Source organism: Butyricicoccus sp. AF18-9LB, assembly GCF_027684505.1.
GTDB classification, from domain to species: domain Bacteria; phylum Bacillota; class Clostridia; order Oscillospirales; family Butyricicoccaceae; genus Agathobaculum; species Agathobaculum butyriciproducens.
The window spans coordinates 1-53,791 of record NZ_JAQCWA010000018.1 but is presented as its reverse complement, the minus strand read 5'-3'; the positions used below and the strand labels follow the sequence as shown (position 1 = coordinate 53,791).

The 53,791-nt window shown below is 50.6% G+C and carries 47 protein-coding genes and 2 pseudogenes; 43 read left to right on the top strand and 6 right to left on the bottom strand.

Annotation, left to right across the window (positions count from 1 at the left end; genetic code table 11):
- The 4 genes from PGY33_RS10555 to PGY33_RS10540 form a co-directional block, all read left to right on the top strand.
- Window positions 1-1,350 (top strand): type IA DNA topoisomerase (locus tag PGY33_RS10555; protein WP_270478534.1); only part of this gene is annotated, 1,350 nt, incomplete at its 5' end.
- On the top strand, window positions 1,347-1,625 hold the full coding sequence (locus tag PGY33_RS10550; RefSeq protein ID WP_270478533.1) for an immunoglobulin: 279 nt from the start codon (window positions 1,347-1,349) through the stop codon (window positions 1,623-1,625). The genes PGY33_RS10555 and PGY33_RS10550, both read left to right, overlap by 4 nt.
- 6 nt (window positions 1,626-1,631) lie before the next feature.
- Complete coding sequence (locus PGY33_RS10545) at window positions 1,632-5,000, top strand: LPD28 domain-containing protein (RefSeq protein WP_270478531.1); 3,369 nt, start codon at window positions 1,632-1,634, stop codon at window positions 4,998-5,000.
- Window position 5,001: 1 nt separating this feature from the next.
- Window positions 5,002-5,217, top strand: coding sequence for a transposon-transfer assisting family protein (locus PGY33_RS10540; RefSeq protein WP_003526257.1), 216 nt, complete (start codon window positions 5,002-5,004; stop codon window positions 5,215-5,217).
- 261 nt (window positions 5,218-5,478) lie between these two features.
- Here the strand turns inward: PGY33_RS10540 and PGY33_RS10535 are convergent, their stop codons facing one another.
- The gene (locus tag PGY33_RS10535) at window positions 5,479-6,081 is read right to left on the bottom strand and encodes a hypothetical protein (protein WP_243026152.1); all 603 of its coding nucleotides are present in this window, start codon (window positions 6,079-6,081) and stop codon (window positions 5,479-5,481) included.
- On the opposite strand from PGY33_RS10535, the gene PGY33_RS10530 reads away from it, so the two are divergent.
- From PGY33_RS10530 to PGY33_RS10505, 6 genes are all read left to right on the top strand, one after another.
- On the top strand, window positions 6,068-6,424 hold the full coding sequence (locus tag PGY33_RS10530) for a TnpV protein (RefSeq protein ID WP_226906289.1): 357 nt from the start codon (window positions 6,068-6,070) through the stop codon (window positions 6,422-6,424). The two genes, PGY33_RS10535 and PGY33_RS10530, sit on opposite strands and share 14 nt — an antisense overlap.
- A 110-nt stretch (window positions 6,425-6,534) precedes the next feature.
- Complete coding sequence (locus PGY33_RS10525; RefSeq protein WP_442865574.1) at window positions 6,535-14,085, top strand: SNF2-related protein; 7,551 nt, start codon at window positions 6,535-6,537, stop codon at window positions 14,083-14,085.
- 1 nt (window position 14,086) lies between these two features.
- On the top strand, window positions 14,087-14,893 hold the full coding sequence (locus PGY33_RS10520; RefSeq protein ID WP_270478528.1) for a DUF3849 domain-containing protein: 807 nt from the start codon (window positions 14,087-14,089) through the stop codon (window positions 14,891-14,893).
- Window positions 14,890-15,234, top strand: a complete 345-nt coding sequence (locus PGY33_RS10515) for a plasmid mobilization protein (RefSeq protein ID WP_425518628.1) — start codon at window positions 14,890-14,892, stop codon at window positions 15,232-15,234. Before PGY33_RS10520 ends, PGY33_RS10515 begins: the two co-directional genes overlap by 4 nt.
- A gap of 151 nt (window positions 15,235-15,385) precedes the next feature.
- Complete coding sequence (locus PGY33_RS10510; RefSeq protein ID WP_015529855.1) at window positions 15,386-15,688, top strand: hypothetical protein; 303 nt, start codon at window positions 15,386-15,388, stop codon at window positions 15,686-15,688.
- Window positions 15,685-15,984: a CD1845 family protein gene (locus PGY33_RS10505; RefSeq protein ID WP_097772891.1), complete on the top strand. Its 300-nt coding sequence runs from the start codon at window positions 15,685-15,687 to the stop codon at window positions 15,982-15,984. Before PGY33_RS10510 ends, PGY33_RS10505 begins: the two co-directional genes overlap by 4 nt.
- A 73-nt stretch (window positions 15,985-16,057) precedes the next feature.
- Here the strand turns inward: PGY33_RS10505 and PGY33_RS10500 are convergent, their stop codons facing one another.
- Entirely contained in the window at window positions 16,058-17,470 is a 1,413-nt protein-coding gene (locus PGY33_RS10500; protein WP_270478525.1) for an ATP-binding protein, read from the bottom strand.
- A 114-nt stretch (window positions 17,471-17,584) separates the two neighbouring features.
- Between PGY33_RS10500 and PGY33_RS10495 the strand changes: the two genes are divergently transcribed.
- Window positions 17,585-18,997: a relaxase/mobilization nuclease domain-containing protein gene (locus PGY33_RS10495; protein WP_270478524.1), complete on the top strand. Its 1,413-nt coding sequence runs from the start codon at window positions 17,585-17,587 to the stop codon at window positions 18,995-18,997.
- A gap of 222 nt (window positions 18,998-19,219) precedes the next feature.
- Here the strand turns inward: PGY33_RS10495 and PGY33_RS10490 are convergent, their stop codons facing one another.
- Both PGY33_RS10490 and PGY33_RS10485 read right to left on the bottom strand, forming a co-directional pair.
- Complete coding sequence (locus tag PGY33_RS10490) at window positions 19,220-19,576, bottom strand: helix-turn-helix domain-containing protein (RefSeq protein ID WP_005337966.1); 357 nt, start codon at window positions 19,574-19,576, stop codon at window positions 19,220-19,222.
- Window positions 19,577-20,143: 567 nt separating this feature from the next.
- Window positions 20,144-21,115, bottom strand: a complete 972-nt coding sequence (locus tag PGY33_RS10485; protein WP_008395299.1) for a helix-turn-helix transcriptional regulator — start codon at window positions 21,113-21,115, stop codon at window positions 20,144-20,146.
- A gap of 180 nt (window positions 21,116-21,295) precedes the next feature.
- On the opposite strand from PGY33_RS10485, the gene PGY33_RS10480 reads away from it, so the two are divergent.
- The 6 genes from PGY33_RS10480 to PGY33_RS10455 are packed head-to-tail and all read left to right on the top strand — an operon-like array spanning window position 21,296 to window position 27,946.
- Complete coding sequence (locus tag PGY33_RS10480; protein ID WP_008395298.1) at window positions 21,296-21,904, top strand: MptD family putative ECF transporter S component; 609 nt, start codon at window positions 21,296-21,298, stop codon at window positions 21,902-21,904.
- Window positions 21,901-22,626 (top strand): energy-coupling factor transporter transmembrane component T, encoded by a 726-nt coding sequence (locus PGY33_RS10475; RefSeq protein ID WP_117485010.1) that lies wholly within the window; start codon window positions 21,901-21,903, stop codon window positions 22,624-22,626. The genes PGY33_RS10480 and PGY33_RS10475 overlap by 4 nt, the downstream gene beginning before the upstream one ends.
- Window positions 22,623-24,095, top strand: coding sequence for an ABC transporter ATP-binding protein (locus tag PGY33_RS10470; RefSeq protein ID WP_117485012.1), 1,473 nt, complete (start codon window positions 22,623-22,625; stop codon window positions 24,093-24,095). The genes PGY33_RS10475 and PGY33_RS10470 overlap by 4 nt, the downstream gene beginning before the upstream one ends.
- Before the next feature lie 4 nt (window positions 24,096-24,099).
- Window positions 24,100-25,869 (top strand): ABC transporter ATP-binding protein, encoded by a 1,770-nt coding sequence (locus tag PGY33_RS10465; RefSeq protein WP_270478520.1) that lies wholly within the window; start codon window positions 24,100-24,102, stop codon window positions 25,867-25,869.
- The gene (locus PGY33_RS10460; protein ID WP_270478517.1) at window positions 25,856-27,565 is read left to right on the top strand and encodes an ABC transporter ATP-binding protein; all 1,710 of its coding nucleotides are present in this window, start codon (window positions 25,856-25,858) and stop codon (window positions 27,563-27,565) included. Before PGY33_RS10465 ends, PGY33_RS10460 begins: the two co-directional genes overlap by 14 nt.
- 12 nt (window positions 27,566-27,577) lie before the next feature.
- Window positions 27,578-27,946, top strand: coding sequence for a metal-dependent transcriptional regulator (locus PGY33_RS10455; RefSeq protein WP_118505599.1), 369 nt, complete (start codon window positions 27,578-27,580; stop codon window positions 27,944-27,946).
- Between the two features lie 106 nt (window positions 27,947-28,052).
- Here the strand turns inward: PGY33_RS10455 and PGY33_RS10450 are convergent, their stop codons facing one another.
- The gene (locus PGY33_RS10450; protein WP_015529866.1) at window positions 28,053-28,214 is read right to left on the bottom strand and encodes a hypothetical protein; all 162 of its coding nucleotides are present in this window, start codon (window positions 28,212-28,214) and stop codon (window positions 28,053-28,055) included.
- A 218-nt stretch (window positions 28,215-28,432) separates the two neighbouring features.
- Here PGY33_RS10450 and PGY33_RS10440 point away from each other — a divergent pair, with 218 nt between their 5' ends.
- The 26 genes and pseudogenes from PGY33_RS10440 (at window position 28,433) to PGY33_RS10310 (ending at window position 52,110) form a co-directional block, all read left to right on the top strand.
- On the top strand, window positions 28,433-28,846 hold the full coding sequence (locus PGY33_RS10440) for a sigma-70 family RNA polymerase sigma factor (protein WP_118375117.1): 414 nt from the start codon (window positions 28,433-28,435) through the stop codon (window positions 28,844-28,846).
- A gap of 536 nt (window positions 28,847-29,382) precedes the next feature.
- Window positions 29,383-29,613: a helix-turn-helix domain-containing protein gene (locus tag PGY33_RS10435; RefSeq protein ID WP_008728422.1), complete on the top strand. Its 231-nt coding sequence runs from the start codon at window positions 29,383-29,385 to the stop codon at window positions 29,611-29,613.
- Window positions 29,614-29,697: 84 nt separating this feature from the next.
- Window positions 29,698-30,918 carry a tyrosine-type recombinase/integrase gene (locus PGY33_RS10430; RefSeq protein ID WP_118505601.1) on the top strand — a complete coding sequence of 407 codons (1,221 nt, stop codon included), beginning with the start codon at window positions 29,698-29,700 and terminating at the stop codon, window positions 30,916-30,918.
- A gap of 149 nt (window positions 30,919-31,067) precedes the next feature.
- Complete coding sequence (locus PGY33_RS10425) at window positions 31,068-32,309, top strand: tyrosine-type recombinase/integrase (protein ID WP_118505603.1); 1,242 nt, start codon at window positions 31,068-31,070, stop codon at window positions 32,307-32,309.
- A 464-nt stretch (window positions 32,310-32,773) separates the two neighbouring features.
- A complete protein-coding gene (locus PGY33_RS10420; RefSeq protein ID WP_118480810.1) occupies window positions 32,774-33,604 on the top strand; it encodes a phage antirepressor KilAC domain-containing protein in 831 nt (276 codons plus the stop codon).
- On the top strand, window positions 33,601-33,768 hold the full coding sequence (locus PGY33_RS10415) for a hypothetical protein (RefSeq protein WP_185911899.1): 168 nt from the start codon (window positions 33,601-33,603) through the stop codon (window positions 33,766-33,768). Before PGY33_RS10420 ends, PGY33_RS10415 begins: the two co-directional genes overlap by 4 nt.
- Complete coding sequence (locus PGY33_RS10410; RefSeq protein WP_118480808.1) at window positions 33,749-34,423, top strand: helix-turn-helix domain-containing protein; 675 nt, start codon at window positions 33,749-33,751, stop codon at window positions 34,421-34,423. Before PGY33_RS10415 ends, PGY33_RS10410 begins: the two co-directional genes overlap by 20 nt.
- Entirely contained in the window at window positions 34,420-34,830 is a 411-nt protein-coding gene (locus tag PGY33_RS10405; protein ID WP_243022938.1) for a hypothetical protein, read from the top strand. The genes PGY33_RS10410 and PGY33_RS10405 overlap by 4 nt, the downstream gene beginning before the upstream one ends.
- 220 nt (window positions 34,831-35,050) lie before the next feature.
- Window positions 35,051-39,505 (top strand): annotated as a pseudogene (locus PGY33_RS10400) (SNF2-related protein).
- Window positions 39,502-39,834: a plasmid mobilization protein gene (locus PGY33_RS10395; protein ID WP_118480806.1), complete on the top strand. Its 333-nt coding sequence runs from the start codon at window positions 39,502-39,504 to the stop codon at window positions 39,832-39,834. Before PGY33_RS10400 ends, PGY33_RS10395 begins: the two are co-directional and overlap by 4 nt.
- 151 nt (window positions 39,835-39,985) lie before the next feature.
- The gene (locus PGY33_RS10390; protein WP_270478512.1) at window positions 39,986-40,291 is read left to right on the top strand and encodes a hypothetical protein; all 306 of its coding nucleotides are present in this window, start codon (window positions 39,986-39,988) and stop codon (window positions 40,289-40,291) included.
- Window positions 40,292-40,307: 16 nt separating this feature from the next.
- The gene (locus tag PGY33_RS10385; RefSeq protein ID WP_442865573.1) at window positions 40,308-41,780 is read left to right on the top strand and encodes a relaxase/mobilization nuclease domain-containing protein; all 1,473 of its coding nucleotides are present in this window, start codon (window positions 40,308-40,310) and stop codon (window positions 41,778-41,780) included.
- Window positions 41,777-42,358 (top strand): winged helix DNA-binding protein, encoded by a 582-nt coding sequence (locus PGY33_RS10380; RefSeq protein ID WP_270478510.1) that lies wholly within the window; start codon window positions 41,777-41,779, stop codon window positions 42,356-42,358. The genes PGY33_RS10385 and PGY33_RS10380 overlap by 4 nt, the downstream gene beginning before the upstream one ends.
- Window positions 42,352-43,356: pseudogene (locus PGY33_RS10375) on the top strand (transposase); the annotation flags it as partial. The gene PGY33_RS10380 and the pseudogene PGY33_RS10375, both read left to right, overlap by 7 nt.
- A 198-nt stretch (window positions 43,357-43,554) precedes the next feature.
- Window positions 43,555-43,746, top strand: coding sequence for a hypothetical protein (locus PGY33_RS10370; RefSeq protein ID WP_118480798.1), 192 nt, complete (start codon window positions 43,555-43,557; stop codon window positions 43,744-43,746).
- Between the two features lie 54 nt (window positions 43,747-43,800).
- The gene (locus tag PGY33_RS10365; protein ID WP_147356930.1) at window positions 43,801-44,247 is read left to right on the top strand and encodes a hypothetical protein; all 447 of its coding nucleotides are present in this window, start codon (window positions 43,801-43,803) and stop codon (window positions 44,245-44,247) included.
- Window positions 44,248-44,531: 284 nt separating this feature from the next.
- The gene (locus PGY33_RS10360; protein WP_118480794.1) at window positions 44,532-45,221 is read left to right on the top strand and encodes an antirestriction protein ArdA; all 690 of its coding nucleotides are present in this window, start codon (window positions 44,532-44,534) and stop codon (window positions 45,219-45,221) included.
- Entirely contained in the window at window positions 45,218-45,730 is a 513-nt protein-coding gene (locus tag PGY33_RS10355) for a DUF6329 domain-containing protein (protein ID WP_118480792.1), read from the top strand. Before PGY33_RS10360 ends, PGY33_RS10355 begins: the two co-directional genes overlap by 4 nt.
- A gap of 349 nt (window positions 45,731-46,079) precedes the next feature.
- Window positions 46,080-46,817, top strand: a complete 738-nt coding sequence (locus PGY33_RS10350; RefSeq protein ID WP_270478507.1) for a hypothetical protein — start codon at window positions 46,080-46,082, stop codon at window positions 46,815-46,817.
- 90 nt (window positions 46,818-46,907) lie between these two features.
- The gene (locus PGY33_RS10345; RefSeq protein WP_118361954.1) at window positions 46,908-47,609 is read left to right on the top strand and encodes a response regulator transcription factor; all 702 of its coding nucleotides are present in this window, start codon (window positions 46,908-46,910) and stop codon (window positions 47,607-47,609) included.
- Window positions 47,606-48,826, top strand: a complete 1,221-nt coding sequence (locus PGY33_RS10340) for a sensor histidine kinase (RefSeq protein WP_270478506.1) — start codon at window positions 47,606-47,608, stop codon at window positions 48,824-48,826. The genes PGY33_RS10345 and PGY33_RS10340 overlap by 4 nt, the downstream gene beginning before the upstream one ends.
- Window positions 48,827-48,958: 132 nt before the next feature.
- Window positions 48,959-49,525: a hypothetical protein gene (locus PGY33_RS10335; protein ID WP_270478504.1), complete on the top strand. Its 567-nt coding sequence runs from the start codon at window positions 48,959-48,961 to the stop codon at window positions 49,523-49,525.
- An 86-nt stretch (window positions 49,526-49,611) separates the two neighbouring features.
- Window positions 49,612-50,136: a YcxB family protein gene (locus PGY33_RS10330; RefSeq protein WP_270478501.1), complete on the top strand. Its 525-nt coding sequence runs from the start codon at window positions 49,612-49,614 to the stop codon at window positions 50,134-50,136.
- Window positions 50,133-50,897, top strand: coding sequence for a TMEM164 family acyltransferase (locus tag PGY33_RS10325; protein WP_118753528.1), 765 nt, complete (start codon window positions 50,133-50,135; stop codon window positions 50,895-50,897). The genes PGY33_RS10330 and PGY33_RS10325 overlap by 4 nt, the downstream gene beginning before the upstream one ends.
- 40 nt (window positions 50,898-50,937) lie before the next feature.
- A complete protein-coding gene (locus PGY33_RS10320; protein ID WP_243038501.1) occupies window positions 50,938-51,339 on the top strand; it encodes a hypothetical protein in 402 nt (133 codons plus the stop codon).
- A 168-nt stretch (window positions 51,340-51,507) separates the two neighbouring features.
- Window positions 51,508-52,110 (top strand): hypothetical protein, encoded by a 603-nt coding sequence (locus tag PGY33_RS10310; protein WP_118480780.1) that lies wholly within the window; start codon window positions 51,508-51,510, stop codon window positions 52,108-52,110.
- Between the two features lie 382 nt (window positions 52,111-52,492).
- On the opposite strand, the gene PGY33_RS10305 is transcribed toward PGY33_RS10310, so the two are convergent.
- Window positions 52,493-53,281: a CPBP family intramembrane glutamic endopeptidase gene (locus tag PGY33_RS10305; RefSeq protein ID WP_118480777.1), complete on the bottom strand. Its 789-nt coding sequence runs from the start codon at window positions 53,279-53,281 to the stop codon at window positions 52,493-52,495.
- Window positions 53,282-53,791: the final 510 nt, after the last annotated feature.

Sequence of the window (53,791 nt, the reverse complement as noted above, 5' to 3'; positions counted from 1 at the left end):
GATAGTATACCATACTGTCTAACAAATGGGGTGCAGTTCATCTATGACCTGACTACTCTGCAAAGAGATGCCAACCGCCTGCTTGGATTTACAGCCCAGCAGACCCTGGACTATCTGCAAAGCCTGTATGAAAAGAAGCTCTGCACCTATCCCCGTACTGACAGCCGCTATCTGACCAGTGATATGGCAGACAGCTTGCCGGTGCTGGTGAATCTGGTTGCCAATGCTATGCCGTTTCGCAAAGGGATCGCCATTACCTGTGATCCGCAGACGGTCATCAACGATAAGAAAGTAACCGACCACCACGCAGTAATTCCCACCCGAAATCTCAAGGATGCAGACCTTTCTGCCCTTCCTGCGGGAGAAAAAGCAGTGCTGGAGCTGGTGGCCCTGCGTCTGCTGTGCGCCGTGGCCCAGCCCCATATCTATTCGGAAACCGTTGTGATTGCAGCGTGTGCCGGTGGGAAATTTACCGCCAAAGGAAAAACGGTGAGGCACCCCGGATGGAAAGCACTGGAGGACGCTTACCGTGCCAAAACGAAGGATGCAGAGCCGAAAAAAGAGGGTGCAGAGACAGCCCTGCCGGAGCTGACTGAAGGACAGACCCTTTCGGTTTCTGCGGCAATCGTCAAAGAAGGCAAAAGCAGTCCGCCCCAGCACTTTACGGAGGACACCCTGTTGTCCGCGATGGAGACTGCCGGAAAAGAGGATATGCCGGAGGATGCCGAGCGAAAAGGTCTGGGGACACCGGCCACCCGTGCCGGTATTTTGGAAAAGCTGGTATCTGCCGGTTTTCTGGAACGAAAAAAGAGCAGGAAAACGGTGCAGCTTCTCCCTTCCCACGATGCAGTTTCCCTGATCACCGTTCTGCCGGAACAATTGCAATCGCCGCTTCTGACTGCCGAGTGGGAGTACCGACTGGGCGAGATCGAGCGCGGGCAGCTTGCCCCAGAGGAGTTTTTGGACGGGATCAGCACCATGCTGAAAGACTTGGTGGGAACTTATCAGGTCATCAAGGGAACTGAGTACCTGTTCACTCCGCCCCGTGAGGTGGTGGGCAAATGCCCTCGCTGCGGCGGTGAAGTTGCAGAACTGCAAAAAGGCTTCTTCTGTCAGAATGATTCTTGCAAATTTGCAATCTGGAAAAATAACAAATGGTGGGCTGCCAAGAAAAAACAGCCGACCAAGGCTGTGGTGTCTGCACTGCTTAACGATGGCCGTGTCCGTGTGACGGGCCTATATTCGGAGAAAACCGGAAAGGCCTACGATGCCGCTGTGGTTTTGGAGGACGATGGACAATACGCCAACTTCAAGCTGGAATTTGACCAGCGGAAAGGAGGTAGTCGATGAAGCTCTCTTTAGTGGAACGGGAAACTATTCTCCTCTATAACCAGGCAGAACCAATGGCTGAGATCTATACCCATGATCCCCGTCTGATGGAGAAGCTGGATCTGCTGGCAAAAAAGCACCCCGACCAGATCACCCGAAAGGATGCCCATAACTTTACCGTCCCCAAGCGGTGTGTATCAGTCAGGGAGCCATATAGCGCAGAACGCCGCAAAGCTGCCAGTGAGCGTGCGAAAGTTGCCGGATACCAACCTCCTGTGAGAAAGCCCAGCGGTTAAAGGCACATGGCAGAGAATGTATTTGAAGCAGTCAAGCAGTCGGTCAGCACCAGAGATGCGGCAGCGTTTTATGGGATCGAGGTCAAACGAAATGGCATGGCCTGCTGTCCCTTTCACGATGATAAGAACCCAAGCATGAAGGTAGACCAGCGGTTCCACTGCTTTGGCTGCGGTGAAGATGGGGATGTGATCGACTTTACCGCAAAGCTCTTTGACCTCTCCTCAAAAGAAGCGGCGGAGAAACTGGCACAGGACTTTGGCCTGATCTATGACAGTCAGGCCCCTCCCCGTAGGAGATATGTCCGGCAGAAAACCGAGGCGCAGAAGTTTCGTGAGGACCGGCAGCGGTGTTATCGCGTACTGTCCGATTACTACCATCTGCTGAAAAAATGGGGGATTGACCATTCTCCCCGGACACCGGAGGAAGAACTGCACCCCCGTTTTGTGGAAGCGATCCAGAAGGAAACCTATGTAGAGTACCTGCTGGACCTTTTTCTTTATGAAAGTGAAGAAGAACAAAAGGCATGGATTGCAGAACACACAGCAGAAATCACACACTTGGAAAGGAGATTGAAAATCATGGCTGAGAACAAACCCACCAACCGAGAGCGGCTAAGGGAAATCACAGATGGCATCGAGCAGGGGATCAAGGAACTGTTTGAGAGTGAAAAGTATATGCGCTATCTGTCCGTCATGTCCCGCTTCCACCGCTATTCGGTAAACAACACCATGCTCATCTATATGCAGAAGCCGGACGCTACATTAGTAGCCGGATACAATAAGTGGAAAGACCAGTTTGAGCGTCATGTAAAAAAGGGCGAGCATGGCATTACCATCATCGCCCCCACACCGTATAAGAAGAAAATCGAGGAGCAGAAGCTGGACCCGGATACCAAGGCTCCGATTCTGGATAAAGACGGAAAGATCGTCACAGAGGAAAAAGAAATCGAAATCCCCATGTTTCGCCCGGTCAAGGTCTTTGATGTAAGCCAGACCGACGGGAAACCTTTGCCGGAGCTTGCTTCCTCCCTTTCCGGCAATGTGCCAAATTATGAGGTATTTATGGAGGCTCTGCGCCGCAGTGCGCCGGTGCCGATCACTTTTGAAGCAATGGCCACCGATACGGACGGCTATTTTTCTGCCGATCATCAGAAAATCGCCATTCGTCAGGGCATGAGTGAGGTGCAGACGGTTTCGGCCACAGTACACGAGATTGCCCACAGCAAGCTCCACAATCAGAAAAAGATTCAGATTGCCAATGACGAGCAATATCAGGAGATCGAGCTGTTTGATAAACCCGGTCTGTTCTCCAATGGGCGGATTGTCCGTGATAATCTGCCGGAGGGCGTTTATTGCTATGACCTGCGCGGTTCTGACTACGACCCCGGAGAGCCGGTCTGTGTAGAAGAACAAGTAGTTGTAAACCATGCAGGTTCCGTTCTGCTGATAGAGCCGCTGGAGCTGGCGGAAGATGGACGCCTGATGCTGACCGAGGAAGAAGGGCTGAATTTTGTTGGCGGCTTTTCTACCCTCACCCAGTTTTTGCAAGAACAGAGGAAAGACCGCCACACGGAGGAAGTGGAGGCTGAAAGCATCTCCTATGCGGTCTGCAAATATTTTGGCATTGAGACCGGAGAAAACAGCTTCGGCTATATTGCAAGCTGGAGTCAGGGCAAGGAACTGAAAGAGCTGAGAGCCAGTTTGGAGACCATCAATAAGACCTCCGGCACTTTGATCTCTGACATTGAGCGCCACTATAAGGAAATCTGCAAAGAGCGTGGGATTGATCCCCATGCAAAGGCAGAGCCGGAAACCGCCCCGATAGAGCAGCCAACCGGCAATCTGACCTACTATGTAGCAGAGTGCATGGAGTTTCCAAACCTTGGAGAATATCACGATAACCTGTCTTTGGAGGAGGCGGTCCGCATTTATCAGGAGATTCCGGCAGAGCGAATGAACGGGATCAAGGGCATTGGCTTTGAGCTGAAAGATGGAAGCGACTATGAAGGACCTTTTCCGATTTTGACCGGGCAGACCATTGACATGGACACCATTCAGGCAATCGACTATTACCGTGATAATCCGTTGGTGCAAAAAGCGGTAAAGGAACTGGCTGCGGCCATGCCGGAAATGGAGGTGCTGGGAGCGGACGCCAACCAGCAGGAGGCTTTGTTTCTGATCGACGATGCCACTTATCTTCATATCCAGCCCTGTGACAGTGGCTGGGACTATACCCTTTACGATGCCGCATCCATGAAAGAGCTGGATGGCGGTCAGCTGGATATGCCGGAGCTTTCCCGCAAAAATGCAGTTCTCCAGATTTGTGATGACAACAATCTGGACAGCACTTCGCTCAGACACGCTCCTATGTCCATGATTGAGACCTTGCAGGAAGCGGCCTATCAGCAAATGCAGGCAGAGACCAGTCAGATGACTGCTTCTTCCCAGCTGCCGGAAGCGCAGGAGCAGGCACTGGATGAATACCCCATGCCGGATGAGCAGGTATCCACACCGGATATGCAGGAATATGGCTACTCCTATGATGGGATGCTCCCTGTTACCAGAGAACGGGCGCTGGAACTGGATGCCGCCGGTTTGACCGTCTATGTGCTACATGAGGACAATACGGAGAGCATGGTGTTTGACCCGCAGGAAATCATGGATCATGGCGGTCTTTTCGGTGTGGACCATGAGGAATGGGAGAAAAGCCCTCAGTTCCACGAAAAGGTCATGGAGCGTCAGGAACATCAGCGGGAACGCGAACAGGCATTTCTCTCCCAGAACAGAGATTGCTTTGCCATCTATCAGGTAAGTCGTGACGATCCGCAGAATGTGCGCTTTATGAATCTGGACTGGTTAAAGTCCCATAACATTTCCATAGACCGCAGCAATTATGACCTCATTTACACAGCTCCTCTGAGGGAGTCTGGCACTGTGCCGGAGCAGCTGGAAAAACTCTATCAGCAATTCAATCTGGAAAAGCCCGTGGACTTTCACAGTCCCTCCATGAGCGTCAGCGACATCGTTGCGATCAGACAGGACGGTAAGGTATCCTGTCATTACTGTGACAGTGTTGGTTTTACCCAGATCCCCGGATTCCTGCCAGAAAACCCGCTGAAAAATGCGGAAATGATGCTGGAGGACGATTACGGCATGATCGACGGTATCATCAACAATGGCGCAAAAGAACCCACGGTGGCAGAGCTGGAACAGCAGGCCCGAAGCGGTCAGCCCATTTCCCTGATGGAGTTGGCAGCCGCCACCCATCGGGAGGAACGGGAAAAGAAAAAGTCCGTCATGGAGCAGCTGAAAGGCCAGCCCAAGACAGAACACAAAAAGACAGCACCCAAAAAGAGTGCGGAAAGGGAGATTTGATATGGGAAACTTTACTTTTGAGGAAATGAACCTGATGTGCATTTACAATACCGGCAGCCGCACCGGGCTGATTGACAGTCTGCGTGAGATGCGCGGCGAGCTTTCGCCGGAGGAAACGGAGCTGAGAGAGTTGACCGACAGCGCCCTTACGAAGCTCTGTGCGATGACCGATGAGAAGTTTGCCGAACTGGAGCTGTACCCGGATTTTGACCAGTAAACAACATAACCGCAGGGATGGGGTGGCGATCTGCCACCCCACCTTTTTACCCCAAAACTGAAAGGAGGACAGAACACTATGCCAACCAAAGCTGAACTATATGCACAGATGGCGGACAAGGTGGCAACGCAGCTCACGGGGAGCTGGCAGGAATGGGCAGGGTTTCTCACCACTGCTTCCCGCCTTTACAAGTACCCGTTCCATGAGCAGCTGATGATCTATGCCCAGCGACCGGACGCTACCGCCTGTGCAGAGTACGATTTATGGAATGAAAAGATGGGCCGTTATGTAAGGCGCGGTTCCAAGGGAATCGCTCTGGTGGATGATTCCGGGGACAGACCTCGCCTGCGTTATGTCTTTGACATTTCCGACACCGGAACCCGTGAACATTCCCGCACTCCCTGGCTGTGGCAGTTGGAGGAGCGCCATCTGGATTCCGTGCAGGCCATGCTGGAGCGCACCTATGATGTTTCCGGTGATGATCTTGCCGGACAGCTCACGGAGGTAGCTGGAAAACTGGCCGAGGAATACTGGACGGAGCATCAGCAGGACTTCTTCTATATCGTTGACGGTTCCTTTTTGGAGGAATATGATGAGTATAACATCGGAGTGCAGTTCAAGGCAGCCGCCACCGTCAGCATCACTTACGCTTTGATGTCCCGCTGTGGACTGGAGCCGGAACGCTACTTCGACCACGAAGATTTCATGGCGATCTTTGATTTCAACACCCCGTCCACCATCGGGGCGCTGGGAACAGCGGTCAGCCAGATCAACCAGCAGGTGCTGCGGCAGATCGGCGTTACCGTCCGAAATGCAGAGCGCGAAGCCAACCAAGAAAGGAGCAAGCAAGATGAACAATCCCATGACCTACATCCAGAACGGAGACTATCAGATTCCCGACCTGAAGCTGAGCCAGCAGCCGGAGAAACCCCTGGGCAAGTACGGCAGGATGAGGAAAACCTACCTGAAGGAACATCGTCCCATCCTCTACAACCAGATGTTGCTGAGCGAGAAGCTGTACCCGCACCTTCTGGAGATCGACGAGACCGCCCAGAGCAGACTGGAGCAGATGATGCCCCAGCTGGCGAAGGAAGCGGGAGCCACCGAGGAACTGAAAGCCAGCGATCCCATGAAGTGGGTGGGGCTGATGAACACCTGCAAAGCTCAGGCCGAGGAAATCCTGATGGCGGAGCTTATCAACAGCTGACTCTAAACCTGTTCCTCTCCGAAGCGGAACAGATCCAATCCATAGATGAAGCAGAGAATGTAGCGCATACATCCTCTGCTTTTTCTTTTGCCCAAAATGACATCGACCATGTGCTGCGTTTGGGCGGCAATACAGACCGTCAAAGGGAGCGTGTGGTTGCAGCCTTTGAAAAGCAGAAAACCACCGCTGAGATTGCCGAGATACTGAAAACGCTGTACTACGGCGGCAATGGCCTTGGCAGTGTGAGCGCATGGTATGCCGAGGATGGTATCCATCTTTCCCACGGGAAGTCTGTCCGTTATGACAGGTCTGCCCAGGTCATTTCCTGGGAGAGCGCCGCAGAGCGTATCGGGGAGCTTTTGGAGAGCGGCCAGTTTGCCTCCAATGTGGAGCTTGCGGAAGCGGCAGGCTATGAACGCTCCCTCCTTTCAGAAAAGCTCTGGTATCTGTACCACGATTTCAGCGAGGAAGCCAGAGAAGCCGGATATTTGTCCTGCCTGTCAGAGATCAAAGGCAATGGTTTCCCGGAGGAGACTCGCCGCCTGACGGAGCAGCTGAGTGACCCGGCTTTCCGCCAGACCCTCAAGGAAGAATACGCCGCCTTCTGGACTGCCTATCAGCAGGACCGTGACCTGTTGCGTTTTCACTATCACAGACCAAGGGAGATCTGGGAGAACCTGAAGGACCTTGACCTGCCACGCAGGACCTTTTCTTCAGAGCTTTTCCAAGTGCCAACCGTCCAGCACTTCATTACCGAGGATGAGATCGACGCCGCTATGACCGGCGGCAGCAGTTTCGCCGGAGGAAAAGGCCGTATCTATGCGTTCTTCATGGCAAACCATACGGATAAGGAGAAAGTGAGATTCCTCAAAGACGAGTATGGCATTGGCGGACGCTCTCATGCCCTGTCCGGCGCAACACACAGCGGCGAAGATCACGATGGGAAAGGACTGCACTATAAAAAGCAGGACTGCCCGGATGTTCACTTGAACTGGGAAAAGGTTGCCAAGCGCATTACCTCACTTGTCCAGAAAGACCGCTATCTTACCGAACAGGAACAGGCGCAGTATGACAAAATTCAGGCTGAAAAGGAACTGGCAGAAGAAGATGCCATTCAAGCACAGCAGCCGGAGGTGGAGAAAGAAACGCCAAAGCCTACCCTTGGGGAGCAGTTTGAGCAGTATAAGCCTGTGGTGACTGCCGCCATTTCCGAGGATGCAGCATACCGCAATGCCTGCGGTCATTCTGACCGTGAAAATGCTGTCATCGAGGGTAATGCCGCTGTGCGCCGTGCAGTCCTTGGTTCTAAGGAGATGGAGCTGATCCGACTCTATTCGGATGTGCCGGAGTTCCGTCAGCGTTTACACCGGGAAGTGATCGACGAGACCTATCCAAAGCTCCATGAGCTTCTGCGCCCTCTTTCTCAGGAAGATATTGATACTGCCCTTTGTGCATGGAACGGCAATATCGAGAGTAAACACGCTGTTGTCCGCTATATGAAAGACCATGCAAGAGAAAAAGATACCGCCGCATGGCTGGCTCAGGAATACGGCGGCAGTAACAGCAACAGCCTGTTCGTTGTCCGTGCCGGCAGCCCGGAGGAAACGCAGCTGCCCTGGCCGAAGGTACAGCGCCGGATTGCCCAGCTCATTCAGGAGGACCGGTTCTATACCGAAGAAGAACAGGACCGTTTTGACGACATCGACCCCATCGCCATCCGGGAAGCTCTGGAAGAAAGAGGGATCGTCAACGGCCAGGTGGCAGACACGGAAAAACTGGACAATGCCCCGTTTATCCAACAGGTGATGTCGGATGTAGAGCAGATCGCAGCTGCTGAGACAGAGCAGACTTCCGAAGTTGCTATTTCCGATGAGGAATATGATGCAGTTCGCCGCCCAATTCCGCAAAGAACCTCCTATGACCCAGCCGCCCCGGTCTATGCCGTGGGCGATACCGTGTATATCGAGGATGACGCCTATCAGATCACCGAGCTGCGGGAGGACACCGTACAGCTTCTGCCCACCGGGATGGTATATCCCATCTACCGGGCAGAGCGCAAAGAACAGTTCGAGCAGCTGCTTCGGGCAGACCGCCGCAATGCTTACTATACCGAGTTTCTTCCTATTGACCCGGACAAGGCAGATCAGGACTTGCGGGATGTATTGGCTCATGGACTGATGGATGAAGCGGATAAAAAGCAGATTTCCACGCTGCTGGAATCCGGCAGGAGCAACAGCGAGATCTCCTACTGGCTGAGCAGAGCCTATGCCGGTGAGATCGAGACACTGAATCTGGAGACTGGCGATATTGCCGATTACCGTACCACGGCACAGGGCATAGAGCTGGAAGTCATGGATGCAGAGGAAAAGCGTCTGGCTATGCTGTATTTCCGCTGGGATGAGGTTGCACCTTTGCTGCGCGGGATGTACGCCCGTCAGCAGGACGGTTTGGGACAGGAACAGCCCCAACCGGTTACCGAATCCCCGACCTTCCATTCCGAGACCATGGCCGTCTATCCGGGCGATAAGAACCATCTGCCTTATGATGTGGTGGTGGAACGGCTGCATATCGAGGAGCCGGAGCCGCCAGCACCTGTGACAGAGCCGGAGAAAACTTTTGAGGAAGTGCTGGACGAACACTCGGTTTCCATTCAGGTCAATGGCCAGTGGCAGACTTTCCCCAATGCCAAAGCTGCCGAGAAAGCCTCCTATGAGGAATACAAGGATAACCTGCGCCGCAATGCAAAAAACTTCCGCATTACAGACGAGCATTTGGGCGAAGGTGGTCCGAAAGCCAAGTTCCAGGCAAATGTCAATGCGATTCGTTTGCTGAAAGAGCTGGAAGCTGCCGGACAGCAGGCAAGCCCCGAACAGCAGGAGGTTCTTTCTCGATATGTGGGCTGGGGCGGTCTCTCTGATGCTTTTGACCCGGAGAAACCGGCATGGGCTTTAGAGTATGCCCAGCTAAAAGAACTGCTGACCCCGGAGGAATATGCCGCCGCCAGAAGCTCTACCCTCAACGCCCATTATACCAGCCCTACGGTCATTCAGGCCATCTATGAAGCGGTGGACCGTATGGGATTTGAGACCGGAAATATTCTGGAGCCGTCTATGGGTGTGGGCAATTTCTTTGGTATGCTGCCGGAGAAAATGCGAAACAGCCGTCTGTACGGCGTGGAGCTGGACCCTGTTTCCGGGCACATCGCAAAGCAGCTCTATCCCAAGGCGGACATCACAGTAGGCGGCTTTGAGACCACCGACAGGCGTGACTTCTTTGACCTTGCCATCGGCAATGTGCCGTTCGGTCAGTATCAGGTCAACGACAAAGCCTACAACAAGCTGAATTTCAGTATTCATAACTATTTTTTTGCCAAAGCACTGGATCAGGTGCGTCCCGGCGGCGTGGTAGCTTTTGTGACCTCCCGATATACCATGGACGCCAAGGATTCCACCGTGCGCCGCTATCTTGCCCAGCGTGCCGAGCTGCTGGGAGCGATCCGTCTGCCTAATGATGCGTTCAAAAAGAATGCCGGTGCCGAGGTTGTATCGGACATCATCTTTCTCCAAAAGCGGGACCGTCCGCTGGACATTGCACCAGAGTGGACGCAGACCGGACAAACGGAGGATGGGTTTGTCATCAACCGGTATTTTATCGACCACCCGGAAATGGTGCTGGGCAGACAGGAGCCGGTAAGCACTGCTCATGGTATGGACTACACCGTGAACCCTATCGAGGGACTGGAGCTTTCCGACCAGCTGCATGATGCGGTGAAGTATATTCATGGCACTTATCAGGAGGCAGAGCTGCCGGAGCTGGGCGAAGGCGAAGCTATTGACACCTCCATTCCTGCCGACCCCAATGTGAAGAACTATTCCTATGCCATTGTAGACGGGCAGGTGTACTACCGGGAAAACAGCCGTATGGTGCGCCCTGACCTCAACGCCACCGCCGAAGCCCGTGTAAAAGGTCTTGTGGGACTGCGTGATTGTGTGCAGGAACTGATCGACCTTCAGATGGATGCAGCAGTTCCGGACAGCACCATTACCCAAAAGCAGGCGGAACTGAACAGCCTCTATGACAGCTTTTCTGCAAAATACGGTCTCATCAATGACCGTGCAAACCGACTGGCCTATGCAGACGATTCTTCCTATTACCTGCTCTGTGCGCTGGAAGTCATCGACGAGGATGGGAAACTGGAACGTAAGGCAGATATGTTCACCAAACGGACCATCAAGCCCCATCAGGCGGTGGCTGTGGTGGATACGGCAAGTGAAGCACTGGCGGTGTCCATCTCGGAAAAAGCCTGCGTGGATATGGACTATATGAGCCAGCTTACCGGAAAAACAAAAGAAGAACTGGCCGGAGAGCTGCAAGGCGTCATCTTCCGTGTACCGGGACAGTTGGAGCAGGACGGAACGCCCCATTATGTGACTGCTGATGAATACCTCTCTGGCAATGTACGCCGCAAACTGCGTCAGGCGCAGCGGGCGGCACAGCAGGACCCTTCTTTTGCAGTCAATGTGGAAGCTCTTACCGCCGCGCAGCCCAAAGACCTGGATGCGTCGGAGGTCGAGGTGCGTCTGGGCGCTACCTGGATCGACAAAGAGTACATCCAGCAGTTTATGTATGAGACCTTCAACACCCCGTTTTATCTCCAGCGCAGTATCGAGGTCAACTATTCGTCCTTTACCGCTGAATGGCAGATCAAGGGGAAATCTTCCGTATCCTACAACGATGTGGCAGCCTACACCACCTACGGAACCAGCCGTGCCAATGCCTACAAGATTTTGGAGGACAGCCTGAACCTGCGAGATGTCCGTATCTATGACACCATAGAGGACGCAGACGGAAAAGAGCGCCGCGTGCTGAACGCCAAGGAGACCACCCTGGCTGCCCAAAAACAGCAAGCTATCAGGGAAGCCTTTAGGGACTGGATCTGGAGAGACCCGGAACGCCGCCAGACTTTGGTGAGCCAGTACAACGAGGAAATGAACTCTACCCGTCCCCGCGAATATGATGGCAGCCATATCACTTTTGGGGGCATGAACCCGGCCATTACCCTGCGGGAACACCAGAAAAGCGCCATTGCCCATGTGCTGTATGGAGGAAATACCCTGTTGGCACATGAAGTAGGCGCAGGCAAAACTTTTGAGATGGTAGCTGCTTCGATGGAAGGCAAACGCCTGGGACTGTGCCAGAAATCTCTCTTTGTGGTTCCAAACCATCTGACCGAGCAGTGGGCGTCGGAGTTTCTGCGTCTCTATCCTTCCGCCAACATCTTAGTCACAACCAAAAAGGACTTTGAGACCCATAACCGCAAAAAGTTCTGCGCCCGTATTGCGACCGGTGACTACGACGCCATCATCATGGGACACAGTCAGTTTGAGCGTATCCCCATCAGCCGGGAGCGTCAGGAAAGGCTTCTCTATGAGCAGATCGACGAGATCACCGAGGGCATCGCAGAGGTGCAGGCCAGCGGCGGCGAGCGTTTTACCGTCAAGCAGCTGGAGCGTACCAGAAAGTCTCTGGAAGCCAGACTGGAAAAGCTGCAAGCCGAGGGGCGAAAAGATGATGTGGTAACTTTTGAGCAGCTGGGTGTGGACCGGCTGTTTGTGGACGAGGCCCACAACTACAAGAACCTGTTTTTATACACAAAAATGCGGAATGTGGCTGGTCTCTCCACCAGCGATGCCCAAAAGTCCAGCGATATGTTTGCCAAGTGCCGCTATATGGATGAGATTACCGGAAACCGTGGCGTGATCTTTGCCACCGGAACGCCGGTCAGCAACTCCATGACCGAGCTTTACACCATGCAGCGTTATCTTCAGTATGAACGCCTGCAAGAACTGAACATGACCCACTTCGACTGCTGGGCTTCCCGATTTGGGGAGACCGTCACAGCATTGGAGCTGGCACCGGAGGGAACCGGCTACCGGGCAAGAACGAGATTCAGCAAGTTTTTCAACCTCCCAGAGCTGATGAACCTGTTCAAAGAAGTGGCGGACATCAAGACCGCCGACCAACTGAATCTGCCTACCCCGGAGGTGGAATACCACAATGTTGTGGCGCAGCCCACCGAACATCAGCAGGAAATGGTCAAAGCTCTTTCGGAGCGTGCATCGCTGGTACACAGCGGAACCGTTGACCCGTCTCAGGACAATATGCTCAAGATTACCTCGGATGGCCGCAAGCTGGGGCTTGACCAGAGAATCGTCAACCAGATGCTGCCGGATGAACCTGGCACAAAGGTCAATCAGTGCGTGGACAACATCATGCAGATCTGGCGGGATGGCGAAGCTGACAAGCTGACCCAGCTGGTGTTCTGCGACATTTCTACACCGCAGGCAAAAGCTACTGCAAGCAAGGCGGCGAAAACGCTGGATAATCCACTGCTTCACGCATTGGAAGGCGCTGTGCCTCTGCCGGAGCAGGAACCGGTCTTTACGGTATATGACGATATTCGTCAGAAACTCATTGCTCAGGGAATGCCTGCCGACCAGATCGCTTTTATCCATGAAGCCAATACCGAAGTGCGGAAAAAGGAGCTGTTCTCTAAGGTCCGTACCGGTCAGGTTCGTGTCCTTTTGGGAAGCACCGCAAAGATGGGCGCAGGCACCAATGTGCAAGACCGTCTGGTGGCACTTCATGACCTGGACTGTCCGTGGAGACCGGGAGACCTTGCCCAGCGCAAGGGCCGTATCGAGCGCCAGGGCAACCAGAATCCCCTTGTCCATGTGTACCGCTATGTGACCGAAGGAACCTTTGACGCATACCTCTGGCAGACGGTGGAGAACAAGCAGAAATTCATCAGCCAGATCATGACTTCTAAATCGCCGGTGCGCTCCTGCGATGATGTGGATGAAACAGCCCTCAGTTTTGCCGAGATCAAGGCTCTGTGTGCCGGAGATCCCCGTATCAAAGAGCGTATGGATTTGGATGTGGAGGTATCCCGCTTGAAGCTGATGAAAGCCGACCACCAGAGTAAGCAGTACCGCTTGGAGGATCAGTTGCTCAAATATTTCCCGGAGGAGATTGAAAAGCACAAGGGCTTTATCAAGGGCTTTGAATCCGATCTGGAGGTTTTGGCAGCGCACCCGCACCCGGAGGACGGTTTTGCTGGTATGGAGATTCGTGGAGACCTGCTGACCGATAAGGAGAACGCCGGTGCAGCCCTTTTGGATGCCTGCAAAGAGGTCAAAACCTCCGATCCGGTGCAGATCGGCAGCTACCGGGGCTATGCCATGTCCGTGGAATTTTCCGCTTGGAAACAGGAATATACGCTCCTGCTGAAAGGACAGATGACCCACCGGGCAACCCTTGGTACAGACCCTCGCGGAAATCTTACCCGTATCGACAATGCCCTCGCCCAGATGCCCCAGCGTCTGGAGGCGGCAAAGGCCCAGCTGGATAACCTCTATCAGCAGCAGGCTGCCGCAAAGGAGGAAGTCGGAAAGCCATTCCTTTATGAAGAAGAACTGAGAAGCAAAAACGCCCGTCTGGTGGAGCTGGATACCCTGCTCAACATCGACGGAAAGGGGCAGGCACACACCGAGTCTGTTGTTGCCAAAAGCACACGGCTTTCGGTGCTGGATAACCTAAAACGCCCGGTGCAACCCCGCAGTACAGACAAGAAACCAAAACAGCATGAGGAGGTGCGATAACATGAATACCAATAATCTGAATGCGGCCATTTATGAAAAGATGGCCACTGAGCAGGAAAAATACAGGGACTGGTTGCAAAGCCAGCCCCCGGAAGAAATCCTGCACCACACCTATGAATATACTGTCCGTGAGGACATCGTGATGGCGATGGAGGAGCTGGAGCTGACCGACGCCCAGGCACAGGCGCTTTTGGATTCCCCCTCGCCGCTGGCTGATGTGTACCGTTATTTTGAAAAGCTGGAGACCGGCTACATGGATGTGATCCGGGACAGCATTGAAAACCGTGCCGATGATGTGTGCAGGGCGCAGGAAGAATTACGAACTGCTCCTCTCTACCACCATTCTGCCGCCTATGCGTCCGAGCATGGAGAGATGGCACAATATAACCGTTCGTATCAGGCGAACAGCGCCTGCAAAGAAGCCATTGAGCAGACCATCAGCGCCCACTATGCAGAGAATCGGCTGGATACGGAGGCTGCGGTCAAAGATGTGCTGGAAAAGTTCGGGGCGGAACGGGTACAGTTCATTCTTGCAAACACCATCCAGCACAAGAACCATGACGGGCGTATCTCTCAGGACAATAAAGCCTGGGCAAAAACCATTCCCATGCCGGAGGACAGCGGCGCTTCCCGCCACTGCGCCTATCTGGTTGTGGATGGGGTCAATCCCGGTCTGACCGATCTGTTTACCAGGCAGGCCAGAAAAAGCATGCAGGAACAGCAGAAAAGTTCTGTTCTGCAAAAGCTCAAGCAGGAACCGCCTGCCCGCAAGCCTGCCACCCCGAAAAAACGGGAGCCGGAGCGATAACCATGGCAAAGCGCAAGCGGGATGTGCCGGTTTTGTTTTGGGTGTCCGCAGAAGAACTGGAACTGATCCATCAAAAGATGCAGCAATACGGGACAGAGAATTTGAGCGCTTATCTGCGGAAAATGGCGCTGGATGGTTATGTGGTCAAGCTGGAACTGCCAGAGCTGAAGGAGCTGGTCTCCCTGATGCGCCGAAGCAGCAACAACTTGAACCAGCTGACCCGCAAAGTGCATGAGACCGGGCGGGTTTATAATGCTGACTTGGAGGATATATCCCAGCGGCAGGAACAACTGTGGGAGGGTGTGAAGGAAATCCTTACTCAACTCTCCAAACTTTCATAACAGGGATAGATACTCCATTTGCGGAGGGAGGAACGGCGTTTCTTCGCCGCACCTTCCTCCGCTTTTTCTTTTTGTCTGTATCCTTGTCTTTTGCCTGTCCGTACCGGATAATATGAGTAGAATAAGAAGCGTAGCAAAGGAGTGAAAACAGATGCTGACCTTTGAAAAGGTGCTAGAGATTTTTGCGGATTACCTAACCGCAGACGAGACCATAGAAGTTTATATCAGCCGCCATGGATGTGTAAGAGTTGAATTTGACCAAGATTTTCACTATTGCTCTGGCGAGGTGTGCCATACTCCCAAGGAACTGTTCGACCTCTTAGCCGATGATTACCGGACTTATCTGGAGATTGAACTGACCAAAGGAAAACGGGAAGTGACGGAAGATGATGAGAGAGAAGCGGATGCCCTATGCAAACAGTATCTGGAGCGTTGGAAGGAGGAACAGAAATGAAGATTTTGAAATGTCTGCTGATGATCGTAACTGCACCGGTCATTTTGGTGTTGACGCTTTTTGTCTGGCTCTGCACGGGGCTGATCTACATATCCGGTCTGGTGCTTGGTCTACTAAGCACGGTAATTGCTCTGCTTGGCGTGGCTGTGCTGATTACCTATTCCCCGCAGAATGGTGTGATTTTGCTGGTTATGGCATTTTTGATTAGCCCGATGGGGCTGCCGCTGGCTGCGATCTGGCTGCTGAGCAAGGTGCAGAGTTTGAAATTTGCGATCCAGGATTGGGTGTATGGGTAAATGATGTGAATATAATTTGGAATGAAAAGAAGCAGGACAATGGGAGATGAGACCCACTGCCCTGCTTCTCTGTTTATTCGGAACGAACTGTAATATATTTTTGATTGCGACTTTTAGGTTTATCGGGAATAGTCATTTCTAATTGCCCGGATTCTAAAAGCGGATTGATATGCTTCAAAGTGAAGTTTCTTAAATCTTTGAAGCCGCAAAATACTGCAAGCTCTTTCTTGGATTTTGGTGTTGTGCAAAAAGCCAAAATCTGTTTGGACACCGTTGATAGTTCAATATCTTGGTGGGTAACTTGGTGGATAACTTGGTGGGTGTCATCCTCTAAGTTGTAGTTTACATTTTTCAAGATGACCCTGAAATCTGTTGCTGTTGAGGAAAATTCAGGCTTATATGCCGCTGTATATCCAGGTAGCTTTTCGGTTTCACTGACGATTTTGCGTAGGCCACTTCCACGGCGTTCCATGTACTTCATGCGGTGGAACAGGTCAGCAATCACAGGGTTTCGCCGCATGGAACGGATACTGTAAATATCGTATTCCTGAATTGAGCCGCCGCCAAACATACCGCCAGGAGATGTGATTTCCACCCGATCATCAAACATATCAATATGGATTTCGCTGCCAAGCACAATATAATCACGATGGATAAGCGCATTGACAAGAGCCTCTGTCACAGCTCGTTCAGCATAATCCGGCTTGTCTACACGATACTGTGCCTCTTTGACAAAACGGACTTTGGAATTATTGCGAATAAATTCACTGCCGCTTTTCAGTAGATAAATCAGATTCCCTTCGTATTCTTTATCGTCCAGCGCATCATCAAAGATAGAGCCTTTTTCCAAGCCATTCCACCGGGTACAGAACATACGGGAGTTATAAACTGTGTGCTGATCGGTCATGAGATTTCCGGCATTGGTCAAGAACCCATTTTTGTCAGCCAAACCGAAGGAGACATAATCGGATGGCTCAAAGCGGAGACCAGTCCGTTCCAGATAGGTTGCTTCCAGAAGTGTAAAGCTGTAATCCTTTTTTACCGCGTCTGTTGTTAGGGTATCAAAGGACTGATTGGTTCCCTTTAAGATCAGTTCATTCACAATGTAATCCGGTGCAATTACGCTTTCATTTCCAACACGGATGTATGCTTCCATTACTCCGTCTGCCTTGTAATAGTATGGGGTGCTGCGGCCAGGAGAAACCTCCAGAGCCAACAGGTTTTTACCATCTTCCTGCAATGGCTTTAAGATAAACTGCGGTAATGGTGTGATACGTTCTTTGATTAAGCGGCTGATCGCTTCAGCATCCTTTTGAACATCGGACAAGCCGATAGGCTCCCGGTCATCGGAGACTCCGAAAAACAGAGTGCCGCCAATTCCATTGGAAAAGGCACTGACACTTTTTAACCAGCTTTTTGGCTTTTTTATTTCGAGAGCAACTTTGAAATCACATTCGGTTGCTTCAGCAATGAGCTGTTCTATCATAAAATCCCTCCTTTGAGGTATTGGTAGTTTCTTTATATTATACCCATAAGGAGAGTTTATTTCAACGATAGGCACAAAGAGTTCAGAGAAAATATTTTGAGAGGAGGGCTTTTTATGGCAACTACAAGAATCATGCCACTTCATGTCGGCAAAGGCCGCACAGAGAGTCGGGCGATCAGTGACATCATCGACTATGTAGCAAATCCACAGAAAACAGATAATGGAAGGCTCATCGCAGGATTTGCGTGTGACAGCAGAACGGTTGATGCGGAGTTTCTTTTAGCAAAAAGGCAGTATATCGTTGCTACCGGACGAGTGCGCGGTGCGGATGATGTGATTGCCTATCATGTGCGCCAGTCCTTCCGCCCCGGCGAGATTACTCCGGAAGAAGCTAACCGGCTGGGTGTGGAATTTGCCAAGCGATTTACTAAAGGCAACCATGCCTTTGTGGTCTGCACTCACATAGACAAGTCGCACATTCATAATCACATTATCTGGTCATCGGTCAGCTTAGAATATGACCGGAAATTCCGAAACTTTTGGGGCAGTACCAAGGCGGTTCGCAGGTTAAGTGATACCATCTGCATTGAAAACGGACTGTCCATTGTAGAGAATCCGAACCCTCATGGAAAGAGCTATAACAAATGGATGGGAGATCAGGCAAAGCCCTCTCACCGAGAGCTGCTTCGTGTGGCGATTGACAACGCATTATCACAAAGTCCTGCTAATTTTGAGGAGCTGCTGAAGCTGCTGCAAGAGTCCGGCTGTGAGGTATCAAAGCGCGGAAAATCGTATCGACTGAAGCTCTCTGGTTGGGAGAAAGCCGCCCGCATGGACAGTCTGGGCGAAGGATATGGATTGGAAGATTTGCGGGCAGTTCTCTCCGGGAAGAAAGCACATACCCCGCGAAAGAAAACAGTCACACAGGCAGAGCCGCCAAAGATCAATCTGCTGGTGGACATTCAGGCAAAATTGCAGGCTGGAAAAGGCGCTGGCTATGCGCGCTGGGCCAAGGTTTTTAACCTGAAACAGATGGCGCAGACTGTAAATTTTCTTACCGAACATCAGCTGCTGGATTATGCGGAGCTGGCAGAAAAAGCGGCGGCAGCCACGGCACATCACAATGAACTTTCGGCGCAGATCAAAGCGGCTGAAAAGCGCATGGCAGAGATCGCTGTTCTGCGTACTCACATCGTAAATTATGCCAAGACCCGTGAGGTCTATGTGGCATACCGCAAGGCGGGTTACTCTAGGAAATTCCGGGAAGAACATGAGGAAGAAATTCTGCTCCACCAGGCTGCTAAGAATGCCTTTGATGAGATGGGCGTCAAGAAGCTGCCCAAGGTCAAAGAGTTGCAGACAGAGTACGCGAAATTGTTGGAAGAAAAGAAAAAGACCTATGCCGAGTATCGGCATTCCCGTGAGGAAATGCGAGAACTTTTAACGGCAAAGGCCAATGTGGATCGGGTCCTGAAAATGGAGGTAGAACAGGATGTTGAAAAAGAAAAAGACCACGGCCAGCGGTAAGCTGGTCCTGGTCAAAAGCGTTCGCAGAACGCGTAGCCACAGAATGAAATTCTGTGTTCAAAGGGGCTTGGGGGCGCTGCCCTCAACAAGCAAGCGGAGAGGAAAATCACAAAGGGATTTTCTTCTCTGCGGGTCGGTGTGTATTAACACCGGCATTGCTTGCCTCTTTTCTCCGAAAATGAAAAGAACCAGTGAGAGAATCGTTAAATTTCACTCACTGGCTCAATTCGTTTCAAATTTCTCGGATAACTCTGTCAGTTCCTTCACCGTTTCTTGGGTGTGATGCAGCAGGGTGTCACGCATTTCTGGCGGACAGCTGGAATAAAGCATTTTCATCTGATTGACACCCTCATCCTCCAGAGAAACATCTGGATTTATAAGCGTATCTAAAGAGATGTGCAGGACCTTTGCCAATGCTCTCAAAATCAAATAGGACGGGTTCATTTTCCCTTTTTCGATATTGGCAATTTGCTTTACAGAAACATGGCTTAGATCGGAAAGTTCCTGTTGTGTCAGTTCTTTATTCTTTCGGGCTTCCCGCATTTTTTGCCCTAAGGCAGTTAAATCATCAATCGGCATAATCGTTCACCTCAAATATATTTTATCGTTCCGATTTGCACAAAGGAATAACCTTATTGTGCTTGAGAACAGGACTGATTATGCCGATTCCTTTTTGATAACATGGTTGCTCCATGATTATGGCGTTTCCGGCTACTAATTGAACTATGAGGATGAATTGCAGATTTCAGCTTTGAGTTCGTTGCCAAACGAGAATGATATTGAATGCGGTAGGGAGGCTAGCAGTTTTATCCGCTCATCTATGAGCCGTTTTTTATTCTCTGTGACATAAAAATCCATCTGGATATTCCGTTTCCGGTTCGCCATGCGCTGCCTCCATTCTTCATAAGAGTTTGAGATTATCTCAACAAACATTTTTCATTTTCGGTCAAGAGATCTGAAAATACGAAAAATCGCAAGCGGGTACTCGCTTGCTGTGCTTGTTATCAAGCCTTACCTTCTATTTTTCTCTCTACTAATACTACAATTTGGAAAGGGGAAAATGGCTATATCCGTAAAGAAAAGCAGAAAAATGCCACGACTGAAACTCCGTTGTAGAGTGATCTGTCGTGGCATTACATTGTGAATTTATTTTTGCTGAGCCATTTTCCGATATTCAATCGGCAGGAGGCCTGTACTCTTGCGAAATAATTCCGCAAACCGGCTAGAAGTAGAGTAACCGATCATTTCCGCAATCTGTCCCATTGTGAAATCCGTATCGATCAGCAAATGCTCTGCCTGGCTCATGCGGCGCTGTTGAATGTACTCTGTGATCGTGCAGCCTTGCAGCTGCTTAAAAGATGTTTTCAGCTTAGTGGTTCCCATACAGGCGATTTTTGCAAGACGTTCTAATGGAATATCAAAAGCATAGTGGTCATTGAGATAAGCAATCACATTTTTCAGTTGCGCCACATCCTGCTCGGACAAACGTTTCTCTTTACGGGACAGAATTTTTTTCTGTTCTTCCACGACAAGAGATACGGCCTCGGCTACTTTCGCTTCATAGAATAATCCTGCGGCAATCCCATCCCCACGGTAGACCTTTACTTCATGGAGCAATTTAGCCATAGCTGGGAAATCTGTTGTCTGATCGATCTGCCGGAAAGCTGCAAGCGGGCTGATATAATCCCCTGGATATTGCTTTTGGAGATAATCCTCATAGTATGCCGGCATGACTTCGATACCGATGGAACGGATGGGGATTTTTTTGTGGATCAGCGCCTTGTATGGCTTATAACCGCCGATAAAGGCTTTAATACATCCGGCAGACATCCGCCGATAGGGATTTAATTCCTCCCCGGAGATAGATTCATACTGGGTAATGCTTAAGGCTTCTGGCAGGTTAAATTCCATGAAGAAATCTTCGTGAAAATAGAAATCGTGGATTTTAATGTCGTACAGGTCTTTTTTCGCATAGACCCAGTAAAGGCCTTCCCCAAATTCAGGCGATAACCGCCAGCATTGTCCGGCAGAATTGAAGCGGTTATTGCTATCTACCGGGATAAAATGGTTATCTGTTAAAAGCGGCTCATAGTAATCCGCAATAATGCTATTGTTCAAATGACGGCCTCCTTTGAAACGATTGGACGGAGCTTTGCAATGAAAGGACGAAGATGCCCGGAACATATTGCAGACCGCCCGGAAAGTTAGTATCATATAGACCGTGGTTAGCAGCAACTAATCATAATATAACAGATTTCAGGCGGTAGGTCAACCGTTCTTGAAGCAGGAGGAAAAAATATGAGTAATCAAGTAAATGCAAAGGCAGGATTGTCCGTCAAGGACTTAGTAACAACAGGGATTTTCACCGCACTTTTGTTCGTATTTATCATGGTGGGTGGCGTCTTTTTTGCTACCAACCCGATGCTGACCTTTTTCATGCCCGCCGGGAGTGCTCTGCTTGCCGGGCCGGTTTATCTGCTGATGATCGCAAAAGTACATAAGCGCTGGAGTATCACGATCATGGGCGTTATAATGGCCATCATCTGGTTTGTCACCGGTATGCACTGGGCGTTTGCGCTGGGCTATCTCATTATGGCCGTCGTAGCGGATTTTGTCGCCGGTACAAAGCAGTACAAGAGCAAAAAAATCAACAGCCTGTCCTATATCCTTTTCTCCCTGGGCGGAACAGGGTCGTACCTTGTTTTCTTCGCTGATCCCCAGGGCTGGGCACAGACCATGTTGGGAAATGGAACCGAGCAAAGCTATATCGACACCATGCAGGCGACCGCAAACGCGGGAATCTTTATCGCCATGTTTGCCGCTCTCCTTGTAACAGCTTCTATCAGTGCATTTGTGGGCTGCAAAATGCTGAAGAAGCAGTTTGAAAAAGCAGGTATTACAGCATGATGGGTAACACCGTCCAGAAAGGGCTTTGGCTTGACCCGCGGGCCAAGCTCTTTCTTATTTTAATGTGCGTACTGTGTTCCATGTTCGCACCTTCCCTTTCGTATCAGTTTGCACTTGTCCTGCTGATTGCTGTATTGGGAGTGCTTTGCGGAAAGTGGAAATATTCCATAAAAGGGGTCTGCTTTTATGCCGTGGTCTGTGTACTGACGGTCTGGATCATGGCGGCCATGACGGGGACGCTACGGACCATGTTTGTTGCGTTCCTTGGACTGTACCATAAAGTTTATGCTTGTGGGATGCTGGCAGGGATTGTCCTGTCCACAACGAAAGTCAGCGAGTTTTTATCTGCCATGAACCGCATCCATGCCCCGAAAAAATTTGTCATCACATTTGCGGTCATGCTGCGCTATATTCCAACTATCCAGGAGGACTGGCATTTTGTTAAGGACGCCATGCGGATGCGGGATGTATCGCCCTCCCTGGGCGGATTCCTTTCCCATCCGGGGATGACGGTAGAGTGTATTTATGTGCCGCTGATGATGATGGCCTCCAAAGCAGCGGACGAGCTTTCCATTGCCTCTGTTACTCGCGGGATTGAGAATCCCAATCCCCGGACCTGCCTTGTCCAGATAAAATGCGGGATTGCAGATTGGATGGCGATGTTGATTGCTGTTGCTTTCTTTATTTTTGAATTATGTATGCGGGGAGGTGTGACCGGGTGATTGAATTTGAAAATGTATCATTTTCTTATGAGGGACAGGAGCATGGTGGTCTGCATGGAATCAGCCTGAAAATTGCAGACGGGGAATGTGTCTTGTTCTGTGGCCGTAGCGGGTGTGGAAAAACAACGGTCACAAGGTTGGTAAACGGCCTGATTCCACAATTTTACCAGGGAGAACTTCAAGGGCGTGTGCTGGTGGACGGACAGGAAATCAGCAACCTGCCCATGTATCAGATCGCCGCAAAGGTGGGCTCCGTCTTTCAGAATCCCCGGACGCAGTTTTTCAATGTGGATACGGACAGTGAGATTGCGTTTGGAATTGAAAATGAAGCCAGGCCGGTAAAGGAACTGGAGGAACGGGTAGAACAGACAACAAAAGATTTGCATATTGAAAAGCTACGGAACCGCAATATTTTTGAATTGTCTGGTGGGGAGAAACAGAAAATCGCGTTTGCGTCTGTCTATGCCATGAACCCGGAAATCTATCTGCTGGACGAACCATCCTCGAATCTGGACATGGCTTCCATCCAGGAATTGAAAGAACATCTGCGGCTGATAAAAAGCCAGGGGAAAACCATTTTGATTGCGGAGCACAGACTCTATTATCTGATGGAGCTGGCAGATCGCATTGTTTATCTGGAAGATGGAGAAATAGCAAGGATTTTCACGCCGGAGGAATTTCTCCGGCTGCCCGAAACCGAACGGGAACACATGGGGCTGCGGGCGGTTGATCTGGCAAGGGTGCTCCCTCCGGCCAGTCATCCGCCTATTTCCTCTCCCACATTAGCACTCCATGATGTTACTCTGCGCTATAAAAAACGGACGATTCTACACCAGATTGCTCTTTCTGCGGCAAAGGGGGAAGTCATTGGGGTGGTCGGTCATAATGGAGCCGGAAAGACCACGTTTTCTCGCGCCCTGTGTGGGCTTCATAAAGACTGTGAAGGCGCGTTCCTTTGGGACGACCAGCCGATGGAACACAAGGCGAGGTTGAAACGCTCTTATATGGTTATGCAGGATGTGAACTATGAATTGTTTGCGGAGAGTGTGGGGGCAGAATGTTCCTTCGGAATCCGAAACCCGGATCAAGATTTAGTAGAGGAAACCATGAAGGAATTGGGGCTTACAGCCTACCGGGAACGCCATCCCAACACGCTTTCCGGTGGACAGAAGCAACGTGTGGCTGTGGCAGTCAGCATGATTTGTGGAAAAGATTTGCTGGTGTTCGATGAACCCACCAGCGGCCTGGACTTTGACAGCATGGCGCAGGTGGCAGGTCTGATAAAACGGTTATCCGAACAGGGGAAAATCATTTTTATTGTCACCCACGATTTTGAATTTGTCTGCCGTACCTGCTCCCGTGTCCTGCATTTTGATGAAGGGGAAATGCCGGATGACATCCCTGTTGTGATGGATTCCCTTCAAAAGCTCCGGGAACTGTTCTCTGTTTCAGAGAGAAAGGAGATGTGAAGTGATGAAACAGAAAAAAGAAAACAGGATTGCACTGCTGCTTCAATGGGCCGGTGAGCAAAAAATCTGGCTGCTGCTGGCAATCCTGCTGGCCATGGCAAGCGGCCTGTGTATCATTGTCCCGTATATCGGGATTTATCGCCTGATGGATGCCGCTTTCCAGCATATCTGCACAAAAGATCTTGTCGTACAGACGGTAATGATGATCTCCGTTTCTGTGGCCCTGCGCTTTGTTTTATTCGGGTGTTCCGGTGTGGCGGCCCATAAAGGTGCTTACGGTGCTTTGTTCAAGGTGCGCTGCATGGTGGCGGAACATCTGGCAAAAGTCCCCCTTGGTACATTGAATGAGCGGCGGACCGGGGATATTAAAACGGTTCTGAATGAAGATATTGAAAAGCTGGAGTTGTTTTTAGCCCATAACCTTCCAGACCTTGTGTGCTATATGGTAGGGCCGGTAGCAATTTTCATTTATTTGATGACAGTAAATATCCCATTGGCACTGGTTTCCCTGGTGCCGTTGATTTTGGCCGTTGTGGTAATGGGGGTTATGTTTCGGAATACGGACGATTTGATGGACCGGGCGAACCGATCCATTACAACGCTCAATTCCGTTATGATCGAGTATATCAGCGGTATGAAACTGATTAAAGCGTACAACATGGGGAGCAAATCGTTCCAGAAATTTTCCGGTGCGATCCAGGAAGAGAATGCCATGTGGAATGAAACCTCCCGGAGAATGGGGCCTCCTTATGCAACCTTTGTGGTTCTGATTGAATGTGGGATGCTGCTGATGGTTCCCCTGGGCGGGATGTTCTTTCTGAAAGGCTCCCTGGCGGCCAGTGCATTTTTGCTGTTCGTCTATGTCGGCTCCATGTATCTGACGGAGATCCGGCCTTTACAGGAATTGGGGACAAACTTTGCGAATGTCCTGGGCGCCATTACCAAAACGAAAGAAATATTGGACGTTCCTGTTTATGAAGGTGGAATGGACTTCCCGGAAAACCATGATATTGAGCTTAAGAATGTACGTTTTTCCTACGATGGGAAAACGGATGTCCTGCAAGGCGTCAACCTCAAGATCAGGGATGGGGAACGCATGGCACTTGTGGGACAGTCCGGCGCGGGCAAGAGTACCGTGATTGAACTGATCTCCCGGTTTTATGATGTGCAGGAGGGGGAGGTGCTGATCGGCGGGATCAACGTGAATGAACTGAACTACGATACCATCCTGAAGAATATTGCCATTGTATTTCAAAAGACATTCCTTACCCGTGACAGTGTACTGGAAAATATCCGCATGGGTTCAGACGCCAGCCTGGAGGAAGTACGGGCTGCCGCCAGGGAGGCGCAGATTGATGACTTCATCATGTCGCTGCCGGATGGTTATGACACAAAGGTAGGCAGCTTCGGCTCCCGTTTCTCCGGTGGGGAAAAACAGCGGATTGCTATTGCAAGGGCGATCTTGAAAAATGCTCCCATTCTGATTCTGGACGAAGCGACAAGCGCCTCTGACCCGGAAAATCAGATGGAAATTGATAAGGCCATTCAGAACCTCTGCAAAGGCAGGACAGTCATTGTGGTAGCGCACAGGCTGAGCGCCTTGAAAATGTGCGACCGTGTGGCGGTGGTAGAGAATCATACGATCACCAGCGTCGGTACCCATGAGGAAGTGCGGAAAGAGAACGCTTATTATCGGAAAGCATGGGAGGACTACGAAACAGCGAGGGGAATTACTTATCGACTGGAAGGAGGCGGGCAGAATGAATCCGAATAACGTATGGAAGAAGAACCGGGAGTTTTATATTGGCGTTGCCGGGACTGTCCTGGAGGGGCTGCTCTCCGGTAGCCTGTTTATGCTGCTTTATTCCGTCATGCGGTTTTTATGGGACGGTCAGTTTGATATGAACCGTGTACTGGTCCTGACAGGTGTTATTGCATTTATCTTTCTACTCCGTATTTTGATATACAGCTATGGCTATACCAAAGCACAGATCGGCGGCGCAAAAGTCAGTAAAAATATCCGCTTGTTTATGGGCGACCATCTCAAGCGTATCCCGCTTTCCCGGTTTACACAAGGGCAGACAGGCGATTATATCAACACCATTACCAGTGATGTAAATAACTATGAAAAAATTCTGACCCATAAGATCGGGGACATTGCAAAGAGCTTTGCCCTGTCGCTGATGTTGATTGTTTTTGTGATGACGATCTACTTTCCAGTCGGGCTGATCCTCCTGATTGCCGACCTGCTTTTGCTCCCCGGATTGTGGCTTTCTTTCCGGCAGGTAGCGAAGTATGGCAAAGAGAAGAACGATATTTGTGCAGAGAATGTCAGCAGCATTGTGGAGTATGTATCCGGTATCCAGACTTTCCGGGCCTATGGCGTTGGCGGTCTGAAAAACAAAACCGTGATCCATGCCATGCAGGAGTTTAGCAGGATCAGCTTTGTGTATGAAGCCAAGGTTCTCCCGATAGGTGCGGGATTTGGTATTTTGAGCTGGCTGTCCTGCCCGGTTGTGATCTGGACGGCCTATGGCCCCTGGGCAGCCGGAACTTTAGATACCGTGTCCTATCTTTTGATTTGTATGCTGCCTTTGTTCTGTGCGAAGCTGGCAAATTCCATTTTTGTAGACCTCACCAGCTATAAGAATCTGATGATCTCGAAAAATAAAATCATGGCTGTGATGAAGGAACCGGAAGAAACCGGCAGCATGGAGCCGCTACAGGCAGCCTCCCATGAGATTGTATTTGACCATGTGAACTTTTCTTATGTTCCCGGGGAACCGGTGTTAAAACAGGCTTCCTTTACTGTGCCGGATCAGAAGCTGACCGCCATTGTGGGGGATTCCGGCTCCGGCAAGTCTACCATCCTGAACCTGATTGCAAAATACTATGAAGTATCTGGCGGCACGATTTCCATAGGAGGCAGACCGATCAATCATGTAGCTGCGGAACGGGTATTAGACCAGATTTCTATGGTGGACCAGGATGTGTTCCTGTTTGATGATACAGTGCGGGAGAATATCCGCCATGCCCGTCCGGATGCTACGGACGCAGAAATTGAAGTGGCCTGCCGAGAGGCAAACTGTGACGGCTTTATCCGCAAGATGGAGAGGGGTTATGATACGCCGATTGGGGAAAATGGAAATCTCCTGTCCGGCGGCGAACGCCAGCGCCTTTCCATAGCACGTGCCATTTTGAAAAACAGCCCGATCCTGCTGCTTGACGAGGCGACGGCCTCCCTAGACATTGAGAATGAATTGGCGGTAAAGCAGGCGATTGCGAACCTACTGAAAGAGAAAAAAACCGTGGTGATGATCGCACATACCCTATCCATCGTAAAAAATGCCGATCAGATTCTGGTGGTTTCCGATGGTCGGATCACCGAAGCTGGTACACACGAAGAATTGTTAGCAAAGGATGGAAAGTACGCTGCTATGTGGAACGCAGAACAGCAGCTTTCCGCCTAAAAGGAGGCTACGATGAAGATTCATGCGTCCGGGGAGGATTATCTGGAGGCTGTGCTGATACTCCAAAAGAAGCAAGGCATGGTTCGTTCTGTTGATCTTGCCCGGCACATGGGTTTTAGCAAGCCGAGTATCAGCCATGCGGTAGGCATTTTGAAGAACGGTGGTTTTCTAACTGTGGATGAAGATGGATTCCTCCATTTGACCGCCATAGGCCATGAGGTTGCTGAGAAAATATATGAGCGTCACCGATTTTTCACGGAGCAGCTTATCGCTGCTGGCGTCGATCAGGAAACAGCGGAACAAGACGCCTGCCGGATTGAACACGCCATCAGTGATACATCTTTCCGAAAGCTGAAGGAGAAAGTACAAGGAACCGATTAGCGCACATCGGCTCCGCTCTGCATAATAAGTTATCTGCCCCGTCCGGGGAAAGAAAAAAACCGTTGACTGGGGCAGATAATTTCGTGCGCTATTTTAAGGTTTAAACTCAATCGGCGGTTTTGAAGGACAATTTCAGAGCCGCCGTTTCTTTGCGTTTACACAAACTAATGACGACTTGCAGGGACACGGTAGCCGCTTGGAGGTTAATTTGCCGTGTCTCTTTTGCTTTTTCAAAGCTCCCATGATCTACATCAATTAAAAAAAGCATTGCCCCTCCTCCGGGCAAGTATAGCATTGCATCGGCATTATCGTTCCATGTGATTCAGCATAATAATGACTGTTCTTGGTGCGCCAGTTTCCCATTGCGGGAATCTGGCGTTTTTTGTTGCCTTTTTTTCGGAGATAATCCGGCTGTATACCGGTGTCGTTCCCCACCTCCATTCGATTCACTCGTCAATCACCCGTGAATCGAAATGGAGGTACATAATGAAGAAAATTAACCTTCGGGAACTTTATCCTGATGTTTATACAACAGACTTTTTTGTAGATGTGACAGAGGAAGTAATGGAGACTATTCGAGCAGCTGAACGTGCGGAGGCTGCGTATGAGCGAAAGATGTATCGTTATAAAGCACAGTATTCTCTGGATTGCGAGAATGGCATTGAAAATGCGGTGCTGTTGAAGCCGCAGACACCGGAGATGCTTCTGGAGGAAAAACAGTTTCAGGAGCAGGTCTATGCCGCTGTGATGAAGCTGCCGGAGAAACAGGCAAAGCGAATTTATGCCCGATACTATCTGGGAATGACGGTAAATGAAATTGCCGAAGTAGAAGGTGTAGATCCAAGCCGTGTTCGAGACAGTATCCGCCGTGGCTTAAAGCAGCTCGGAAAATATTTTTGATAAAGTTTCATTTGATGCGCCTGTTTTTTGCCTTTTTTGTCAGTGTTAATAAGAAGGACAAGTTTTCCTCCTTCATCTGCACATTGACAATCGAATAGACAGCACAACAGGTACATAACCCATGTACGAGCGAATATGAAACGCCGCGAGGATGGAGCAGTCAGGGAGGTGATGAAAGCACTGCTTCGGAGCGATCTACGATTTCATAAAAGAATGGTGGCAGATTTGGCGCGATGACTACATGGGGGCTTAAAGATACTTCCTCACGGCCCGCCAAAGACTTGGGGGGAACCCTGCGGCACACGATACGAACGATGCTGCGGAGTTATGACATCCGCGCCAGCGGAGACCTATTGTGTTCCCATCGTCAGGGGGCGTGGCAAATGTGACGAAAGCTGAGAAATATAAATAGGAAGCGTTTGCCGCTTTCTGTTCAAAATCAGATACCATGCGCTGGTGGTTTCGGCTGCCAGCGTATTCATGTGATTTTGAACAAACACGATGACAAACTTGACGGATTGGAGGAAATATGCTTTATGGAAAAACTTATTACGCGAAAAGAAGCAGCAGAAATTTTGGGTATCAGCATTGCAACGCTGGACGCGGCCCGTAACAATGGCCTTATTTCTTATGTGCAATATGTGCAGAATGGCTGTGTGTACTTTACCTCGGCGGGCCTTCAGGAGTATATCGCAAAATGCACCCACAGAGCAAAGCCAGCAGAAAAGAACGCAACATATCGTAAACCTCGCAGAGCTGGAGTGTGAGCCGGTCCGTATCCTTGTCGAAATCATAATGGTCTGATAAAACATAGATACAGCGCTGGAGTATATTCTTAGGAGGTGGCGGAATTGGCAAAAAGAAAAAGAGCAATTCCACAATATGGTACAGTTACGCTTAACGGCATAGATTATTACAGAACGAGAGTTCAGAACACAGATGGAAAGCTGGTAGCTCTTTATGCGCGAACACCGGAAGAATTATATGATAAAGAGTTGGGAGCGATAGAGCAGATTGACAACGATACATTCTGCCGGAAATCCCCGACGGTTGCAGACTACTGTGAAAAATGGCTTCTGATGCAGTCGGTTCACGTGCGGGCAACTACGCTGATAGATTACACATCAAAGGTCAGACGGCACATTATAAAAGAACTGGGACAGATGCGGATGGCAGATGTGACACTGGATGATATTCAGCTTGCACTTGTCCCTGTTTCCGAAAAATCTGCTTCGGTATATAAGTCGGTGGTTATCTTATATAAATCCATTTTCCGGGCAGCAAAGGAAAGTAAGATTATTGATACCAACCCAACAATTTACCTTACAGCCAAAGGCGGAGGTGTTCCGCAAAAGGATAAAGCAGCATTGACGGATGAACAGGCTGCCAGGTTGCTGGATGCTATTCAGGGGCTTCCACCGTATGTGTTTGTGATGCTGGGGCTGTATGCAGGATTGCGACGAGAAGAAATTCTTGCCCTGAAATGGGATTCTGTATATCTGGATGTGGATTACCCTTATTTAACGGTACGGAGGGCATGGCATACAGAAAATAACAGGCCGGTCATTCTGGACGAGCTGAAAACGAAAGCTGCGGAACGAAATATTCCGTTGCCGGTTTGCCTTGCAGAGTGTCTGAAAGAGACAAAGGCTAATTCACAGTCAGAATATGTAGTGCCGAACAGAGACGGTGATCCGTTATCCTATACGCAGTTCAAGCGGCTCTGGCAGTACATTGTGACCCGAACAGTCAGGGAGCGTTCCTATTATCGCTACGAGGATGGAAAGCGTGTAAAACACACGGTTACACCAGTTCTTGGTGAAAAGGCAGCACATAACGGCAAAGTGATTTACAGTTTAGATTTTGAAGTGACGCCGCATCAGCTGCGGCACACATACATTACGAATCTGATTCATTCGTCCGTGGACCCGAAAACGGTTCAATACTTGGCGGGGCATGAGAGCAGTAAAATTACGATGGACATTTACGCAAAGGTTAAATACAACAGACCGGATGAGCTGGTAAGAACAATGGGCGGCGCATTTGCCCAGTGGGATGCAGCACAGGCATAACATTATAAAAGCAGGAAACAACGCAGGAGCGAGGCAAGGATGTCTCGCTCTTTGTTTTTCATAATCCGTATCTTTGATTAAGTTAGTGCTTTCTGATAAAAAGAAGGTGTGAATTTGAGAACACTCATTATCAAGAAAGGAAGATTTGTATGGCTAAGAAAAAACAAAGCGTTCCGGAGTACGGAACGGTTACAAGAAAAGGAACACTGTATTACAGAACCAGAATTACAGATGCCGATGGAAAGCAGGTCAGCTTATATGCGACCACCTGCGAAGAATTATATGAAAAGCAGTTAGAGGCCCGGAGACAGGTGGAGGAAATCATCTTTCACCGGAAGCATCCGACGGTTGCCGAGTATTGTGAAAAATGGCTGCTGATGCAGTCGGCAAAGGTGTCTGCGGCTACCATGAAGGGGTATAACCAAAACATGAGGAACTACGTCATCAAGCCTCTGGGAGATATGTATATGGAAGAAGTAACTGCGGATGATATTCGCCTGGCACTTGTTCCACTGTCAAAAAAGTCGGAAGGATTATACGCTACGGTAAATATGTTGATCAAGTGTGTTTTCTATTCGGCAGAGCGCAGTCAGCTAATAACCCATAATCCATGCGTTGGAATTTCAGCAAAGGGCGGAAAAGCATCGAAAAAGAAAGATGCCTTAACTGACCAGCAGGTTGCGGTTCTGCTGGATACGGTGAAAGGACTACCGCCGTATCTCTTTATTATGATAGGCTTGTATGCCGGTCTACGTCGGGAAGAAATTCTTGCATTGCAATGGGAGTGTGTATTTTTGGATGTACGAACCCCGTACATATCTGTGCGGAGAGCATGGAGGTCAGAGCATAACAGACCTGTGATTTCCACAATTCTAAAGACTCCGGCAGCAAAAAGGGATATTCCTATTCCGAAGTGTCTGGCGGACTGTTTACACGAAGCAAAAGCAAATTCAATATCGGAGTATGTGATTGCTGATAGCAAAGGGCTGCCACTTTCTTATTCACAGTTTACGAGAGTTTGGCAGTATGTAGTTGTTCGTTCTGTGAAAGAGAGAACCTACTATAAATATGTGAATGGACAGAGCATCAAATATACCGTCAAGCCGACATTAGGAACAACGCAGAGGAACAATCCCAAGATTCGCTATACCCTGGATTTCGATGTAACACCGCACTTGTTGCGGCATACCTACATCACGAATCTGCTCTATGCGGGCGTTGATCCCAAGACAGTTCAGTATCTAGCTGGGCATGAAAACAGCAAGACAACTATGGACATTTACGCGAGAGTCAAGTATAATAAACCAGAGGAACTTTTCGAGGTAGTGAATGATGCTTTGAACCAAGGGAATCTTGATGAAAAATTACCGATTTCTATGGTTAAGGAATAGGACAACCGACAACAGAAAATGCGAAAAAAGCCCGTAATATCAAGGAAAAACGCACCATAGAGATGTTTAGCCCGGCCTGAAGGCTGCACGTCGCGCACCGCAGTTCTCCAAGCGCTAATCTACAGCTTAATAATGCTAAAAAGCCCGGAAATACACCATTTTCCGGGCTTTTTCTATACCCAAAATTCTGTCTGGACTGTTCGATTTTGATGGAATTTGAACGGAAATTTATGGGTTTATAGTGGCCGAATTACTGGTGGACAAGCCCATTTTGACCTCTTATGGGTTAAATTACTGGTGGACAATAGGAGCAAATGTAGTCCAATTTTGCCGTCAACGGACGAACACATACTTGACTGATTTACATAGAGCCTTGGCTCATTCTTTGAAAACGAGAATGGGTTGAGGCTCTATTTTTTTCGCCAGAAATCCGGCGAGACAAATTCGAGCAGGAGGTAACAGGTATGACGGATTTCAATCAAAAGACCCATGACACCGCTGTGGACAGTCATGGCAGACAGTCGAGGCAGATGATGGAGGTGTTCGAAAATCAGGAGTTTGGTTCGATCCGCGTGTTGCAAGAGGTAGGCAAGACCTTCTTCTGTGCAAGCGATGTAGCGAAAGCGTTGGGGTATGTGAATCCCTATGCCGCAGTGAAACGCCATTGCAGAGGCCCCCTAACGAAACGCGAGGGGGTCGTTCAGAAGGTGAATCAGTATGGGGATGCTGGAGAGCAGGCTGTTGAAATCTCCTTTATCACAGAAGGCGATGTTTACCGGCTGATTGTTCACAGCAAGCTGCCATCGGCAGAACGATTTGAACGCTGGGTGTTTGATGAAGTTCTCCCTTCCATCCGCAAGCATGGTGTGTATATGAGCGATTCCATTTTGGATCAGGTGATTCAGCATCCGGAGGTCATCTACACTCTGGCGCAGGAGCTTGTAGCCGAGAGAGAGCAGCTTGAGGGTATCTGCAAACAACTGGATGCGGCGCAGCCCAAGGCAGACTACTTCGACACCTTTGTAAATTCGGAGGACTGCACCTGCATCCGGAATTTCTGTCAGGAAATCGGTATCCCGGAGAAGACAGCAGTGGCTCTCTTACTGGACCATCGCTATCTGTACCGCAGTCCAAGCGACTGGCTGATGCCTTTTGCAGACAAATCTGCAAGAGGCTATTTTATTGTCCGGGATTGCTACGGCAGAAGCGGAAAACTGGTACAGCAGACGAGAGTGACCTGCAAGGGAAAGAATCATCTCTTCAAGTTGTTTAAGAAATGGGGTGTGATCGAATGACACTTTTTACAGAGGGACGACTTCAGGCATTTGAACGCATGATGCAGGATACCGGCAAATACCATCGCCGGGAGGACAGCGAAGATCGTCCGCGCAAATGTCCGAAGAAAAAAGCGGAGCCTGCGAAAAAGGGTGGTGAGCACCATGCCGGTATTCAGGGTTGAGAAGAACAGCAATTACACAACGATGTGCAATTACCACCTGCGGGATCAGGGTCTCAGCCTGAAAGGAAAAGGACTTCTCTCTATGCTGCTCAGTTTGCCGGACACATGGAACTATTCGGTACGGGGATTATCTTCGATTACACCGGATGGCGTAGATGGGGTGCTTACAGCTCTGAAAGAACTGGAACGTCTTGGGTATCTGGAAAGGAACCAGCAGCGTGAGAGCAACGGTCGGATGGGCAGAGCGGAGTATGTGATCTATGAGATGCCAAGGAAAAAGCCGTGTTCGGAATCACCGTGTACGGAAAAGCCGTATACGGTAAATCCGGATACGGACACACCGGTTACGGAAAATCCCGCGCAATTAAGTACTAATAGAACAAGTACTGAAACAATCAATAAAAGAGAAAGAAAGGAAATCCAGCACCGGTATGGCTCATATGAAAATGTCCTTCTCTCTGACACGGAATACAGCAAGCTCCGGCAGGAGTTCCCGGGAGATTATCTGATGCGGGTGGAACGGCTCTCTGAGTATATGGCCTCCACCGGCAAAAGCTACAAAAATCACCTTGCCACAATCCGGAGCTGGGCAAAGAGAGAAAAGCCGAAGTATAACCCGGCAGACTACACATTTGAGGAAGGAGACAGCCTTTGAGTGACATGGTGCCTGAGGTTTTGAATGCGGCGTTGGATTCGCTCTTTACGCCGAAAGAACCCGGAGAGCAGGAATACAAGGGCGAAGATGGTCTGCTGTATTGTCGGAGCTGCCACACGCCGGTGCAGTGCAGGGTAAAGCTCTGGGGCAGAGACAAGATTGTTCCCTGCCTTTGCAGATGCCAGCAGGAAGCGATGGCGGAGAAGAAACGCCAGGATGAGCTGGTGGAGCGGCAGCGTAAAATCAGGAAGCTGAAAGCAACGGGGATTCAGGAAAAACATCTTCTGGAATGGAATTTTGTCGTTGCAGAAGATAATAAGGATATCCAGATGGCAAATCTACACGCTGAAAGCCTTAGAAAACCAGCACAGGGATGCGACACCGGAGGAACAGGAAACGTTGGCTAATTATGTAGGCTGGGGCGGACTGACAGATGCCTTCGACGCAGAGAAAACTGCCTGGGCTGGCGAATATAAGGAACTGAAAGCAGCTCTCACGGAAGAAGAATATGCCGCAGCCAGGGCTTCGACTCTGAATGCGCATTACACCAGTCCTACCGTGATCCGCGCAATCTATGAAGCATTGGACGGCATAGGATTTGAAAAAGGCAACATTCTGGAACCGTCGATGGGTGTCGGCAACTTTTTTGGTATGCTGTCGGATTCCATGCTAGGAAGCAGAATGTATGGTGTGGAACTGGATTCCATTACCGGGCGCATTGCGCAGAAGCTGTATCCGCAGGCAGAAATCAAGGTGGCAGGTTTTGAGACCACCGACCGGCGTGATTTTTATGATCTGGCTGTGGGCAATGTGCCCTTTGGCAACTACCGTGTCAGTGATAAGCCCTATGATAAACTCGGTTTTTCTATCCACAACTATTTCTTTGCCAAGGCGTTGGATCAGGTTCGTCCCGGTGGCATCGTGGCCTTTGTTACCAGCCGCTATACGATGGATTCCAAGAATCCGGACGCGCGAAAGTATCTGGCGCAGCGGGCAGAACTGCTGGGAGCCATTCGACTTCCCAACAACGCATTCCGTGCCAATGCCGGTACAGATGTAGTGTCGGATATCATTTTTCTGCAAAGGAGAGACCATCCCATTGATATCGAACCGGACTGGGTACATCTGGGACTGACATCGGAGGGTATTGCCCTCAACAGCTACTTTGTTGACCACCCGGAAATGGTGCTAGGTGAGATTACAACGGAAAGCACCCAGTACGGCAAGGAAGAATGTACGGTCATTCCGATTCTGGATAGACCAGCTGCATGAGGCTGTGCAGCACATCGGCGGTCACTATGAAGCGCAGGAGCTGGCTCCGGAGGAAGAACTGTCCTTGCAGGGCGAAACCATTCCGGCAGACCCCAATGTAAAGAACTTCTCCTATGCGGTGGTGGATGGGGATGTCTACTTCCGTGAGAACAGCATCATGCGAAAGGCTGACCTTTCTGCGACAGCCACAGGCAGGATCAAGGGTATGGTGGAGCTTCGTACCATTGTGCAAGAACTGATCGACTACCAGCTGAACGACTATCCGGAGGAGGCGATTGCCCAGAAACAGCGGGAACTGAATGTAGCCTATGACCGATTCGCCGCTCAGTATGGGCTTATCAACTCGCGTGCAAATGCGCAGGCATTTTCAGAAGATTCGTCGTATTATCTGCTCTGCTCTCTGGAAAATGTAGATGAAAACGGCAGGCTGGAATCCAAGGCGGATATGTTCACCAAACGGACGATTCGACCGGAACGGGCTGTTACCAGCGTAGATACTCCAGCAGAGGCTCTGGCAATCTCTATCGGGGAGCGCGGCAGAGCGGATTTGCCCTATATGTCGGAACTTTTAGGTACACCGGGGGAATATGAAAAAATCCGGCAGGAACTGCATGGTGTCATTTTCAAAGACCCGATGTCGCAGGACAACGAGGAAAACGGCTGGGTGACGGCTGATGAATATTTGTCCGGCAATGTCCGGGAAAAGCTCCGCGTGGCAGAACTGGCTGCGGCTTCTGACCCTGCCTTTGCAGTGAACACAGAATATTTGAAGAAAGCACAGCCGAAAGACCTGGATGCCTCAGAGATTGATGTGCGCCTTGGTGCCACATGGGTAAGTAGGGATTATATCCAGCAGTTCATGGAAGAAACCTTTGAACCGCCGTTTTATCTGCGCCGGAACATCGAGGTGAAATTCTCTCCCATGACGGCGGAATGGCAGATCACCGGTAAGAGTACACCGAGCCGGAATGATGTCCATGCCTATATGACCTACGGCACCAGCCGAGCCAATGCCTATCGGATTCTGGAGGATACGCTGAATCTGCGGGATATTCGTATCTATGATACCGTGGAGGACGCGGACGCAAACAGGAGCGGGTTCTGAACAAAAAGGAGACCACTCTCGCCCAGCAGAAACAGCAGGCCATTAAGGATGCATTCCAGAACTGGGTGTGGAAAGATCCGTATCGCCGTGCGGAACTTGTGGAAAAGTATAACGAACTGTTCAACAGTACTCGTCCCCGTTAGTACGATGGTTCCCATATCCGCTTTGGCGGCATGAATCCGGAAATCCGGCTGCGGGAACACCAGCAGAATGCCATCGCTCATGTGCTGTACAGCGGCAATACGCTGCTGGCCCACGAAGTGGGTGCCGGCAAGACCTTCGAGATGGCAGCTTCCGCTATGGAGGCAAAACGGCTGGGACTGTGCCAGAAATCCATGTTTGTCGTTCCAAATCATCTGACCCTTCAGTGGGCAAACGAGTTCCTGCGCCTGTATCCGAGTGCGAAACTGCTGGTGGCAAGCAAAAAGGACTTTGAAACCGCCCGCAGAAAGAAGTTCTGCGCACGAATTGCAACTGGTGATTACGATGCGGTCATCATCGGCCATTCCCAGTTTGAGAAAATCCCGGTGTCCGTAGAACGCCAGGAGCGGATTTTGACTGCCCAGATTGATGAAATCGAAAACGCCATTGCTGAGATGAAATCCCAGAATGGCGAGCGTTTCTCCATCAAACAGATGGAAAAGACCCGGGAAGGATTGGAGGCGAGATTGGAAAAACTCCGGGCAACCGACCGAAAGGACGATGTGATTACCTTTGAGCAGCTGGGCGTAGACCGGCTGTTCGTAGACGAGGCACACGCATTTAAGAACTTGTTCCTCTACACAAAAATGCGCAATGTCGCAGGCTTGTCCACTTCGGAAGCGCAGAAATCTTCGGATATGTTTATGAAGTGCCAGTATATGGACGAGTTGACAGGCGGGCGCGGCATCATCTTTGCGACCGGCACGCCGGTCAGCAACAGTATGACGGAGCTGTACACAATGATGCGGTATCTCCAGTACGGCACGTTGCAGCAGAAAGGGCTGACCCATTTCGACAGCTGGGCTTCTACCTTTGGTGAGACCACAACGGCTATCGATCTGGCACCGGAAGGAACCGGATACCGGGCAAGAACGAGATTTGCAAAGTTCTTCAACCAGCCGGAGCTGATGAACATGTTCAAGGAAGTGGCGGATATCAAGACCTCCGATCAGCTGCATCTGCCGGTGCCGGAAGCAAAGTTTGAAACCGTAGTAGTGCAGCCTTCGGAGCATCAGCAGGCGATGGTGGCGGAGCTTTCAGAACGGGCGGCGGCTGTGCATTCCGGTGTGGTAGCCCCATCGGTCGATAACATGCTGAAAATCACATCGGATGGCAGAAAGCTGGGGCTGGATCAGCGGCTGATGAATCCGCTTCTGCCGGATGACCCTAACAGTAAGCTCAATGCCTGTGTGCGAAATGTGCTTCGGATTTATGAGGACGGACAGTCGGATAAGCTGACCCAGCTGCTGTTCTGCGACCTCAGCACACCGAAAAACGATGGAACCTTCAACGTGTATGAGGATATCCGCGCCAAACTCATCCAGTCCGGTGTGCCGGAAGAAGAAATCGCATTTATCCATGATGCGGATACCGAGGCAAAAAAGAAGGATTTGTTTGCCAAAGTCCGTACCGGGCAGGTGTGGGTGTTGTTAGGCTCGACACAGAAGATGGGCGCAGGCACGAACGTGCAGGATCGGCTGGTGGCCGTGCATCATCTGGATGTGGGTTGGCGGCCTGCGGACATGACTCAGCGAAATGGTCGAATCATCCGTCAGGGCAACCGCAACAAAGAAGTGCAGGTTTATCAGTATGTGACGGAAGGAACCTTTGATGCCTACCTCTATCAGACACTGGAGAATAAGCAGAAGTTTATCAGTCAGATCATGACCAGCAAATCTCCGGTACGTTCCTGTGACGATGTGGATGAGCAGGCACTTTCCTATGCGGAAATCAAGGCACTTTGTGCAGGAGACCCGCAGATCAAGGAGAAAATGGACTTGGATGTAGATGTTGCCAGACTAAAGGTGCTGAAAGCAGACCATCAGAGCCAGCAGTACCGATTGGAAGATAAGCTGATGAAATATTTCCCTGCGGAGATTGAGAAAACACGGGGGTTCATCAAAGGCTTTCAGTCGGATATCCGGGCGGTGGCGGCACATCCGCTGCCGGAAGAAGGGTTCTGCGGCATGGAAGTGAATGGCACACGCTTTACTGAAAAAGCCGAGGCCGGTGAAGCAATCCTCGCAGTCTGTAAAGCCAATCAGAGTTTGGAGCCGGTGCCGCTTGGCAGCTATCGTGGTTTCAAGATGGAGCTGACATTTGACAGCTTCCAGAAAGAGTATCAGGTGCTGCTAAAAGGCGAGATGACTCACCGGGTATCCATTGGCACCAGTGCTGCGGGCAATATCCTGCGTTTGGACAATGCCCTTGCCGGGATTCCTGCAAGGTTGGAAAAGGCGGAACAGCAGTTGGACAGTCTTAGGAGCCAGCAGGAAGCGGCACAGGCCGAGCTTGGAAAACCATTCCCCCAGGAGGCAGAACTGGCAGAAAAGAGCGCAAGACTGGCGGAACTGGATGCACTGCTGAATATGGATGACCGTGGAAAGGATGACCATGACCGTGAAAAAACAACGGGAAAGCCGTCTGTCCTGGCAGAGATGCGTGACCGTGCCGGTCGCATTCCGCCGATGACACATCGGGATGATGAGGAGGTGGCACTATGAGCGTTCGGGAACACTGGATCAATGTCAGAGTAAACCCGGAAGAGCTGGCGAGGATTCGGGAAAAGCAGAAGGAATTGGGTATTCAGAATACCGGTGCCTATATGCGAAAAATGGCGCTGGACGGATACTGCGTGAATCTTGATTTGTCGGATGTGGCGCAGGTATCTACCCTTCTTCGCCGATGTAGCAACAACCTGAACCAGTACGCAAAACGCGCCAATGAATCCGGAAGCATCTATGCGGAGGATATCCGGGATTTGCAGAAGCGGCTGAATGAACTTTGGGAGATGCAAAAGCTGATCCTGAAGAGGCTTTCGGCTATGCGCTGACGGCGCAAATGTGCGGGATTTCTACAGCACAGGGCACAGATGAAACAGTCTGTGCCGTTACATATTATTTGGTCTACCTGTTGACATCGTGGTGTTTGGCAAGCGGGTGCGGTAAAATAAAGATGAAAAGAAAAACAAAGGGGTGAAATCCATGAAGATCGTATGTTTTTTGTTGAATCTGATGCTGAAAATCCTGTTGCTGCCAGTTGCGTTTCTGCTGCGATTTCTGTGCTTTATCTGGAATCTGCTGATGCAGCTATCCCTGTGGGTGCTTTCGCCGGTCATGCTGTTCGTTCTTGGCTGCGGCATCTATTCGGTGGTACGGGCGAGTTGGACAGATGTGTTCCTGCTGACCCTGATTGAGATGGGACTTTTCGCAGCTGCGGTTGGTGCGGGCGGCATCATGGAACTGATGGAACGGCTGTGTGAGCGTGTAGAGGATGTTTTGACAATTTGAAGTTGAGTGGAGGAATATGAAAATGGCAGCTACAAGACTGATTGCACTGCATATCAATAAAGGAAAGACGGTAGCGCAATGTCTGGCTGACCGTACTGATTATTCAGAGAATGCAGCCAAAACGGAAGATGGAAAATATATTAGTGCGTATGCCTGTGACGCACAGACCTGTGATGAAGAATTCCTGCTGTCCAAACGGCAGTATGAGCATATCACGGGAAGAACCCAGGCACATGATGTGATTGCATATCAGATCTGGCAATCTTTTAAGCCAGGGGAAATCACGCCGGAGGAGGCAAACAAGGTTGGGTATGAGACGGCTATGCGATTCCCAAAGGGAAAACACGCATTTATCGTGGCTACCCATGTTAATCGAGCGCACATTCATAACCACATTATTTTTAATTCGACTACATTGGACTGCACCAGAAAATTCCGCGATTTTCACTTATCCGGTCTTGCGCTGGCAAGGCTCAGTGATATCGTCTGCCTGGAACACCGGTTGTCGGTCATTATCCGGAAACCCTATGGAGAGCGGCAGAAGAGAACGGAATACCCAGAGAAAAAATCGCAGCGGGATGAAATCTGCGAGGCCATTGATGCAGCATTGGCAAGAAACCCGAAAGACTTCCGAAAACTGATCGAAATTTTGCAGGAGGCAGGTTACGAGTATAAAGACGGAAAACAGCCTGCCCTGCGGGGAAAAGGCCACGCCAGATTTGCTCGTTTCCGCTCTCTCGGCAAAGGATATTCGATTGAAGAACTCAACGAAGTGATTGCCGGGAATGCGGTTCACAAAAGCAAATTTGTAGAGAAAACCCGCACAAGCGCACGGTCTGCACAGGTGCATCAGAAGGCGGAGCTGTCGTTCCTTATTGATGTCCGTGCCAAAATGCAGGCGGGCAAAGGCGCAGGATATGCGCGCTGGGTGAAAGTCTTTAATCTGAAGCAGATGGCGAAAGCTATGATGTTCATGGAGGAGCATGGAATCAAGAGCTATGCAGAGCTGAAAGAAAAGGCAGATGGAATTTCTGAAAAATGCGATGCGCTGCTGGAATCTGTAAAGTCAGATGAGGCACGGATGTCGGAAGTGTCGGTGCTGCGGAAGCATCTAATCAATTATGCCAAGGCAAAAGATGTTTTTGCTGCGTATAAGGCATTCGGCTACAATCGAGAGTTCTATGAAGCCCATCGGGATATGCTGGCCTTACGCAGCGCAGCGAAAAAAGCATTTGATGCCTATAAGAAAGAGAACGGCTCTGAAAAAAAGCTCCCGCGCATTAGCGAGCTGAACGCAGAGTATGCAATGCTTCTGGAACGAAAGAAAAGCTCCTATACAGAGTACCAAAAGACCAAATCGGAAATGCAGGATTGGCTTGTGGCGCAGAAGATTGTGCAGGAAATCCTGAAAGAGGACGAACAGAAGAAAGAACAGCTGCATGAGCAGGAAGTGCGGCAGGAAGAAGAAAATAAAGAGAATAGTAGATGATAGAATGTCCGGTGCAGCGCGGAAAAATACCACGGGAAGAAATACTTCCATCGGCGCAGATGCTTCTACTGCATTTCATTTATGGCGGCGCACAGGAACTATCTACAAGTCAAGTTGCGAAGGACTTGGAACTGACACCTACTTCTATATCAAGGGCATCGAGACAGCTTGAAGAAATGGGATTGTTGCATATCAGGAAAGTCGGTGTGCAGAGGATCATGCAATCTGAGGATTCTCCGAAAACTCTGTTCCAAAAAGCAGGAGATAAGTTACTGAAAACTCTGTTCCAAAAAGCAGGAGATAAGTTACTGAACCCAATAAAACGAACAGTTTATATTCCGAAAAAATACGTGGGAACAGATTTGCGGGAAAGCGGATATTCGACATTGGAAGAGTATTCCATGCTGAACGCACCGAATGTCGGATGTTATGCGGCAGAAAGAATCTCTCAATGGAAAGATGTTATGACCAATAGCTTGCAGAATTCGCAGGTGCAAGTGGCCGTAGAGATGTGGAGATACAATCCACGAAAATTGTCCACGCGAAACATTGTAGATGAGCTTTCTTTGGCTCGGTAGAGTATATTTTCCGCGGGGTATTAAAGGCAGCTGCGGACGAGGGATATTTGGACACAGAAGCCATATTTGTAGACGGTACGCACATAAAGGCAAGTGCAAATCTGAAAAAGCAGGCCCGCAAAGCTGTACCCGAAGAAGCAAAGCGCTATGCACACGAATTGTTTGATGAGATAAACAAGGACAGAGAAGCGTACGGAAAGAAGCCCTTCGACGAAAACAACAACGGGAATGATTCCGGCAGTGGAGATAACTCCGGTGAATTGGAAACGGTAGAAAAGACTGTTTCTACTACAGACCCGGAATGCGGCGTATTCCACACGGGCGAACACAAGAAAGTCTTTGCTTATGAAGCGCACACCGCTTGTGACAAGCACAACTTTATTTTAGGTGTACATGTTACGCCAGGAAATATTCACGACAGCGTAGCATTTGATTCTCTGTATGATGATATCTGCCAGCACTACCCTGAACACAAAATCGTTGCAGCCGACAGCGCCTACAAAACCCCTTGGATCTGCAAAAGAATCTTTGAAAGTGGCAGAGTTCTGACTTCTGCCTATACACGCCCCAAAACCAAAGACGGCAACCATCCTTGGTATACGTATGTTTACGATGAATACTTTGACGATGTGATTTGTCCGGAATACAAGGCGCTGCGTTATTCTACCACAAACCGCGATGGCTACCGCGAATACAAAAGCCGCTCTTATCTGTGTGCAGACTGCCCAACAAAAGCGATGTGTACACAAAATGCCAAGTGCGAAAAAACCGTTACAAGGCATATCTGGCAGCACTTTGTGGAGATGGCTGAGGATGTACGACACACACCTTCGTACAGGGATATCTACAAGCTAAGACAACAAAAAATTGAGCGTGTGTTTGCCGATGCAAAAGAAAAGCACGGTATGCGCTATACGCAGTACAGAGGCTTGGCTCAGGTTACCAACTGGGTGAAGCTTAAATTTGCTGCCATGAATTTGAAAAAACTGGCCACTTGGAAATGAAAATGGAAAAATCCTTCTCCAGGGAAGAGGCGGAGAAGGATTTTTGCGGCCGATTATTTTTCTTGGCTGCTATTTTCCCTTTTCAAACGAAAAAGCCTGCCTTGGCGTGATTGCTAAGACAGACTTTTTCTACAGGCTGAGGCCGGAGAAGACCTCTCCGGCCTTATTTTTTACAACAGGAGGATCGTTCACATGGACACCCAAAACACAAGCCGTCAGCTCCGCTACCTTGAAGAAGTCCGTATTTCTCTGCACCGTGCTGGTTTTGGAACCCTGCCGGTGGAGGGGGAGCAGTTGCCCGTCCTTTGGAACGGCACACCCCTCTGCCGCATTACCGGCAAGGGCAGCGTGTTCTATCGGCGAGAGGATGTAGACACGCCCTAGGCAGAGGATGCCCTATATCGCGTCGAGGACATCGCCGCGAAGACGCTGGAGTATATGACTGCTATGGAAGCCGCCCCGCAGCTCAAAGCCAGCGGACTGGATGGAGACTACCGCATCCTCGCTGACTTTGGCGGCACGGTGCTGGCGGGTACTCCAAGCAAATACGGCGTTCAATTCGTCACATGGGATTGGGACTATGACCGCACGGGCGTGGTACACGGGCACTACTTCATGGAGAACTACGATGCTGCCAAGCAGGACTTCGCCACACGCTCTGGGCTTATCCCAAAGGAACAGCTTTTCACCACAGAGCAGATGATCGAGATTTATCGCTGCTGTGCCGACTCCATGGACAGCGATTTTTTTGAACTCACTGAAGCGCAGGAAGATTTGATTTGTAGCATCCAGCAACAGATTGAGATATGCGTGCCAGATCTGGGCGAGCGCGTCCGGAGACAAGAGAAAGCGCTGGAACACTCCTCGCAGGAGCAGACAATGTAATACGACATGGCAGCGGCTGGAGTTTTAGTAATAAGACTCCGGCCACTTTTTATATTGGAGGAAATGAAATGCCACAGATCAACCGAAAAAGCTCATTGGGCCATTGGTATGCCCCAGTCTTTGCTCCAGATTATCCCCGCGATCCGCCGGAGATTCACGCTTGCACACTTTTTGAGCGATGCACCGGCTGCCCCTATCCAGGGCATGGCTTCATCTGTTGGCAGAGTGAAGATACCTGCCTGCGGACCAGAATGAACAAAATCACGGATCGGAGGAAAACAAAAATGATGATTCAAGTGGTTCTCAGTAATCCCAGCCACCCGGAATACGGCGTGGTGACCCTCCCGTTCTCCATCCCCCGCGACCAGTACGCGCACTGCATGGAGCTGCTGGCGGCGTTGGAGATTGGCGACGCGCTCAAGACGGACTGCAAGGTGGAGAAGATCGACAGCTTCTACGCTGTCCTCAAGCGCGCAGAGATGCTCACGGTCAATGTGGAGGAGCTGAATTACCTCGCCAAGCGGCTGGAGGATAGCCAGCTCCCCAATGAGGTGGATGTCCTTCTCGATATGGAGTACGAAACTTTCTCCGACCTCAATGAACTGGCAGAGGCAACGGATGGGTTATCAAAAGCAGATGTGGGAAAGTTGGGCGCTGTGGTCATGCTGGCAGAGCCAAAGTCCGCGGCACAGATCAAAAACCTTGCAGAACACCTCGACCTCTTTGACTTCGCCTCCGGTGCGCATACGCCGCAGGAGTACGGCAAGTATATGATCCGGCAGTCCGGTCGCTTTGACTATGACGAAAACCTGGATGATTTTTATGACTATGAAAAGTGCGGCACGGAGCGCATAAACGCGGAGGACGGGATGTTCACCGACCGGGGTTACATCGCCTATAAGGGTTGTTACAGTATGGAGGAAGTGATGAACAGTGGTCAGAGCAGCCGCATGGAGATGGGAGGGATGATGTGATCATTCAAGCAGAACTGAAGTGTAAGCAGACAGGATGCGAGGCAGAATCCTGTGCCGTGGATAAGGTCATCGAGCTGCCAAGCCCGCGGTTCAGGCAGTTCAGCCGCGCACTGCTGGCTGACTATGATTTCATCGCAGAGAACAAAAACGCTGTCCAGCGTGATGAGGACGCCAGGCACTGCCTGCTCATCTTCGACGCGGAGGGAACGGACGGTTTCCTTATTGACCCGCAGGGGCACAACTACGCTCGGTACAGTGCCTTTATTCCCAACGTCCGCAGCTTGCTGACGCCGGATATGGCAATCGACCGCAGCTATCTTTCGCCGGCAGAGCCTTGGCGGGATGAAAATCGGGATGAAATGCTCCGCATGACGCTGCGTGTCGAGGGAAAGCCCGATTACACCCTCGTCCTCCCCGCTGACGAGGAATATCTCGATGCTGTGAGGGCTTACCTTGATATTGATGTTTTCGCGGATGCCATGCTCTGTGATATTCACTTTAAGGTATAATAAAAACAGCTATAACTGGGAGTTCAAGCTGGATCGAGGAGGGGTTCAATATGACCCCACCAGAACCTCCCACTCTATCGGAGGATTAAGACAGAGAAAGAACAAGCATGGAGCAGAAACTCATGTTTTTGTGCTTGCGGGGGCGGGCAAATTCAGCACCATAATGGATTGAAACGAACACCCATCGGTCGGCTACCGGGTGGGTGTTCATTGTATAACACAGGCGCTGTGACGAATTTGTGACACTTTCCCCGCACTTTCGCGGGAGAATTTCAATGCAGCTTTTGGTATGATACAGACAAGGTTGATACACAACCACAAATACTTCAAAAAAGGAGCGTAACATACCATGAAAAAGAAAACGATTTGGAGATTTGCACTGGCACTGGCGTTGGTGGTATCGACTGTCGGCACGGCAACTTCCGCCTTTGCCGCCACATCCGTACCAATGGAGCCTGTTACTAAAATTGCTACCGAGAACGAGGACGCCATCTGGGAGCAGATTGAGGCGGTGGAAGAGAAGAGCGACGCCATCTTCCAGAGAAACGCAGCGCTATGGGAAAAACTGGATGAAATCTACAACGCCCTGCCTGACGACTATGACTTCACAGACTTTGACGAGGCGGCGTTTATCCGCAGCACCAATGCCCTGACCGAAGCGGAGAAGAAAACGCTTCTGGCAGACATCAAGGAGCTGAACGAGCTGGACGCCCAAATGGAGGCGCTGTATGAGAAGCTGCCCGACTGCGACAATATGCCGCTCTACGAGAAGGCACTGGAAAAAGCCGACCCCAAGGTACTGGATGAGATCGACACCCTGGAGCAGGAGTATGACCGCGTCTGCGAAAAGCACGCCGACCTGTGGGACAAGGTAGATGAAGCGTACTTCAATCTGCCGGACGACTACGACTTCGACAACTACGATGAGGCCTCCTTCATCCGCAGCCTGAGCTTCCTGACCGACGCGGAAAAGGATGCGCTGATCGCCGACTCCAACCGTCTGGTAGAGCTTGATAACCAGCTGTGCAAGCTGTACGATTCCATCTGGGGCAACACCGGCTGCGAAAGCGGCATCTGCCCCTTTTGACAGAAAGACGATATTCTGATAGTATAAAATCAACATCATGCCGATGCTGCGCCTACGCGCAGCATTTGGCGCTGCTTTCAAGGAGGACGCATGGGACATTCCATCTATTTAGCGGACGATGAAAAGAGCATCCGGGAGCTGCTCCATAGCTTCCTCGCAAGCGACGGATATACCGTGCGCTCCTTTGAAAGCGGCGATGCGCTGCTGGAGGCGTTTCGTCAGGAGCCTGCGGAGCTTGTAATACTGGACATTATGATGCCCGGCACGGACGGACTTACCGTGTGCCGGGAGCTACGCTCGGTTTCCGATATCCCCATTATCCTGCTTACGGCCAAGGACAGCGAGCTGGACTATGTCATGGGCATCAGCCAGGGCAGCGACGATTACCTCACCAAGCCCTTCCGCCCCACCATACTGCTCATGAAGGTGAGAGCCCTGCTGCGCCGGGTGGAGATGGACAGGGGGAAAACAGCGGCGGCAGTAGATGAATTGCGCTATGGGGATCTCCGCTATTCCGCTACGGAAAATGCTGTCTTTTGCGGAAGCACGATCGTGGCACTGACCCAGACCGAGCTGCGGCTGCTCAGCTATATGATGAAGCAGCCGGAAAAGGCCTATTCCCGCGAGGAGCTGCTCAGCGCGGTGTGGGGCTTTGATTCGGAGGTGGAGACCCGTGTGACCGACGAAACCCTGCGCCGTATCCGAAAAAAGCTGACGCAATCGGGCAGCACCGTCAGCGTGAGCACCATATGGGGCTTTGGCTATAAGCTGAAAGGGGCAGAGCGCACATGAAAAACATCAAGCTGCGGATCGTGTACCTGATCCTTTGCTCGGCTCTGCTGCTCTTTGCACTGTTCATGCTGGCGGTGAACCTCATCATACCTGCACACTTTGTGCGTGAGGCAAAAAAGGCGCTCATCAGCGAGGCACAGTACCAGAACCGCACCATCCCCTATACCGACGATGGATCCTTTTTTGACGATGAATGGAATGACACGGAGGAGCACTTCCTTACGCCAAGCATCGTATTTTTAGAGCTGGATAATGCCAATCAATCAAGCGGTTGGAACAGGGACGCATATCGTCTGGAGAAAAAACTGCTGGAATACTGTAAGGGGCGGGATCTATCGCTCAACCAATGCTATACCTTCAAAACGGACAAGCATCACCTGATATTCATGTCCGTGCAGGAGGAGCAGGATGATTGGGAAAAGCCGTACGCCTATATCATGTACATAGACATCGGGCCCATCACCCGCTATATCGTGACGCTGAACTGGGCGTTCTTTGCGGTGCTGCTGGCGATCTCCTCCGTCATGTGCCTGCTGGGGTTCCGGTTTGGCAGGAATATTGAGAAGGAGGCGGAGCGGCAGCAGACCTTCTTCCAGAATGCCTCCCACGAGCTGAAAACGCCGCTGATGGCGATACAGGGCTATGCGGAGGGCATACAGGCGGGCGTGATGGACACAGGCAGCGCGGCGGAGGTGATCCTGGAGGAGAGCGACCGCATGACGGAGCTGGTGGAGGAGCTCCTGGACATCTCGAAAATCGATATGGGGCGGCAGCAGCTTGCCCTTTCCGAGATGGATATTCGGGAGCTGCTCTACGACAGCATACGCGCCGTGGAATCGGCAGCCGCTGCCAGCGGCATTACCATCGCGCCGGACTTCTCTGAAGAACCCATCATGGTCAAATGCGATGACACGCAGATGCGCAGGGCGGTCACGAATATCCTGACCAACGGATTGCGATATGCCCGCAGCGAGCTGCGCCTGACCTGCCGCGCAGACAGGCGGCAGGTGACGATACGCATACAGGACGACGGGGACGGCATCGCCGAAGCGGACTTGCCGCACATCTTCGACCGCTTCTATATGGGGCGGAGCGGAAAATCCGGCATCGGTCTTGCGCTGACCCGGGAGATCATCCACCTGCACAAGGGAACCATCCGCGCCCGCAACGGGGACACCGGTGCCGTTTTCGAGATCTCCATTCCGGTGAGCAGATAAGAAGATCACCGCGCCGCCTTTGAGCGTCCATCTTGTAAAAAGGACGGGCCTGGAAAGAATCTTTGCTGGTGCCGGGCGGAGAGTTTCCCGTGATTTCCTCTTGTGCCCACATTGTCAGAATGGAGTACATCTATGGACTGCAAAGCAAAAAAATATCTGCATATTTATGACTGGAACTACTGGTGGGGCTATTACCGCTGCTGTAAGGACTGGGAACCTTTCCATGCAGCGGAGTTTTCTCTTTCCGAGGACGAGGCAGGAAAGGCGCCCTTTTTCCACTTTGATTTCCATAACCTCCCTGCCCTTCACCAGATCATTCTGGACGGTGAGTTTGTGGAGCCGGATAATCCGGATCATCCGCACTTTCTGGAGCAGGCAAGGCGGCTCAGAAGCGGTGAACAGGACTGGTTCGTCGGGGCGCTGTACTATCCGCTTTTTTCACCGGAGATGCATTTCTGCAACGCCTCCGTCCGGAGCGGCGTCCCGCTGACACAGCTGCTTTCCCCGTCTGTACCGCCCTATTACGGGGTGATCTTTCTCCGGGAGGAGCGCCCCCTCACTCCGGAGGTGCTGACGCATTGGGCGGAGACTCTGTCCCAGCCCCTGTTCGGCCAGCCGTTTTCCTGCACGCTTGCACAAGTTCCCAGCCGGCAGGAGGCGATGGAGCAGTTTGAGAATGAGATGCGGCTGATGCGATGAACGAGCGTCCCGCCGCGATGTCCGGCGGCAGATGCAAGGCCCCCAACGCCCTGCGGCTGCAGAATTACTTACAACGGAGAAGATGTATGACATTTGAAATTCACAGCGACATCACAAATCGATCTATGACCATAGCCGCCCGCGCGATGCGCAGGGTGCTGCGGCCAAAGAGAAGCATTGTTTGGACCATCTTCGGCTGGAGCGTCTTTGTATTCAACGCATTGCTGCTGATCCCATTCGATGGAGAGCCTTTTGCGCTTGATGTCAGGACGGTGACTTCCCTGCTGACAGAGGTGATGCTGCTGTCCGTTCTGCTGTTTCAGGACCGATTCAATGGCATGATCGCCCGCAAAAACGCGCTGGCGGGCACAAAGGAATATCATGTCGCATTCGGTGAGGATTCCTATACCGTCGTTACGGCGGTCACCACCTCCACGTTCCACTATGAGCTGATCGACGCACTGGCTGAGTCGCAGGACTACATCATCCTTCTGATGAAGAAACGCTATGCGCAGCCTCTGGACAAGCGTACTCTTACCGGCGGAACGGTGGAGGAATTCAAACGATTCCTTGAGGAGAAGACCGGAAAGACGTTCCGGCGTGTGAAATGAACGAATTTTCTATTACGCCCTTTCGCGGGCCGCATTTGCTTCTGCTTTTGCTTACGGCAACGGCGGTGCTGCTCATATTCTTGCTGCTGCGCGGAAAACCGGAAGCACGGCGCTCCCGGTATCTGATCGGCGTTTGCTTTTTTAATCTCGCGCTGTTTGCCGGCTACAAGCTCTCGCTGTCCATGGACGCAGCGTATATCCGTGCGTACTATCCCAATGGCTTCAGCATTTTCAATGAGCTGCCGCTGCACCTGTGCAACATCAATCTGTTTCTGATCCCGCTGGGCGTGTGGAAGAGAAACTGCTCGATCATGGGCTTTTCCTTCTTTGTAGCGCCCCTTGGCGCACTGATGGCGCTGCTCTTCCCGGAGCCTCTGTTCTCCGGCTTTTCGCTGTTAATGCCGCGAATTTTCGGCTACTATGTGACCCACGCGCTCCTTGTTGTCTGTGGCCTGAGTCTGGCGACGCTGGGCTTTTACCGCCCCGACCCCAAGAATATCCCGCGGATCCTCAAGACCTTTGGTTTGCTTGCCGTAGGCGCGCACCTTATCAATCTCCTTTTACGCCTCACGCTCTGCCCAGAGGCGAACTACTTCTTCACCTACGGCGCGGAGATCGGTGTGCTCAAGCTGTTTTGGCGTATCATCCCGGCGCCGCTGCTTTACGGGCTGCCGGCACTGCTGATTTTTGCAGGCTATATGTACGCAGTCTGTGCGTTGTCCCGCCTGATGCAAAGGGCGGAAGAAGTGCCTTTTTCATAGATTGGATAAGTTCCGCAGCAAAAAACAGGAGGATAAGACATTGCTGGATAGAAATGTAAGAGGAATCGGAATCGCTCTGTGCTTATTGACTCTCTTTATCTTCCTGTCCGGATGCGGCTCATTGAAGGATGACACTCTTCTGACCGTCAATGCAGTGATCACGGAAGTTGATACAGGAAAGCAAACCATAACGGTAAAAGACGATGCCGATGAAAACACTTTAGGTGAAGAATGTCTGATAGACTGTTCGTCTACTCCTATGGTCTATTGCGACTTTGCCACGCAGAAGGTTACAAGGATTTCTTTTGAGGAATTGCAGGTCAATGATAAGGTTATTGTGAGTATCAGAAGCTCGGAAATGGAGAGCTTCCGAAGCGGCGGCGGGGAAAATACAATCAAGGTCGAACAATTGCAGTTGTATACACAAAGAGCTGCTGGATGAGCCTCTGCTGTCCACTACTGTATTTGGGCTTCGAGATCGAACCGGAGAGCATGAAGTGGGTCATTCAGCACACCAACGCTAACATAGTCGAAACGGACTTCTTCGAGACCTGCAGCACCTCTTATGCCAATAGCATGGTACTGTGGATAATCTTGTGAGGATACGCATATGAGCAATCAAAATAAACAGCTGTATATCGTAATCAGCCAGACCGGAACACTTCTGTCCCGGATCCTTAAACAAATCACCGGCGCAGAATATAACCACGCCTCCATCAGCCTGTCCAGAGATTTAGAGAGGATGTACTCTTTTGGCCGCAGGCATCCCTATAATCCGTTTTGGGGCGGCTTCGTGATAGAGTCTCCCCGTACCGGTACCTTCAAGCGTTTTTCCGAAACCAAGGTGTTGGTTCTGAGTGTGAGTGTCACAGAAGAACAACACGCAGAGCTCAAAGAAATGCTCGATGTGATGTGGAAGCGGAGGAGGAAGTACAGTTACAACTATATTGGCTTATGTCTGGCATACTTCCATGTTGTCTGGAAGCAGGAGGACTGCTATTATTGCTCAGAGTTTGTCGGAGAGCTTCTCACAAAAAGTCGGGTTGACGGCATGGAACAGCTACGTTCCTCTATCATACAGCCGATGCAGTTCCTTAGAGTGCCGCACACACTGCTCTACTGCGGAAAACTTCGCGAATATGTGAGCAACACCTGTTCCGAGGGCATATGTGAAGATGCAACGAACCGCACAGTGCATAGGCGACTGCCATAACAGCAGATAAGGGAGCGCGTGGTCGAGTATCTGCAAAGGTGTGGTTTTGATCCGCCGACGTGGCTTCTGCTTTTTGCCGTCATAATGGATATTCGTCCTGGATATGTTGACCACAGGGGGTGTGTTCCTCATACACAAGCCCTGTGGTCATTGAATATCTTTGTAGGCTTGGGGACGGTCGTTTCAACCGTGTGTACCCGCTTCCTTGGCCGGCGACCATGGAACTGGACCAGATTCCTGTGGAAATACCTGGACAGATAAGATGGGCTGCCGTGGCTTTGGCGTTGCTTACTGTGCCCCGGTTCCTGTTTCCATGATAAAAAAACAGCGGCACAGAGAGTTGCTCTGTGCCGCTGTATGCTTTATACATTGTATAAAAACCTTACATGCTATCTGCTCTTTTGTCCTGTCTGAGTGAGCGGTAGACGACATACCCTGCCGGAGCAATCATAATCAGAATAAAAATGCTGATCAGTTCATTCACTTCGGATGGCGCAAAGCCCTGCAGCATAGTAATGAGGTTGTTTGCGAAATGCACGAGGATGGGAAACAGCAGGTTCTTTTTCTTCTCGTAAAGGATTCCTGCGGCAATACCCATGAAGGTGGCATAGGCAGCCTGCACGATATTCAGGTGATAAACGCCGAAGAGTACAGATGATATTAGAATCGCGGCCCAAACGGGGATGAATTTCCGCATGGAGCGAAGTACAATGCCGCGGAATAGAATTTCTTCTACAACAGGTGCAGCAATCACTGCAATCATAAATGTTCCAAATGCATTTCCGCCGGCAATATTTTCAGCACCGGCGTTTATTGCCTCAACGCTTTTCTGCAGCGAGGGAAGCTGTTCTGCCAGCATGATCCAAAGACCGGAGATCCCGCAAATGCCAAATCCCACGACCAGACTGCCGAGCACATCTTTAAAATTTGTCGCTGTGCGCGGTTCGCTTATATCTTTCCTCCAAAGCAGTTTATAGAGCGTAAAGAATACGAGGATAAGAACAGCGTAGATCAAAATCTCGCCCCAATATGAGTGTTTCATAAATTGCTGCGGGGGGATATGAAAAATATCCAAAACGAGCCTTTCCACAAGGAAATATAATAGATTGGATAGCAAAAAATGTAGTGCGATTGCAAGAATGGGAATAGCGAGATATCTTTTTTTCATCATACGGTCAATTTTTTCTCCTGTCTGTATTTTTGAGGGGACTGCAGCAGTATAACAGATTTAACTTAAAGTCTTCGTTAAGGGGTGAAGCCGCAACCTTTCGGAAGCGGCATCGCAAAAGGACACTGTTCATCTTCCCTGTCGAACCTTTTGATCTTCCTCTAAAAGATGTTTTCCTCATAGTTGGTGACATGCTGAATTTGGCATTAGGCTCCTTGTGTTCTGCAAAGCTTTTGAAGTTCAAACAGAAAATACCCACAGCCAAAGCGGCTGTGGGTATGATCAAATCAGATTGTACGAGCTGACGCGACCTTGTCAATCTCTGCAGGTTCGTAGTTGCGCTCTCCTTCTGTAAAAGCCCAACATTCTGCCCGGTGTATCCGCACTTTCCAATACGCCCAAAGGGGGCTTGAAGGGGAGATTCTTAACGCGCAGAAGGAGGAAGGCCGTCCGTCTCTGGCGCCTGGAGAAGAAAGTGGCTTTTATGAAAGTCAAGCAGGCCCTCATCCCGCA

Bases quoted from the DNA above. Each gene is read 5' to 3' on its own strand.
- PGY33_RS10550 (WP_270478533.1), top strand. From the start codon at position 1,347: ATGAAGCTCTCTTTAGTGGAACGGGAAACTATTCTCCTCTATAACCAG.
- PGY33_RS10545 (WP_270478531.1), top strand. From the start codon at position 1,632: ATGGCAGAGAATGTATTTGAAGCAGTCAAGCAGTCGGTCAGCACCAGA.
- PGY33_RS10540 (WP_003526257.1), top strand. From the start codon at position 5,002: ATGGGAAACTTTACTTTTGAGGAAATGAACCTGATGTGCATTTACAAT.
- PGY33_RS10530 (WP_226906289.1), top strand. From the start codon at position 6,068: ATGAACAATCCCATGACCTACATCCAGAACGGAGACTATCAGATTCCC.
- PGY33_RS10535 (WP_243026152.1), bottom strand. From the start codon at position 6,081: ATGGGATTGTTCATCTTGCTTGCTCCTTTCTTGGTTGGCTTCGCGCTC.
- PGY33_RS10520 (WP_270478528.1), top strand. From the start codon at position 14,087: ATGAATACCAATAATCTGAATGCGGCCATTTATGAAAAGATGGCCACT.
- PGY33_RS10510 (WP_015529855.1), top strand. From the start codon at position 15,386: ATGCTGACCTTTGAAAAGGTGCTAGAGATTTTTGCGGATTACCTAACC.
- PGY33_RS10505 (WP_097772891.1), top strand. From the start codon at position 15,685: ATGAAGATTTTGAAATGTCTGCTGATGATCGTAACTGCACCGGTCATT.
- PGY33_RS10500 (WP_270478525.1), bottom strand. From the start codon at position 17,470: ATGATAGAACAGCTCATTGCTGAAGCAACCGAATGTGATTTCAAAGTT.
- PGY33_RS10495 (WP_270478524.1), top strand. From the start codon at position 17,585: ATGGCAACTACAAGAATCATGCCACTTCATGTCGGCAAAGGCCGCACA.
- PGY33_RS10490 (WP_005337966.1), bottom strand. From the start codon at position 19,576: ATGCCGATTGATGATTTAACTGCCTTAGGGCAAAAAATGCGGGAAGCC.
- PGY33_RS10480 (WP_008395298.1), top strand. From the start codon at position 21,296: ATGAGTAATCAAGTAAATGCAAAGGCAGGATTGTCCGTCAAGGACTTA.
- PGY33_RS10475 (WP_117485010.1), top strand. From the start codon at position 21,901: ATGATGGGTAACACCGTCCAGAAAGGGCTTTGGCTTGACCCGCGGGCC.
- PGY33_RS10465 (WP_270478520.1), top strand. From the start codon at position 24,100: ATGAAACAGAAAAAAGAAAACAGGATTGCACTGCTGCTTCAATGGGCC.
- PGY33_RS10460 (WP_270478517.1), top strand. From the start codon at position 25,856: ATGAATCCGAATAACGTATGGAAGAAGAACCGGGAGTTTTATATTGGC.
- PGY33_RS10455 (WP_118505599.1), top strand. From the start codon at position 27,578: ATGAAGATTCATGCGTCCGGGGAGGATTATCTGGAGGCTGTGCTGATA.
- PGY33_RS10450 (WP_015529866.1), bottom strand. From the start codon at position 28,214: ATGCTTTTTTTAATTGATGTAGATCATGGGAGCTTTGAAAAAGCAAAA.
- PGY33_RS10440 (WP_118375117.1), top strand. From the start codon at position 28,433: ATGAAGAAAATTAACCTTCGGGAACTTTATCCTGATGTTTATACAACA.
- PGY33_RS10435 (WP_008728422.1), top strand. From the start codon at position 29,383: ATGGAAAAACTTATTACGCGAAAAGAAGCAGCAGAAATTTTGGGTATC.
- PGY33_RS10425 (WP_118505603.1), top strand. From the start codon at position 31,068: ATGGCTAAGAAAAAACAAAGCGTTCCGGAGTACGGAACGGTTACAAGA.
- PGY33_RS10420 (WP_118480810.1), top strand. From the start codon at position 32,774: ATGACGGATTTCAATCAAAAGACCCATGACACCGCTGTGGACAGTCAT.
- PGY33_RS10415 (WP_185911899.1), top strand. From the start codon at position 33,601: ATGACACTTTTTACAGAGGGACGACTTCAGGCATTTGAACGCATGATG.
- PGY33_RS10410 (WP_118480808.1), top strand. From the start codon at position 33,749: ATGCCGGTATTCAGGGTTGAGAAGAACAGCAATTACACAACGATGTGC.
- PGY33_RS10395 (WP_118480806.1), top strand. From the start codon at position 39,502: ATGAGCGTTCGGGAACACTGGATCAATGTCAGAGTAAACCCGGAAGAG.
- PGY33_RS10390 (WP_270478512.1), top strand. From the start codon at position 39,986: ATGAAGATCGTATGTTTTTTGTTGAATCTGATGCTGAAAATCCTGTTG.
- PGY33_RS10385 (WP_442865573.1), top strand. From the start codon at position 40,308: ATGAAAATGGCAGCTACAAGACTGATTGCACTGCATATCAATAAAGGA.
- PGY33_RS10380 (WP_270478510.1), top strand. From the start codon at position 41,777: ATGATAGAATGTCCGGTGCAGCGCGGAAAAATACCACGGGAAGAAATA.
- PGY33_RS10370 (WP_118480798.1), top strand. From the start codon at position 43,555: ATGGACACCCAAAACACAAGCCGTCAGCTCCGCTACCTTGAAGAAGTC.
- PGY33_RS10365 (WP_147356930.1), top strand. From the start codon at position 43,801: ATGACTGCTATGGAAGCCGCCCCGCAGCTCAAAGCCAGCGGACTGGAT.
- PGY33_RS10360 (WP_118480794.1), top strand. From the start codon at position 44,532: ATGATGATTCAAGTGGTTCTCAGTAATCCCAGCCACCCGGAATACGGC.
- PGY33_RS10350 (WP_270478507.1), top strand. From the start codon at position 46,080: ATGAAAAAGAAAACGATTTGGAGATTTGCACTGGCACTGGCGTTGGTG.
- PGY33_RS10345 (WP_118361954.1), top strand. From the start codon at position 46,908: ATGGGACATTCCATCTATTTAGCGGACGATGAAAAGAGCATCCGGGAG.
- PGY33_RS10340 (WP_270478506.1), top strand. From the start codon at position 47,606: ATGAAAAACATCAAGCTGCGGATCGTGTACCTGATCCTTTGCTCGGCT.
- PGY33_RS10335 (WP_270478504.1), top strand. From the start codon at position 48,959: ATGGACTGCAAAGCAAAAAAATATCTGCATATTTATGACTGGAACTAC.
- PGY33_RS10330 (WP_270478501.1), top strand. From the start codon at position 49,612: ATGACATTTGAAATTCACAGCGACATCACAAATCGATCTATGACCATA.
- PGY33_RS10325 (WP_118753528.1), top strand. From the start codon at position 50,133: ATGAACGAATTTTCTATTACGCCCTTTCGCGGGCCGCATTTGCTTCTG.
- PGY33_RS10310 (WP_118480780.1), top strand. From the start codon at position 51,508: ATGAGCAATCAAAATAAACAGCTGTATATCGTAATCAGCCAGACCGGA.
- PGY33_RS10305 (WP_118480777.1), bottom strand. From the start codon at position 53,281: ATGATGAAAAAAAGATATCTCGCTATTCCCATTCTTGCAATCGCACTA.